The sequence below is a fragment of the Clostridiales bacterium genome (assembly GCA_015243575.1).
Lineage (GTDB): Bacteria > Bacillota > Clostridia > Peptostreptococcales > Anaerovoracaceae > Anoxybacterium > Anoxybacterium hadale.
Window position 1 is genome coordinate 3,402,203 of record CP042469.1, and the last position, 57,671, is coordinate 3,459,873.

Below are 57,671 nucleotides of genomic sequence, written 5' to 3' on the forward strand. Positions count from 1 at the left end.
GGGTTGATATCCTTCAGCTCATCCAAAGTTTTAAACACTGTTTCGACTGGCGATGTGAGCTTTGGGGGGAATATTTCAAGAGAAATCACTGTTTTTTTCGCATCAAATAATTCTTTAATTTTCATATATCAGTCCTCCTGGGGTTCAATTGCTGCCGCGGCTTCTAGCAAACGGTCTTTTTCAAAAAATACTTCAGATAGGTACAAGCCCTGCGGCGGTGCCGTATGTCCTGCCTTCCGCCGGTCTTTTCCTGCGATAATCGCCTTCATTTCCTCTGGCTGTTTTCTGCCTAAGCCAACGTCTGCCAGCGTACCCGCAATGATTCGTACCATATTATAAAGAAATCCATCTCCGATGATTTCAAGCCGTATATCATCGCCTACTTCTGATACGCGGATTCCATATACGGTCCGCACGGTAGATTCCATTACTTTTCCGCCTGCAGCCTGAAAGCATTTAAAGTCATGCATTCCTGCTACGAAAGAAGCCGCCTGTTTCATGGCTTCTATATTCATTGGTTTATAAATGTGATAACGGTAGTTCCTGAGAAAGGGCTCCGCTTTTTCGCTGTTTGTGATTCGATACGTATATTTTTTCCCTTTAGCCGAAAACCTTGCATGGAAATCCTCCGGCATCTCCTGTGCCTTAAGAATGACTACATCGCCGCCGTGATTTCTGCCTCTGTCTTTCCCGCTTGCTGCAAGAAGACCATTGGCTGCCACTGGAATTTTTTCCACCGGAATCCGAAAATCTGCCGCAAAACTTGCCCTTTGCCCATACGCATGTACACCGGCGTCGGTTCTGCTGGTTCCGTTGATTTGAATCGGCTGACCGCAAACCTGACTGAGTGCGCGCTCCACCTCGCCCTGAACACTCCTCTGCTCCGGCTGTCTCTGCCATCCGCAAAATTCCGTTCCATCATATGAAATTGTCAGCAGAATATTTTTCATCCTATTACACCCTTTGACTGCATCCCAGATCACCGCAGATGGAGATTAGGCCAGCCATTACCCAAGATAGCAGCCGGACAGCACACTAGCGGCGTCATACAAAGAACTTCTCAGTCATGACTTAAGAGACCGCTGCCACTGATAGGAATCGCCTCTCCCAGATAGGTTGGCTCTGGCTTGACCATCAACTTGAAGAAATCTTTTGTTCTGGCCAAAACCTCTCGGAGCTCCCGGTAGTCCTGCCCTGCATATGCGATTTTCACAGCGGAAACCCCGTAAGCCTCAATGCCAAGCTTTCTTGCCGCATAGACTGCTCTGTACTGGTGGTATTTCTGTGTCACAACAATCGCTCTTTTTACTTCAAAAACATCTCTGGCACGATACATGGATTCATAGGTAGAAAAGCCTGCATGGTCGAGGAAGATATCCTCTGCAGGCACACCGGCATCCAACACATACTGTTTCATTGCGTTCACTTCATCGTACTGCTCCTGACCATTGTCACCGGTCAAAAGAAGCTTGGGTGCAGCTCCTGCAAAATAGAGCGCAAGTCCTTTATCCAGACGATCCCGCAGCATGAGATTTGGAGATCCATCCGGCCTTAATCCTGCTCCAAGAACCAAAATGCAATCTGCATTCAGATCCGCAGAAGCTTCCTCATCGATAAGATACTGCCCGGCGGTGCCTGCAACATAAGCGCTGATGCAGAACGGAGTCAATGCCAAAAGTCCAAGCAGCAGCACGAACAAGAGCATCATCCGTGTCCTTTTTTTCTTTTTCTGTATCTGCATCATTATCCTCTATCCAGATTTTTATCTCAGCTGTTACCAAGACGATCTACCTTGGCAATTCAATTTTTTTATGATCCTTTGATTGTCTGTATAATGTAAATTTTCTTCCGATTGCTTGTACAAATTCTGCTTTGAGGCTTTGCGCAAGTTCGTTTGCAGTTTCCTTCGGTGTAAGATCGCAGCCTTCCTGGAGCTTCACTTTAACCAATTCCCTGTGTTCTAGTCCAACATTCATCTCCTTGACAATATTTTCTGTCAAGCCTGCCTTACCGATATATACTGATGGCTCCAAATCGTGAGCCATACTTCTTAAAAAGCTTCTCTGTTTGCTTGTAATCATTCTCTTTTCCTTCCGCAGCATCTGCCATGAAATACAACAAGGATTAATAGCGTATCCCTATTATAAATCATCAATAAAGTATCAAAATATTATACTATCAATCAATAGCCTGCGTCAAATTTATTTATCCATTCAACCCATTGATAGGGAATCACTTTATGATTGAAGCCCATACATGCCATCTGGCTTTTATTTAATTATTTTTAATATTTAGAAAATTAAATAAATTATTGTTGAAATATTCTAAACTTATTGTTACAATAGTGACTATAATATTATAGAATAGTTCTTATAATAATTAAAAAAAAATTCAGCGGCCTCCGTGAGATGGGAGGCAATCCCGCATTCGATTCTCAATTGATTTTGAATACTACTACTCCATTAAACTCATACAACAACATAGAGAGAGGATAGCCTTACTACGGCTATCCTCTCTCTATGTTATCGCACCCCCTCTGCAAGGCTGCGTACTTCTTCTTCAATCTGCTTCATCGTTCGTATTTTTTGACGGTAAATCCACATTCCAACAGGCATCCAAAACAGCGCAAAGAGGAATCCGCCTATGACAAATGGCTCAATGGCATCAAAACTTGCGCCTTTCAGCATCAGCTCTTTCAAGGGGTTTGCATAATAGTAAAGCGGCCACACAGCCTTCATAACGGGAGCAAAACCCGGTGCCATCATAAATTCCGGCCAGCCATATCCGCAGGATAGGATGGAAGGAATCGCCAGAAACATTACAAACTGCGTGCAGTGAGTGGCGTCGTCAAAAATTGCCGCCAGCACGAATGCAACACCCGTCAGTCCTGCCAGAAAGAGTACCTGTACCAGCAAAGTCAAAAGGAGACTTCCCTCGAGAGGATAGTGAAAGAACCAATGAACGATGAGCATGCACGCAAGGGAGCATACAAAGGTCATCATTGCATACTGAACAATCAGCGGCGCCATCTCCTTGGGCCTTATCTTTCTGTCGATCTTGTTTAAAGGAAGTCGCTTCAGACGATCCTTCTCCTTGAGCAGGATCGGCGCAACCACATTCAGGTAGGTCTGCTGGACAAACACCGCCAGCAATCCGGGGTAGAGATAGTACAAATAGCCCAGCTGCGGATTGTAGAGAACCCGTTCAGCCGTTGCAAGCGTATTTAGCATTTGATCCGAGGTTCCCGGCAGAATTCCGCCCGAAGCCAGATCCAATGCCTGCAGCTCATAATTCTTCGCCGAGATGATCTTATTAGAATAGAGCATTAAATTATTTCCCACAAGGAAATTGGTTCCATCCATCAGCATCAGGGCTTTTGCACCCTTTCTTCCGTTTATATCAGCCTGAAACCCTTGAGGAAGAACCAATCCCCCTTTGATTTTTCCAGACAGAATATCCTCTTTGATCTGTTCTGTTGAATCTGCATATTCTGTTATTTTAAAGATGGAACAGCCCTCAAACTCCTCTATGATCTCCCGGGACTGATCAGATTGATCAAGATCCATAATCGCAATGGGGATTTCATCGGTGAAGATGGGGCTCATCGCCGCGCCAAACAATAGCGTGAACGCAATGGGAATCAAAATTAAAACAATAGGAGGTTTGTACTTTAGGATTAATTCTATCAGCTTTTTCATGCCAAAACCTCCTTTTTCTTAATGAAATAGAGCAATACCAGCTCCACTGCTATAAAAATCAGCATGATACGAATGTCGGGAATCAAATGGCGAAATGCCAGGTCCTTCAGGCAAAGATCCCTGATCCGATTACCGTAATAGTAAAACGGGATGATCTTTGCCAACCACTGAAAAAAGGTTGGCATAGCCAGCGCCGGCCAGGTATAGCCCCCTAAAATGGAAGCAGGAAGCACGAGGACCGCCGCAACCTGGCTTGCAAACATTCGGTCTGACAGGATGGAACCCACCAGATACCCCAGCGCAAAAATTACGCAGGAGAAAAGCACCGTCAGCACGATCCCTCCCAGAAGGGTTCCTTTATAGGGCATATCAAACAGTAGATACTGCTCAATTAAGGTCAGCGAAATAGATACCGCGCCCAGGCTGCCCCATTTCAGAATCATTTTTAAGTGTTCCGTGAAAGCAAGGCCTTTCCCCCTGTTCTCGCTGGCACGTTCAGCACCCATACATGCTATTCCAACTTGAATCAATGCCGCAAGCATGCCCGGAAGTATAAAATTTCTAAAATTTCTTGTTGGATTATACAAAAGACGGTATGTAGCATCAATTGGTATCGCATGATTTCTAACTTCTGCCGGTGCAATGTCCAATTTACCTTCATAGTTCTTAATCATATAGCCGGCTTTTAGTGTCAGCAAAATCTCTGACATAGCCGATTTGGATGACGAAATAACAGCCAGTGAGGAGCCATCATATACCGTCAGGATTTTGGGTGCCTTTCCCTCACGCATATCACTGTAGAAGTTCTCAGGAATAATGAGCCCCACATACGCCTGTCTGTTATAGAGCGCTTCCTCCACTCGAGCATCGTTATCTGCTTCCTCTACCACGTTAAAATAGTTGCTCTCGTCCACATATGCAACGAGGTTTCTGCTGAACTCAGATTGATCGTGATTCACTACGACGGTGGGAATTGCGGTTGCCACATCGCTGCTCATTTCGTATCCCAGGATCAATCCGGTTACAAGAGGTACCACAATGAAGACCAAAAAGGTCATCACTCTTTTCGGATGGCGCTTTTTATATAGATAAAGCGCCTTAAAAATTTGAAAGAACTGCCGTTTCATAGTTATTCTCCGTCTGTCATTCCGAGATTAACCATAGCTGTCATTCCGGGATAAACCTCTTTATCCAATTGAAGCAGTTCAATCTTTACCCCATAAGAGAGGATATCGAAATCTCCGTTATTGTTTGTTGCCCGCTTCGTTGCAAAGTCAGGCTTCTGACTAACGTTTGTAATTTTCCCCTTGAAAACTTCATTTGGATAAGCTGCAATCGTAACATCAACTTCTGCTCCGGTCTGAACCTTTCCCAAATCCGTCTCTTTTACATTAATTTCAACATAGGGCTTTTCCTTGCTGGTCAGGGTTGCAAGCGGCATGCCGCTGCTGACAAGTTCGCCTTCGTTCACGTTCAAAGCGGTAACGGTACCATCCATGGACGCTTTTATGGTTGCATCATCCAGGTAGCTCTGTACCTCGGCAGTCGCCGCCTTCGCCTGGGCTACCAACGCTTCGGCGGCTGCCTTATCTTCTGCTCTGGCACCGGAAGATGCCATATCGTAAACCTCTTTTGCTGCGGTGTACTGGGCATAAACCTGATCATACGTATTGGCAGACACTGCCTCCTGCTCATAAAGCGACTTGATTCTGTTGTAGGTCTTTTCCGCCAGATCATAAGCGGCTTTGGCCTGTGCGACTTCCTGGCTCCTCGCTCCGTTCAAGGCCTTGTTGTACTGGGCCTGAGCCGCGGCGGTAGCCGCTTCCGCCTGCTGCTTTTTTGCTTCGATGCTCTCGCTGGAGATAACAATCAGCGTATCTCCTTTCTTAACCGCTTGGCCTTCCGTTACAAGGACCTGATCCACTACCCCGGGTATTTTTGAATTAATATCAATCTCTTGGGTTTTCAGATTACCCTGAATTACCAGCTCTTCTTTTCCGGATGCATTTGGCCCCGCAAAAGCGAAAGCAATGCAGAGGATAATCACTACAGCGATAATAATCATAATGTTTTTATTTTTCAATGCAAAGTTCATATTAATCTCTTCCTTCTTATTTACTTATTACTGATAGGATTTTATTTTAAAGGGGCAGCCGCCCTGTTCCTACATCTGCTGCATAGTGAAAGTCGTAAACTGCAAGATCGTAGTCCGATATCGCTTTTGACACGGCCAGCCCCGCCTTATATACATTAAGCTGAGCCTGCTGAAGCTCCGCAAGTGTTGTCATCCCTGCCTGGTAGGAGATATTGATGAGCCGGTATCCTTCCTGGGCGTAGTCCTGCATCGCGCGCGCAGCCTTTAAGGCCGAGGTCTTATCCTCCAGCTCTGCAGCTTTATTTCGAACCTCAATCTCAATGAGTACCGGAGCATCCTTCTTCGTCTTCTCTGCCGAGAGCAGTGCGATTTGTTGTTTCATATAGGTAGAGGAACTTCTTGGGTAGGACGTCAAATCTTCCAACAATATCTTATGCACCTGCACCGCAAAGTCTGTGCCCTTGATTTCATTTCTCCTGTTCAGAGCACTGGACACGGCCGCCTCTGTATCGATAGCGGCAGCAGAAACTACCTCCAGCTTATCTGTGAAATTCACCGCCTGCGTCGCGGAATACCCCAGAAGATAATTAAAACTCATCCTGGCATATTCTAATTTTGTCTGTGCAGACTGCATGCTGCTTTTTGCAGAAGTCACTCCTGACTCAGCAGAGAGTACATCTTTTTTGGCCAGCATACCAGCCTCGTACTGTGCTTTCGTATTTTTTAGAATATCCTGCTGCGTCTTCAGATTGTCCTCCTCTGTCTTCAGATTATCTGCTGCCAGCAGCACTCCATAATATACCTTAAGGGTCTCATACTCGATCTGATTCATTTCTGCCTTGTAGTTGCTGTCAATCTGTCCCTTGGCAAAATCCCTTCGCAGCCGCATGACCTTTTTATTTACTGTCGTTGCTCCGTTTTCTTGTGCCTCCACGCTTTTTTCCATTACCGTGGCAGGGCTCACATAGCCCAAATCCTTGTATTTATCAAGTAAATCCAGACCGTCCAAAACCTTTCCGATTTTTGTTACCGCCTCACTGTAGCCCTCAGCCAGGGCAATGTCTGACTTTTTATTCAATTCTGCAGTCTGCGCCCTTGCTCCCGTCGTCTGCATGATCTTAACCGCTTCTTTCATGGAAAGCGGAATGGGCTTCGCCGAAATGACCGAAGCAGAGGCGGCAGCATCTTCTTCCGTAATGGCAGGTCCCGTAATGGCAGGTCCCGTGGCGGCTGCCCCAGAGGTATCTGTAACAGAAGCACCGGTTGTTTGTATTTCAGCCGACCCAGGAGAGGCCTCTCCTCCATATACGCATGCTGTTCCCATCAGCAAAACCATAATCAGTGTGAAACAAATTTCTCTTTTCATTTTCTATATGCCACCTTTCTCGTTAGAATTTATATTTTCGCAATCTACATGTGACGATTATCTTTACAACCGTGTAGATATAATCTATACTAACAGTATGACAAATACAAGACACAAAGTATTGCCTCGTGTTGTTTAATTATACAAACGGTGCAAAATGTAGATTAAAAATATTGCAGAGAAAACCACTCTGGAAAGGAAGTTGAAAATGGGTTCTTATGAAACAAAAAATAAAGGAGACCTCAGAGTTAGAAGGACGTACAAGCTTCTTTCTCAGGCCTTACTCTCCCTGCTTCTGGAACGGTCATTTGAAGAGATTTTTGTCACAGACATCTGTGAGAGAGCGATGGTGCACCGCACCACGTTCTATAAACACTTCGAAGACAAGTATCATCTCTTGGACTTCTGTGTTCAAGAACTGATTCGCACCTTTGAAGGAGACGGAACCCATCTTTACTCCGCAGAAACCATGAAAGAGTATTATATGGGATTGATTAGAAAGTCATTAGAATATATGGCGGATAACAAGGAGCTTTTTCTCACTGGCATCCTCCGAGCAGGAAATAACTCAGTGCTTCCCATGCTCAACCTCTCTGTCAATAACTTGATCCAAACGAAACTTCAAGAAAACGAAAAGCTTGGAGTATATCATAAAATCCCTAATCCTGTAATTGCACAATTTTACTCCGGTGCATTGATCTCAGCTTCCATTTGGTGGCTTGAAAATGACACACCGATTTCCATCGATGAAATGGTACACTATATCAGTCTTCTGATCAATGAAAAATCCTATACATTTACAGAAGATGCCTTGCCGGAGCTCATTTAGAATAGAGCTGCGAAAACCTCCAGCTCTTGAGAAAACAATAGATAAGCAGAAGCTCCAATGGCGATGAACGGACCCAGCGGACGCTGATCGCTGCCCTTCAGCTTACCGGAAATCAATCCCGCAGCAAAGACAAGAGCGCTAGAGAAGATGGCGAGAATAAAGACGATGGCAGTACCCTGCAAGCCGCAGACTAAGCCCACCGCCGACATGAGCTTTACGTCACCAAAGCCCAAGGTCTCTTTCCGAAAGATAAAATTGCCTAAAGCGCCGATAAGCAGCATGCTTCCACCGCCCGCAAGCGCACCAAGCAGCTGCGACCAAAAAGAATTCTGAAACGGAATAAATCCAAAGGCAGTAACAGCTAAAGCAACCACAAACTGATCCGGAATAATCATATATTTCCAATCAGCAATTCCGATCTGGGTCAACAGCCAGATTGCCGCCAGCCCGGGAATAGAATAAAGAAGGCTGATTTCAGTCAGCTTTAGAGCTGCTGCTGCAAAGACAAGAACAAACACCGCACCCCAAGGCCGTGTCGAGATCCGCACACCCCACATTTCACGACTGGGCTCCTCATTATAGTCACAGAGCCATTTTGCCGGGATTCGGTTGAAAACATATATGGTTAGTGTACCTGCACAAGCTCCTCCCCCGACCGTTATTATGACTTTAAAGATGATAAGAATTGTCTCCATCCAGTATACCCTTTCCCTTATTTCACATCCGCGCTGCGGATCTCCCCGATCGAACCAAATTCTTTGCCTCTATTTTATCAGATTTTGTCGATAATATCTCTCTCTTTCCAAATTGAAATTATGGTTTTGGAATTTACATTTTATTTTTCAAGTTGTAAAATAGTACTCACAATGTATACAAATTGAAGCCAGCCTTGTGTTTTCAGAGCTATTTTGACAAGAAATACAGCTTTCACTTCTTTTGTCAGCAAAAAGGAGACATCCATATGAAAAAAGTGAATTTAAGTTTTATGGCTGTTATGATTATCAGTCTTGTGATCATTCTGATTATGAATACCATGTCCGTCTTTGCCTATCGTGACCAGATCCTGACAATAGAATCACAGAAAAACAACCTTTTAAGTTTAAACCTAAAATACGCCAGCCTTTTGGAAAAGCTCTATGCCAACGCTCTTCAATATCTGGATACCAATGACGAGAAATATAAGTCTGAGGTATACAATCTCCGCAATAGTTATTTTGAAAACGACAACATCTCTTTGGAATACCGCATTTACACAGAAAATCAAATCAGCGCCAGCTTAAAAAAGGCCTTATTGAATGCGGACTTCACAATTTCTTCACAGGCAGAGTATATACAATTCACCAAGGAAGAGCAAAGGCTTTATCTACAATTTTTAAAGAGCTATCATATGGTTCTAGATCGAATCACAACAGCCGTCAACAACCGCAACAATCTTATGCTGACAAACCCTGAGTATGATAACGAAGTAACGAACCAGTCTGCCTTAATGAGTGAGCTCACAAATGAGTACATCGATAGGTTGAATCGCAACGCAGACCATATTATACTCCGCCAGCGAATTGCAGAGTATTCTCTTGTAGGCGTCTCTCTTATCCTGCTTGGTTTTGCTACTGTAACATTCTATTTGATTCTCCGAGAGAATGCCTTTAATTCATATTTCCGCAAGCTTTATAACACGATTGTAGAAAACTTCGAAGGTGGAATTGCTATCCTGGATAAAGATTATCGCTTTGATTATGTAACTACCGGCTATAAGGAAATCATGGGCATTTCTGCAATGAACCCAATCGGAAAGACACCAAGAGAAACTTTTGATCAACAAATTTCAGAAATTATTGAAGAACGCACCATGTCCGAGCCCAGTGGAGAAGGTCAGGCGGATCTTTATATAGGGAATAAAAAGAAGAGTGTATTTTACAACTATTTCACCATAGAAGACGAACGGGGTAACAGTAAGTATATTCATATTATAAGGGATAATACCAAGACAGAGGATTTGCAGCTGCAATTGCGAAAACAGCTCAAGGAGATTAATTTCTATTCCCAGGCTAAGGATTCCTTTATCGCAAATATTTCACATGAGATCAAGACCCCCATCAATGCCATTCTCGGAATGGTACACTTCCTAAAAAGCACCCGCCTTTCACAAAATCAGAAAGAGCTGCTGCGTAAAATTGAAACCTCTTCAGACATTCTTCTGACCATAATCAGCGATGTTCTGGACTTATCGAAAATTAAAAATAATTCGCTCAGCCTTTACCCATCGGACTTCTCATTGGAATGTGCCATAAAAAATGTAGAGGACATGTTTTCAAGTCAGCTGACCAGCCGCGGAATTCGCTGGTGGACAGAATACAATTTCAATCCAAGTCTCTGCCTTCATTTGGACAAGACTAGGTTCGTGCAGGTACTGGTCAACCTGATCAACAACGCCAGTAAATTTACTGACCGTGGATATATCAAGCTTTCGGTAGAGACCCTCTCTGAGAACGACGATACGGTTCTGCTGCAGTTCTGCATTGAAGACACAGGGATCGGGATTGCAGAAAAGGACATCTCAAAACTTTTCCGGGAATTCGAACAGCTTGAAAATCATCTGACCAAGCAGCATCAAGGTACTGGCCTGGGTCTCTTTATCTGTAAAAATATCATCGAGAGTATGGATGGAAGAATGTGGGTAAAGAGTACCAAAGGTCAGGGCAGCAAGTTTTATTTCTCACTGCCTGCGAAAAAAAGCCTTGATCCAAGACTTATCACAGCATCTGGCATCGTAAGCAGAATTCCCCTGAATGGAAGCGGCGGAAAAGCTCTGGTGGTCGAAGATACAGATATTAATGCAGAGGTCGCAGTGAGACTTCTGCGAGAAGTAAACATCACCTGTGATACCGCATCGGATGGCATCGCGGCAATACAATGCTGCAAGGACAAGCCTTGTGATTACTACCATCTAATTCTAATGGATATCCACATGCCCAATATGGACGGCTATACTTCCGCAAATATCCTGAAAAAGGAAATGGGCGTCAAAACGCCCATCATTGCCCTTACCGCTTCGGATATCAACGAGCAAATCCGCTCCGAACACGCTGATACCATTGAATGTTTTATCCTTAAGCCCTTCAAAGTGGAAGCATTTTATAACGCAATTGCACCATATTTCCCAACCCAGGAACTTCCCGTCTCAGGTAGTAAGGTTACCTCTGCTGGTGTGACACACGAAGAAACGATCATTAGCCGCACAATGGCTCCTGAAGGAATGGCCCCTGCCGCAGCAGCTGGCCCTGTTGAAAAAGCGGAGCGGTGTCAGGATCCTTTTTCCGGGAGAGAGGAAGCCATCAAAAACATGGGCGGAATGAAACCGATCTATGAGAAACATGTTCAGAAGTTTAAGGTCAATTATAATAAAAGCACCGAACACATTGCTGCTCTCATGGAAGAAAAAAATTATGACGAAGCCCGGAGGCTTGCTCATTCCATCAAAGGGCTAAGCGGCACCTTGGGAATGTTGGATTTGATGGAATCAAGTGCAGAGCTGGAAAAAGCCATTTTAAAAGGTGATTCATATGACTTGCGCATTGAGCTTGAAAACTTCGATCAGGATCTGAATGCAGTAATCTGTGCGATATGATTGCCTTAAACCATTGAAAATGATAAAAAGGATGATTATAAACAAAAATACCGCCTAGGATTTTGCGCAGCTTTGCAAAATCCATTGCGGTATTTCTATTTGAGAAAAGTGGCTTCGGGACTCCGACTCGCTTCGCTAGATGCTCCAAAGTTCCTCATCGGAAGGCACGTGATTATCCTTCATATAATAAGCGATCCTTGATATATTGATCAGATGTTTGTAATCCAGATTTTCCGAGATGCTGTTGTTCCCCCATGAGCCGCATCCAAGCGTGTTGGTTGGGGCAAGTCCGTTGAAGAAACTCCCGCCTGCACTGGTAGCACAAGTCTGGTTGATCACAAACCTGCTGACGCAGAGTTCTTTTCCTGCATATTCAATATGATCCTTGTTGTTGGAATGAATGGAAACGCTGTGGCCCTTCCCTTCCGCTTCCAGGTTGGCACGTGCGATTTCAACACCCTCCTCAAAGGCTTCATAGGAAAAAGCTGCAAGAACCGGACACATTTTTTCCTTGGCTAAAATATCCTCTTCCCCGATTCCGTCCGCCTCAACGATAATGACTCTTGTTCCCTCCGGTGCTTTCAGTCCCGCCAACTTGGCGATGGTTTCAACAGACTGTCCCACGGCGTGTCTGCTCATAGCTCCTTCTGTGAACATCGCATTTCTCATCGCTTCCTTCTCTTCCTCGTTCCTGATTACCCAGGCACCATTTTGTTCGAATGCCATAAGCATCTCATCGTACCGCTCCTTAGGCATGATGATGGATTGCTCTCCGGAACAAATAATTCCGTTGTCAAAAACCCTTCCCGCAATAATTTGTGGAACAGCCGTTTCAATATCCGCATCCCGGTCTATGATGCACTGCACATTGCCGGCACCAACGCCCAGCGCCGGCTTTCCGCTGCTGTATGCAGCCTTTACCATCCCCATCCCCCCAGTGGCGATGACGATATCCGCACTTGAGATCAGGTTCTTCGTATTCTCCCGGGACTGCTGATCCAGGATCTGAATCAGGTTTTTGGGAGCTCCAAGCTTGCCGATGGCTTCGTTGATCAACTCTACCGTTCTTGTGCTGCAGCGGATGGCCATATGGTGGGGTGTAATGATAATCGCATTGCCCCCTTTTAATGCAAACATGGCATTGCTCATAGGCGTGACAATAGGATTGGTGCAGGGAGTAATGGCAGCTACAACGCCGATGGGTTTTGCGATTTTCGTGATGCCCGTTGCTTCATCCCGCTCTATAATTCCTTTTGAAAGCTTCCCTTTCAGGCTATTCCAGATCGTCCTTGATTTCCCTCTGTTCTTGGCGATTTTATCGTCTACAACACCCATACCCGTTTCTTCTACCGCCATTTCCGCCAGAAACTCCGCATTGTCGTGAACCACTTTGCCAATGGTCATTACGATCTCATCAATCTGCTTCTGAGAAAAAGCTTCGTAGATATGCTGAGCTTCTCGTGCTCTCTCGATGTATTCGTCTATATAAGCTTTGCTGTCCAGTTCCATTTCTTCCTCCTTGTTCAAGATCATTGACCTTATTAAATTGGCTTCAGATCATTTTAGCAGGGTCAACAAAACGATCAAACTCTTCCTCCGTCAGAATACCCAAGGATACAGCCGCTTCTTTCAGCGTAAGACCCTGGCTGTACGCGGTCTTTGCGATGACAGCCGCCTTCTCATACCCGATATGCGGATTCAGTGCAGTCACCAGCATCAAAGAAGACTCCAGATTCCGTTTCATCTTTTCCTCGTTTGGCTGTATGCCTGACGCACAGTGTTTTTCAAAGGATTCCATTCCATCAGACAGCAGTCTGACAGATTGAAGCATATTGTGAATCAGTACCGGCATATAGACATTTAACTGAAAATTTCCCTGCGATGCAGCAAAGCTTACCGCGGTATCATTTGCCATCACCTGACAACATACCATGGTCAGCGCCTCACACTGGGTGGGATTTACCTTACCAGGCATAATAGAACTGCCCGGTTCATTCTCAGGAATGAAAAGTTCCCCAATCCCAGCCCTAGGTCCGCTGGCCAGCCACCTGACATCATTTGCGATCTTCAGCAGATTTGCCGCCAAAGCCTTCAGGGCTCCGTGAGTATGTACCAGCGCATCCTTACTGGTAAGTGCATGAAACTTATTGGGAGCAGTAACGAATTCCAGAGCTGTCAGCATTGAGATTTTTTCTGCGACCCGCTCACCGAATTCCGGATGAGTATTTAGTCCTGTACCAACGGCAGTGCCTCCCAAAGCGATATCGCGAACATATTCCAGACTGTTCCGGATCATGCTTTCCGTCTGTTCCAGCATCACGAGCCAGCCGCTGATTTCCTGCCCCAAGGTCAGAGGAGTCGCATCCTGCAGATGGGTTCTTCCGATTTTAACGATATGCTGATAGCGCTCACTCAGATCCCGAAAGGTCTCTTCCAGACGGAAGAGTGCTGGAAAAAGGCGAGCTTCAATCTCCGTCAATGCCGCGATATGCATGGCGGTAGGAAAAGTATCGTTGGAGCTTTGCGCTTTATTCACATGATCGTTGGGATGAAGCTTCTCCTCGCCCAGGATTTGATTTCCTCTGCTGGCGATGACTTCATTGACGTTCATGTTGGTTTGCGTTCCGCTTCCGGTCTGCCATACAGCAAGGGGAAACTGATCGTCCCACTTTCCTTCCAAAATCTCATCACAAGCTGAGGCAATGGCCTCCGCCATCTGAGCATCCAGCATGCCAAGGTCGAGATTCACCAAGGCAGCAGCCTTTTTCAAAACTGCAAAAGCCCGAATGATTTCAAGCGGCATCTTCTCCGTACCGATTTTGAAATTCTCAAGGCTTCTTTGCGTCTGCGCTCCCCAAAGCTTATCAGCCTCTACTGCGATCTCACCCATGGAGTCATGCTCAATCCGGTATTGTTTCTCGTCCATGTTTCCGTTTCCTTTCTTAAGGCTTGTTTATTTTCATTTAAACTGATTTGTCCACGCTTCTCCCGCTGCTTTTGCGACTGCGTCCGCTACCCCGGGATGGAATGCGCTGGGTATGATATACGCTTCTGCAAGCTCGCTGTCCGGGATAATTCCTGCGATCGCGTATGCTGCAGCCACCTTCATTTCCTCCGTGATCCGTTCAGCTCTTACGGACAGTGCGCCCTTAAAGATCCCAGGAAATGCAAGCACGTTATTGATCTGGTTGGGGAAATCGGATCGGCCTGTTCCTATAATTCTAGCTCCCCCTTCTCTTGCCAGTTCCGGCATGATTTCCGGCTCCGGATTTGCCATGGCAAAAATGATAGGATCGTTCGCCATAGATCGGACCATTTCTACTGTCAACATCTTCGGTGCTGATACGCCGATAAAGAGGTCTCTTCCTTTCACAGCATCGGCCAAGGTACCTGTAAGATTCTCATGATTGGTTAGTTCTGCCAGCTCTTTCTTGCTGGCAGTCAGCTTGGGACTGGTTTTTGCAATGATCCCCTTTGTATCGCAAATTACGATGTCCTCCGTACCAAGGGCCTGGAGCATCTTGACTATGGCAACGCCCGCCGCTCCTGCTCCGTTCATAACAACCTTGAGCTCGCTGAATTTTTTTCCTGTCAGCTTAAGCGCATTGATTACAGCGGCGGATACCACGATGGCGGTTCCATGCTGATCGTCATGAAATACAGGGATATCCAGCAGAGCCTGCAGTCTTCTTTCGATCTCAAAGCATCTGGGCGCAGAGATATCCTCCAGATTGATGCCTCCCAATGTGGGCGCAATATTTTTCACGATTTGAATGATCTCTTCTGTATCCTGTGTCTCAAGACAGATGGGAATGGCATCAATATCAGCAAAGGCCTTAAACAGAACAGCCTTTCCTTCCATGACGGGAATAGCCGCCTTGGCACCGATGTTTCCAAGTCCCAATACTGCAGAACCGTCACTGATTACTGCTACCGTATTCCCCTTTGTCGTATACTTGTAAACCAAATCCGGATCACGGTTGATTTCCCTGCAAGGCTCCGCCACACCCGGTGTGTATGCGATGCTCAGATCATCCTTGTTTTTCAGGGGCACCTTGCTGACAACAGACAGTTTCCCCTGATGCTCCTCATGAAGTTTCAACGATTCCTTGTAATAATCCATAGTTCCTCCTGTATGGCACTAGCCTGACCGTAACGATTATATTGCGTACCTCTGCCGTGTGCCATCGCTTCTATCAACTAAAGTGCCGCAAGTCAGTGTCATTGCAGATTTTCCGTCTACTGTACGGGAAATCTACAAAAGCTACTGCTTAAGCGGCACTTTTAACATTTCAACATATTTTTCTAATTTATTTCTTCCAAGAGCTTTTCAGATCGACGATCTGATTAAAGACCTTGTCTGAATCATTGGTAAGTGCTTCATCGGCGATATAATATCCATGACGGAAAAACTGATATCTCGTTCCCGCTGCAGTATGAAGCAAAGCAGGCTCTCCGTAAGCTTCAAACTCCTTTAAGGAATCCGGATTCAGGATATTTTCTCCCTTTTCATCCTCAATCATCAGATATCCATAGGATCGGATCTTTATTTTAACCGCAGTTTTCGCATCTACCCAGTGAATGGTTCCCTTGACTTTTCTTCCGTCAAAGCCGCTGCCGCTTCTTGTTTCAGGATCATAGGTGCAGCGAAGCTCAGTCACATTGCCGTCATCATCCTTGACCACATCCTGGCAGGTGATAAAGTAAGCACCCTTAAATCGCACTTCATTTCCAGGGAAGAGACGAAAATACTTCTTCTCAGGGATTTCCATAAAATCATCCCGCTCTACATAGAGTTCTCTTGAGAATGGCACTTTTCTGATGCCTTTCGCTTCATCTTCCTTGCTGTTTTCAATATCAACTTCTTCCGTAACATCTTCGGGATAGTTGGTGATGACCACCTTCAACGGGTTCATAACCACCATGCGGCTCTCGACCTTGTCTTTCAGATCTTCTCGGATGCAGTGTTCCAACAGTGCAATATCCACCATGCTGTTGGCCTTGGAGACTCCAATTCTCTCGCAAAAATCCCGGATCGCTTCCGGCGTAAAGCCTCGTCTTCGCAGACCTGCAATGGTAGGCATTCTGGGATCATCCCAGCCATCCACATTGCCATCGTCTACAAGCGCCTTTAAATATCTCTTGCTCATTACCATGTTTGTCAGATTGAGTCTTGCAAACTCGATTTGCTGTGGGGGCTGTTCCCATTCCAATTCTTTGAGAACCCAGTCGTACAGAGGCCTATGGTCTTCAAACTCCAAGGTACAGATGGAATGCGTAATCCCTTCTATGGCATCCTCGATGGGGTGGGCATAGTCATACATGGGATAGATACACCATTTGTCTCCCGTGTTGTGATGCTCTGCATGGGCAATCCGGTAAATGACCGGATCTCTCATATTGATATTAGGGGAGGACATATCGATTTTCGCACGGAGAACCTTTTCTCCGTCTTTGAACTGTCCTTGTTTCATGCTTTCAAAAAGCTCCAGGTTTTCCTGAACGGATCTGGTGCGATATGGGCTTTCTTTTCCCGGTTCCGTCAGGGTTCCTCTGTGCTGCTTCATTTCCTCTGCGGTAAGGTCGCAGACGTATGCCTTGCCCTTTTGAATCAGTGCTACAGCACACTCATACATTTTATCAAAATAGTCGGATGCAAACAGCAGCTTATCCCACTGGAAGCCCAGCCATTTTACATCAGCCTCAATGGACTCCACATATTCCGTGTCTTCTTTTACTGGATTGGTATCATCGAATCTCAGATTGCACTTTCCGTTATATTTCTGGGCAGTACTAAAATTGAGACAGATTGATTTTGCGTGCCCGATGTGAAGGTATCCGTTGGGTTCCGGAGGAAATCTGGTGTATACTCTGTTTCCGTAGGTTTGATTCTCAAGATCCTTTTCTATGATATTATGAATAAAATTTGACGCCGTCTGTTCGCCGTTCGTACCTGGTTTTTCAATTTCGGCCATCTGTTCTTTTCCTCCTTCAAAACTCATCACTATTTATCTACATTCGCTGATATTATACCATTGAATGCTGTTCTGTGCAAAAACATATTAGCTATTGATATTTTTCCAGAAAATTGCTAAAATATAAGAAGAAAAAAAGGTGGTGATTAATTTGGACACGATTGATTCTAAAATTTTAGAAGTTTTACAGGAAAATTCCCGCGTTTCCATATCCGATCTTAGCAAACAAGTGAACCTGTCCTTATCAGCCGTCAGCGAGCGATTAAAAAAGCTGGAGGCTTCAGGGATCATTGAGCGGTACACCGTTATCCTGGATTCCAAGGCTTTGGGCCAGGAATTGACCGTTCTCATGAACCTCAGTTTGGAAAATCCCAGAGATACAGCAGAGTTTTTCGAAATGGTCGGAAAGGAAAACGAAATACTGGAATGCCACTACGTGACCGGGGAATATGACTACATCCTGAGAATTACCACCAAGAACACGGCCACTCTTGAAGCACTCATGAACCGGATTAAGGCCATACCAGGTATTAAAAGAACACAGACCAACGTGGTATTGTCCAGCTTGAAGCACCACTACAGTATCTCACCCACCGTGGTGGAACGGTAAGTGTTGAAAGGCAACGGAAACATGATGTCCACCGATTGTTATAATTACAAAATGTTAAAAAGGGCTGTACGCATTAAGTGATCTTTCTGATCATCAATGTGTGCGAGCCCTATTTTTATATACCAAAAGCAATAGTGTCAACCTTCGCGTATCTCAGTTCTCATCAGGATCATGTAAATTAGTCTCAAAGAATTGATACAGCTCATCGTAATTGCGGAATTACTATGCGATCGGCCGTTCATATATCGTAAACCTTATTTTAATTTTAGGTTGACAATAGAAGCCGCTGACGTTATGCTCATATTGTTCTTATATTATGTTTTTTACCTACGGAAAGGATTGCATCATGAAAACCAAAAGCATCTCCACCCTTACCTTGATCAGTCTAATGACTGCGGTTATCTGCATTCTGGGGCCTCTTTCACTCCCAATACCGATTTCACCGGTTCCGATTTCACTTACCAACCTTGCCATCTATTTTGCCGTCGTTATCCTCGGCTGGAAAAACGGAACGATCAGCTACTTGGTTTACCTTTTCATCGGCTTTGCTGGAATGCCGGTTTTTTCAAATTTTACAGCAGGGCCCGCCAAGCTGCTGGGACCTACAGGCGGATATCTTATCGGCTTTATCTTTATGGCGCTTATCGCAGGTTTTTTCGTAGAGAAATTCCCGGATAGAATTTATATGTATATGGTGGGAATGGCACTGGGAACATACGTCACCTACATCCTGGGCACAGGCTGGCTCGCATGGCAGGCGAATCTGGATCTGAAAGCAGCTTTATTTGCCGGAGTCATTCCATATATTCCCGGAGATATCATAAAAATGATAATTGCCGCCATCTTTGGCACGACCATCAGAAAACGGATCAAAAAAGCCGGCTATCTTGCCTGATTCATGAAATATATCTCAAGGCATAATCGATTTTCACAGAACGAAGAAATCATATGGAGATCAGGAAACATCAGGAGGAAGAAACCACATGGAGATCAAAAAACTTTCGAAAGAGATTATAGCGGGCAGAAGGCTAACCCGCCAGGAGGATCTGACTTTTTTCACGGCTGCTGATTTAAAAGAGCTCTGCGATGGTGCTAATGAGATTCGAGAGGCTTTATGCGGTGATTCTGTCGATTTATGCTCCATCATCAACGGAAAGAGCGGCGGCTGCAGTGAGGATTGCAAATTCTGTGCTCAAAGCTCCCACAATCATACTGGAATATCAGAATACAACTTGCTGGATACCGATACGATTCTGGCCGATTGTAAAAAGCATGAAGGCAAAGGGGTGCATCGCTTTTCCATCGTAACTGCTGGACGAGAGTTAACCCGTAAAGAATTGGCGGCGGTTTGCGACGCCTATCATAGAATGAAGGAAGAATGCAGCATTAGCTTATGTGCTTCCCATGGTCTGCTTTCCGCAGATGCGTTCGCAGCTCTGAAACAGAGCGGTGTTTCCATGTATCATGAAAATATAGAGACTTCAAAAAGGAATTTTCCAAACATCTGCACCACCCATACCTACGAAGACAAAATCCATGCAATCCTGCTTGCACAAAACGCAGGGCTGAAGGTCTGTTCCGGCGGGATTATTGGTATGGGAGAAACGTTCGAGGACCGGCTTGATATGGCTGTCAGTTTGTCCGAGTTAGGGATCCAATCCATTCCTATCAATGCCCTGATGCCCATTAAGGGAACCGACTACGAAAATCTGAGGCAGCTCACAGAGGATGAAATATTGAGGACCATAGCCATGTTTCGCTTTATCAATCCAACGGCAAGAATCCGTTTAGCTGCCGGAAGGAGCTTGATGGAAGACTCGGGGCGCAAAGCATTTTTTGCTGGTGCAAATGCGACAATAACGGGAGATCTGCTGACGACCTCCGGCAATAGCATCGATCAGGACAAAGAAATGCTGATTTCGATGGGATTCCAGATCTAATTTAAAAAATAAGTGGCCAAAATCCGACTGAATTTGGCCACTTATTTCATTTCAATAGTTGAAACATGCACTATTTTTTTCTTGGCAATTTCGCCAAGATTTCGGCCGGACAGCAAACTAGCTTTTACTCATCTGCTTAGCACCCCATTTAGACAATTCACGAATAAAAGGGATCAGCACCTGCCCCTCTTCCGTCAAGGAGTATTCCACCCGCGGCGGTATTTCTGGATACTGAGTCCGGGTTACGAGGCCGTATTGTTCAAGCTCTTTTAAGGATTGGGAAAGCATCATATTTGTGATTCCGTCCACTCTTCGTTTCAATTCATTATATCTTTGCACCGGTTTTTTATACAAAGCCCAGATAATCTGCAAATGCCATTTTCCACCGATCAAATTCAAGGCATAGGCAACAGGGCATTCTGTTACTCGATCTTTTCTATCCATTGCAATTCTCCATTACTCAGTTTTTCCTGACTTGATCAGAAATAACTGCATACTTGTTTTAATTAGCCTTTCTCTTATAATGATATTATCATACCAAAACTCGGAAGAAAAGAGATCAATTCATTTTATCTGGCAGGAAATATCATATCCTACCAGATAAAATGGGGAGTGCAGAGGGGCACCCTCGCCGATAAAGGAGGGTGCTCAGGCTGCTTGCAGCCGCCGAAGGGAACCATAGCCTTTTTGCCCCAAGCTTGCTTGGCTTGGCAAAACGGACAGCATGCGAGCGAAGCGAGTCGGAGGCGCAGCCGTTGGGTTCCCTAGCGGAAGTGGTGTAGCCACTTTTTTTATCAAACAGGAGGAGAATGAAAAATGGATTTTAAACTGACGAAAACACATTTGCTTCAGCAGGAATTATTCCGAAGATTTGCGGAAACTGAAATAAAGCCGATCGCAGAAGAGATGGATGAGACAGAGGTGTTTGATCTGGAACTGGTAAAGAAGCTCCAGAGATACGGCCTGATGGGCATCCCCTATCCCAGAGATTACGGCGGAGTAGGCGGAGACTATCTGGGATATGCGCTGTGTATGGAAGAGATCTCCAAGATTGATGCCAGCACAGGAATCACAATCTCCGTACACACATCACTGGCTTGCTCCTGCATCGAAGGCTTCGGTACAGAAGAACAGAAACAAAAATGGCTGAGACCACTGGTTGATGGTTCCAAAGTCGGCTGCTTCGGTCTGACAGAGCCAAACGCAGGAACAGACGCTGCAGGACAGCAGACAAAGGCAGTTCTTGACGGCGATGAATATGTCATCAACGGCGCAAAGATCTTTACAACCAACTCCGGTTTTGCAGATACGTTCGTCGTGTTTGCCATGACTGACAAATCCAAGGGAACCAAGGGTATTTCCGCATTCGTAATTGACAGAAATACACCGGGACTGTCCGTTGGTAAGAATATCCACAGAATGGGAATCAGAGCTGCATCCAACTGCGAAGTAGCTTATGAAAATGTTCGCATCCCAGTATCACAGCGTCTTGGAAAAGAAGGAGACGGCTTCAAAATCGCAATGAAAGCCCTTGACGGCGGAAGAATCGGTATCGCTGCTCAGGCTACCGGAATTGCGCAGGGTGCCCTGAACGAAGCAATCAAATATGTAAAAGAAAGAAAGCAGTTCGGAAAGAGAATTTCCTCCTTCCAGAACACACAGTTCAAAATTGCTGAGCTGCAGACAAAGATCGATGCAGCAAGACTCATGACATGGAGAGCAGCAATCCAGAAGGATAATAAGGAAAACTATGGACCAGCAGCAGCAATGGCAAAATTATTCGCATCCGAGATGTGTAATGATGTAACCCGAGCTTGCGTACAGCTCATGGGCGGATACGGTTATTCCAGAGAATATCCTGTTGAACGTATGATGAGAGATGCGAAGATCACAGAGATCTACGAAGGAACCTCTGAAGCGATGAAGATGGTTATTGCCGGTTCCATGAAAATCAGCTAGTCAGCTGCAAATTGAAAGGAGATAAATGATGAAAATCGTTGTATGCATAAAACAAGTACCAGACACCAATGAAGTAAAGCTGGATCCGGTAACAAATACACTGATCCGTGAAGGAGTACCGAGCATCATCAACCACGATGATAAATCCGGAATCGAGGCTGCACTGCAGCTGAAGGAAAAAGTAGGCGGAACTGTAACCGTTGTTTGCATGGGCCCGCCCCAGGCAGATGTAGCGCTGAGAGAAGCCCTTGCAATGGGTTGTGACGAAGCAGTATTGGTATCCGCAAGAGAATTCGGCGGATCCGACACCTACGCGACTGCACACATCATTTCCGCAGCGCTGAAGAAGGTCGGATATGATCTTGTCATCACAGGTCGTCAGGCCATCGACGGAGATACCGCTCAGGTAGGACCTCAGATTGCTGAGAACCTCCAGATTCCACAGGTTTCCTACGCAGAAGAAATCAATGTGGAAGGCGATAAGGTTGTCGTTAAGAGACAGTATGAAGATCGATACCACATTATTGAAGTGAAGACTCCTTGTCTTCTGACCGCACTGCAGGAACTGGCAGTTCCAAGATACATGCATGCCAGAGGCGTTGTAGAAGCGTATGAAAAGGAAATCAAGACCTACGGTTTTGAAGATCTGAAAGATTCCTTAAATCCTGCTCACATCGGCCTGAAGGGATCCCCGACAAACGTATTCAAATCCTTCACAAAGCAGGCAAAGGGACTTGGAACAAAGCATGCTGACTTAAGTGTTGATGAAGCGGTGCAGATTATTGTAGATAAGCTGGAAGAAAGACACATCATTTAATTTTAATGAGCGCAAAAGCGCAGGAAAATTGGTTCACAGCAAGGCATGCGGCCAAGTGAGAGCGGAGCGTACTTCTCGTACGTGAGCACCGAACGCAGGGCGCGAAACGCAGCTGTGGGCGAATTTAACAAGCTTAAGGAGGGAAATCTCAAAATGAGTAAAGATATTTATGTAGTCGTAGAGCAGAGAGACGGCGTAATCGCTAAGGTTGGTATCGAACTGATCGGAGAAGCCACAAGACTCGCTGCAGATCTGGAACAGAAGGTTGTCGGTATCCTGCTTGGAGCTGACATTAAAGGTCAAGCACAGAAGGTCATCGAATACGGAGCAGATTCCGTTGTTTATGTGGAAGATCCGATGCTTGCTGAATACGTAACAGAGCCCTATGCAAAAGCTCTGACAGCCGTAATCAAGGAATGCGATCCTGAGATCGTACTGTTTGGAGCAACTTCCATCGGAAGAGACCTGGCTCCAAGTAGCATCCAGAATCCACACCGGTCTGACCGCAGACTGCACAAAGCTGGATATTGATGTATTTAAGGCAAATGACGAAGATCCTGGTCAGAAGCTGCTGTTCATGACTCGTCCTGCATTCGGCGGAAACATCATGGCAACCATCCTTTGCAAAAACCACAGACCTCAGATGGCTACCGTAAGACCCGGCGTAATGAAGCGTCTTGAGAAAGATACAGCCAGAACAGGCGAAATCAAAGAGATCAAGGTAGATTTCGTACCTGCTGACATGAACGTTGTGATCAGAGAAGTCGTAAAAGAAACCCACAAGAAGTCCGATATCACAGAAGCGAAGGTTCTGGTTTCCGGCGGACGCGGAATCGGAACACCTGAGTTCTTCGGAACACTGAAAGAGCTTGCTGAAGTACTGGGCGGAGACATCTCCTCCTCCAGAGCCAACGTTGATGCTGGCTGGGCAGCAAAGGACAGACAGGTAGGGCAGACTGGAAAGACTGTAAGACCGGAACTGTATCTTGCTTGCGGAATCTCCGGAGCAATCCAGCACGTAGCCGGTATGGAAGGTTCCGAGTGCGTTATCGCCATCAACAAGAACGATACCGCTCCAATCTTCGATGTAGCTGACATCGGTATCGTAGGCGACGTTAAGGTCATCGTACCAAAGCTCACAGAAGCTCTGAAGAAGATCAAAGCTGCCAACGAGTAAGATTGCGGCAGGCGGTAAAGCCAAGCATTGTGTATAGGCTTTAAATTTAGAAACAAGAGGCCATCAAGCCGAATGAATCAATATTTATCAGATGAAAGAGTAGTGCCTTTAGGGGCACTATTCTTTTTTAAATAAGAACCGCCTCAGGCAAGCATTACGCTGTCCGAGGCGGTTTTCATCTAAGTTTATTCGTGTTTATGAACCTGTCAAACAATATTCTCTTAAATGATACGTATCGTTTGAAAGCCTCATTATCTTTGAGCGGTTTTGGTTATCTTTCAATTACCATGGAAGTTCCCATGCCGCCGCCGATGCAAAGTGTTGCAAGTCCGTATTTGGAATCTCTCTTCTGCATCTCGTGGATCAGGGTAATCAGAATTCTTGCGCCAGACGCTCCGATAGGATGTCCCAGTGCAACCGCTCCGCCGTTTACGTTGAGTTTTTCCGGATCAATTCCAAGATCCTTTCCTACCGCAACAGACTGAGCCGCAAAAGCTTCGTTTGCTTCGATAAGATCCATGTCTGCGATGGTCAGGTTTGCTCTTTCTAAAGCGCTTTTTGAGGCTGGTACGGGTCCGATTCCCATGATGGTCGGATCAACTCCCGCTGATGCATAGGAGGTTACCTTGCAAAGGTATTTCAGTCCCAGCTCGTCAGCCTTTTCCTTGGACATTACGATGATGGCTGCTCCGCCGTCGTTGATTCCGGAAGCATTGGCTGCGGTAACAGCTCCGTCCTTCTTAAATGCTGGCTTCAGCTTTCCGACTCCATCTATTGTTGCTCCGAATTTAGGATATTCATCGGTATCAAAGATGATGGGATCGCCCTTTCTCTGAGGAATTTCCACCGGAACTATTTCATCCTTAAACTTTCCTGCCTTGATGGCTGCTTCCGCTTTGTTCTGGGAAGATACTGAGAACTGATCCAGCTCTTCTCTTGTCAGTCCCCACTGATCGACGATATTCTCAGCGGTGATTCCCATGTGATAGTGGTTGTATGCATCGGTCAAGCCGTCATGAACCATGATGTCGATCATTTTGGCATCGCCCATTCTAGCGCCCCATCTTGCAGCAGGCATGATATAACCGGACTGGCTCATGCTTTCTGCTCCGCCGGCAAGTACGCAATCAGCGTCTCCTGCTTTGATGATCTGTGCTGCAAGACCTACTGTTCTAAGGCCGGATCCACATACCTTATTGATGGTCATAGCAGGCACTTCCTTAGGAACGCCTGCAGCCATGGCTACCTGCCTTGCAACGTTCTGTCCCAGGCCTCCCTGGAGTACGTTACCAAATACTACTTCTTCAATGATTGCTGGATCAATACCCGCTCTCTTAATTGCTTCTTTTACAGCGATGGCACCCAGATCTACTGCGGAAAAATCCTTCAGCGAACCGCCGAAGCTCCCGATTGGAGTTCTAACCGCACTGACAATTACTACTTCTCTCATTCTACCCTCCATTTTTTCCTAACTATTAGACATTTATTAAGCGTTTATAGATAAAATAACATTATTCTTATGAAAGGATTAACTCACTCTATATAATATCACTCTCACAGAAAAAAACAAGGCAATATCAAAAAGTCGCAAAATTCAAATTCGGGAAATATATTTAAGCGAAAATGATTTTTTGATGAAAATATTCCACCAAATCTGCTCTTTTTAACATATTTCTAGTTATTTTTTTCACAAGGATTGTTGTTTCAAAAAGTGCGCCCCAGTAAATATTAGGGCGCACAGCTCAATTTGCCTTATTATCTTTCGTTCTTTTTCAAATCATCTTTAAATATCGCAATATGGCTTTCCACCAGTTTGACAGGTTTATACGAAAGCTTTGCCTTTCTAAGACCTGGGATTCCCATATCCTCTTCACGATTAATATACTTTATGTTCGGCGCCATATGGCGGCAAAACTCATTATTAATCAATTGATACAACCCGCGGTATGCGATATTCGCCTTTTCTACATGAACCGTTACGGTATTTCTGTTCAGCTTCCCCCCGACACACAGGGACTCGATTTTTCCGTCAATCAGAATTGCAGCAGTATGGTATCCCACCGCCTCCAAATTGTGAAACACGTCAGACATGGCGCGTTCTTCCATCTTAAGGAGCGCCATCTCGTGCTCCGGTAAATTCTTTCTTTCGTTAAAATCTTTAATAAACCGCATGGCATCATCTGCCATGGCTGAAGTCAAGGTTACGTATTCATACTGATAGTTATTCAGGAAGTAATTCAGATGATTCTTTTTACTGTGGTAGTCCCTTCCCTTCAGGTCAATCAGATCCTGCTTTCTGTAAAGGTAATCATAATTGGGCCGATCGTCGAAAAACTTTAGTTTTCCGGGGCATGCAGCCTCAAGAATGTCCATCATATGAAAAGGCATCAGCCTGATGCTGAATATGTAGCCCTTCGATTCGAATATTCCCTTTGCTTCCATAATGGTTTTGTATAAGGCAGCAGGATCATAGCTTCCGCTCTTTGTCAGGGGCGGAAACAGAAACGGCTCCTTTGTATCTGTTTCAAGATGGCTTAGACCGGCAATACAAAGATAGTCTCCAATCATCTGCCAGCTGAAATCATTGATATTTCTCCACATATAGAGCGATGAGAAAGAAAGCCCCGACGTACCATAATCAAAGCCTCCAAGATATTCTTCTAGAATCGGCCTCGCTTCTATTGTGATTTGATTTTCAAGCATGAACATTTTTTATGCCTTTCCTATTTCACCAGTGCTGAAATCTGCTTGAATCCAGCTTCCTTAGCCCCTCCCAGCAGTTCAAACAGGATGGATTCGCAGGTAGTGGTCACTGCACCTGCGCCGCTCATTCTACCCAGTGAATATTTTTTGTCTAGTTTGCTTCTCGATGAGATACAATCGACTGCAACAAAAACAGTATACCCTTTTTCAAGAAGATCAATCACGGTTTGCTGAACACACACATGCGCCTCGATTCCGGCGATAATCACCGTCTTTCTCCCCAGCTTTTCCAGTGTCTGGACAAAAACCGGCTCTCCCATTGCACTGAAGCTGGTTTTTTCTACAGCAACAAGCTCTGCTTCGGGAGACCCTTCGCCCAGCGACTCAGTCCATGCGGCAGCTACCGCAGGTACGGTAGGCCCCAATCCCTTTGTGTATTGCTGTGTAAAAACAGCAGGAACATCAAGAATTCTGCATCCTTTCACCAGCTTTACTACAGCTTCTTCCAGGTCTTCATTGTCCTTCATAGCAGGCATTAAACGTTCCTGAAAATCGATTCCTACTAAAACAGTATCTTCTTTTTTAAGCTTTAAAACTTGATTCCCCATGTTTTTACCTCCTCAATCAATTTGTAGCTTGTCAGATCATAATGGAGCGGTGTAATGGTTGCGTAGCCATTTTGCATTGCAACCACATCAATATCCTCCGGCAGATCCTCGTATACGACCGGTGTCCCAGAATACCAGTATTCCATTTCACCATTTTCATTCTTCTTTGGCTCAAACCATTCCTCATACTCTCTTGCGCCAAGCCTTGCAATTTTAACGCCCTTTATATCAGATGGCGGGAGGTTCGGTACATTGATATTTAAAACGGTATTCGAATCAATTTTATCGATTGCTGCTTTAACCGTTTCATAAGCCAGTTCAGCAGCAACCTCAAACGTCAGAGGTTTATGATCATTTACAGAAACCGCCACTGCCGGCAGTCCGCAGATGCATCCTTCGATAGCAGCAGATACGGTACCGGAGTACAGGGTATCTGTTCCATAGTTTCCTCCGTGGTTGATACCAGAGCATACCATGTGGATCTTGACGCCTTGTTCAGAAAGCATTTTCAGGCCAAGCTTCACACAGTCAGCAGGTGTTCCGGTAAACTCCCATGCCTGCTTGGCATTAGGAAAATCCACTTCCTTCATACTAATTGGTTTTCCTACAGTGATTCCATGACCGCAGGCACTCCTTTGTGTGTGTGGTGCGCAAACATATATGTTGGCAATACGGGATAGTGATCTGGCCAGCTCTTTTATTCCTTTTGCTTCGATCCCATCATCATTTGCAATTAACAGATTCATATTGACCTCCAATTTTATATTCCGTTGCAAAATTCAATCATTTGCATCAGGCCTCATTTATTATACCACTCGATTTCGAATTTTAAAAGTGAATCGGAGGAAAAGAAAAAAAGCCGCTCAGAAAATCCTTTGCTTGAAAAGTTTGAGTTTTTTGGTTAAAATATATATATATGTAGATAATACAGTTGCACTACATATGGATATGATTCTATTTTACAAGTTACGACAGAGTAGCAGAAAACTCTGCCGGCTGCTGCCTAAGGCAGATCAAATACGTACATTTTTTCGTATGTCTTAACTTTCAAATGGAACAGAAAAATAGTATTTCTATAAGTTATCTTTTTGCGAATTAATTCTTTTGCTTGTTTTAAGTTAAAGCCTTTTGATGATGCCGAATTCGGGCTCATCTATCCTTGTTATATAAATTTTCATTGCAGATTACGTCACGATGATTTGTAGACGCAGCAGATGAAGATCTTATTTCTTTATCCTGAAAGCTGAATATATTCTTTTGACCATAATAATATGTAGATCCGGAATAATATTCCGTAAAAGAAACGTTATTGCTCACTGACATTTTGAAGGGGGCTTTCTATGAATAAAAAACTAATACTCAAGATTAAGGAATCGCTTTCCTCGGTTCTTCCAATCTCCATCATTGTTTTGGTATTAAACTTTACCATAACGCCTATGCCATTTGGTGTGCGAGGACTGTTTCTAGTCGGCGCCGCATTGCTAATCACAGGAATGGGGTTATTCACATTGGGTGCTGATACCGCAATGATGCCCATGGGGGAACAGATCGGCGGACAATTGATCAAATCCCGTAAACTAAGTCTGCTCATCGTTGCTTGTCTTATTATGGGGACCATGATTACCATTGCAGAGCCAGACTTGCAGGTTTTGGCGGAACAAGTTCCTTCCGTTCCCAATATGGTTCTAATTCTATGGGTTGCTGCAGGTGTTGGAGTCTTTCTCGTTGTGGCCTTACTCCGGATTCTGTTTCAATGGAGATTATCTTATATCCTCATTGGCCTTTACGTGGGTGTATTTGCACTTGGGGCCTTCACATCAGAGAGCTATCTAGCCGTAGCATTTGATTCCGGCGGTGTTACCACAGGACCGATCACGGTACCCTTTATTCTGGCCTTAGGAATCGGTCTCTCTTCTGTTCGCGGAGGAAAAAGTTCTCACGACGACAGTTTTGGCCTAGTTGCACTTTGTTCCGTCGGCCCGATCCTGGCTGTCATGATCATGGGCATGTTTTTCAACACAACAGCCGGAGGTCATTCTTTCAGCAATGTTGAAGATATCACCTCACTGCACGATATATTTCAGCTATTCGGTTATGCTTTACCCAAGTATGCAAAAGAAGTAGCGATTGCTCTTTCACCGATCATTGTATTCTTTATCCTTTTCCAGCTATTTTCATTGAAACTGCCAAAGAGCCAACTGATTAAGCTGTCAATTGGTATTGCATATACTTATTTTGGACTCGTTTTATTCCTTGCGGGTGTAAATATTGGTTTTCTGCCTGCTGGTTCCTATATCGGAGAATACATCGGTGGTCTTCCCTATAATTGGATTCTCATTCCCCTTGGAATGGTCATGGGCTTTTTCATTGTTGCTGCCGAGCCCGCCGTCCACGTACTGAATGACGAGGTCGAGGTCATGACAGGAGGCGCTGTTTCCAAAAACGCCATGCTCTGGAGCCTTTCCATCGGCGTGGCTGTCTCCATCGGCCTGGCTATGATCAGAGTTCTTACCGGTACCAGCATCTGGTTCTTTTTAGTCCCTGGTTATCTAATAGCATTAGCACTCACCTTTTTCGTACCGAAAATATTTACTGCCATCGCCTTTGACTCCGGGGGCGTCGCTTCCGGCCCGATGACGGCAACCTTTTTGCTTCCGTTTACGATGGGTGCTTGTGAAGCGGTGGGCGGAAATATTCTGACCGATGCGTTCGGCGTTGTAGCCATGGTGGCCATGACCCCGTTAATCACCATTCAGGTAATGGGTCTGATCTACAACTTTAAGATGAAGGACATCGCCGAAGAAGAAGAAGACTTCATAGAAGATATTGCTGAAGATATCGTAGAAGAGGAAGAAGGCATTGAATGGTACGGCCAATCCTGTGATGTAGCAGAACATTACGGATGGATGGTCGATACAGAATTTATTGAAAATATTGAATGGGCTAGTGACCTTCGCGAAGAAAAGATTTATAATGATAGGATAACTGATAATGACTATATAGATTTTGAAGAATTGCAGAAACTAGTCATACGAGAGGATTTTGATGATCCTCGCAACAGATGAACAAGGAAGGAGTTTAGAATTTACCATGGATGATACAAAGCAATGCGGAGCAGCCGGTATCAAAAGAATCAAGCTGTTAGTCACGATCGTAGACAGAGGCTTGGGAGAAGAAGTATCGAAAGTTTTAAGAGAGGATGGGGTTACATTTAATCTCATATCCCCTGCTTATTGCGCAGCCGGTTCCCAGCTGATGGATTATCTGGGGCTGACTTCTTTGGAAAGAGACTTGGTAATCAGTGTAGTTTCCGATAATATCGCACATGAAATATTAAATAAGATATTATATAAATTTGATCTTGATGAAGCCAGCAATGGACTTGCTTTTACAATACCGGTATGCGGAGTAAGCGGTCCTTTGGCCCTGCGTTATATGACGGGGCAGCAAGAGTAGGAAAGGAGGAAATGTTCTTTGGAAAGTCAAAAACAGTACGAATGTGTTCTAACCATTGTGAGCCGGGGCTTTGCCGATCAGGTTGTCGATGCAGCGAGAGAAGCAGGCGCCCACGGAGGAACCGTCTTTTTTGCACGGGGAACCGGTATTCATGAAATAGAAAAATTCTTTTCTATTTCGATTCAGCCGGAAAAAGAGCTTATCCTCAATGTGGTTGATCGCCAGGATGCCCCTGCCGTAATGGATGCCATTGTTGCAGCCGCAGGGCTTGGCACAGAAGGAAGAGGCCTGACCTTTTCCCTTCCCATCGATGACATCGTTGGTGTTTTCTGCCCTTGCGCCATCCCGAACAAGGAATAATGCAAATACTTGTGAAAAAGGAGAAATGAGGTAATTCAATTGGCTACAGATAGAGAATTTGATTTGATCATGACGATTGTGAACCGCGGTTTTGCAGATCAAGTGGTAGACGCAGCGAGAGCTGCGGGGGCCCATGGCGGAACAGTATTTTACGCGCGGGGAACCGGCATTCATGAACTGGAAAAATTCTTCGCAATTTCGATACAACCGGAAAAAGAGGTCGTGCTGAATATCGTTAGGCATGAGCAAACGCAGGCCATTATACATTCAATTGTAGCTTCTGCCGGTCTGAAAACAGAAGGAAAGGGTCTATCATTTGCCCTGCCCATCTCCAATATGGCAGGTGTAGTGCATTCCCTTGAAATGCTGGAAGGCAAACAAAAATAAAGGAACACAAAATAACAGCCGCAGGGTACCCTGCGGCTGTTATTTTGTGTAATGATAAGGAGTCCTAAAAAAGTACGTCTTAACCCAGTACTTCACCAATAGACTCATGTATGACCAGATTCGCTCTTTGATCATATGGCGTTTCTGTTTTATTGATTAAAACCAGGTGATCCCCACGAAAATAATTGATCAACCCTGCCGCCGGATAGACCACCAATGATGTTCCGCCCACTATCAGTAAATCTGCCTTTGAAATCGCATCTGTTGCGCCTTCAACAATCTCCTGGTCAAGCGGCTCTTCATACAAGACCACGTCGGGTTTAATAACTCCCCCGCATTTGATGCACCGCGGAATATTGCTGTCGGGATATTCGTCACTTCTGCTGCTTTCCGGCTTCATAATGTAATCAAGACAGTAGAAGGTATGGCACCTCATGCAATGGTTTCTCTGAACAGATCCATGGAGTTCGAAAACCTTCTTGCTCCCGGCTAGCTGATGGAGACCGTCAATGTTTTGTGTCACAACTGCCTTCAGCTTTCTTTTTTCTTCTAACTCAGCCAGAACAAGATGCGCTTTATTCGGCGCTACATGAGGATAGATGAGATTGTTTTTATAGTAATCGTAAAACGTCTCCGTGTGATTTATAAAAAAAGAGTGACTCAGCATTTCTTCAGGAGTATGTCCATATTTTGACTGGGCCTGATATAATCCGTTCTCTGATCTGAAGTCGGGTATTCCACTCTCTGTAGAAACGCCTGCTCCGCCGAAGAAAACAATCCGCTTGCTTGATGAGATCAACTTCTCTAATTCAGGATTCAAATGATCACCTCCTTCTTACCCTAAACAATCCGGTTTCTAGATTCTCCTTTTAGAAAACTTTCAATATTGCTGCAGATGGTATCCATCAGCCTGGCTCTTGCCTCTCTGCTGCCATACCCGATGTGTGGGCTCATATATAACGTTCCACTATCCACAACGGTGAGCAAAGGGTTGTCCGGACTGAGAGGCTCCTCCTCAAATACATCAAGACCGGCTCCTGCAATGATTCTCTCCGAAAGTGCCTGGGCCAAATCCTTTTCAACGATAATCCCGCCTCTGCCAAGGTTCAATAGATATGCACTCTGCTTCATCATTTTCATTTCTTTCAGTCCGATGAGACCTCGCGTCCGTTCATTCATAGGCGCATGCACCGATACGATGTCCGCTTCGTTCAGCAGCTCATCCAGTTCCATACGCTTTAAGCTGTTACTTCTATCTTCGCCTGAAGAAGAGAAATATACAACGCTGCAGCCAAAACCCTGCGCATACGCTGCTACCTTTCTTCCGATGTCTCCCAGGCCGATAATCCCCCATGTTTTTCCTTCCAGCTCAAAAAAATCCTTGCTTGGATCTCTTACTTCCCCTGATGAATATCTCCCCTCTTTCATATACGCATCATAGTATGACGAGTGAGAGAGAAGATAAAAAAGCATAGCAAAAGTATGCTGTGCTACGCTCACTGCCGCATAACCAGGTACATTGGTTACAGCAATTCCATTTTTTCTGCAGTATTCTATGTCCAGGTTATTATATCCCGTTCCTGTTTGACAGATTAGCTTCAGCTTGTCCGCACATGCGAGGTTTGCGGCGTTGAGCTTGTTTTGGTTGGTTATAACTACATCGGCATCAGCGAGATACCTGCTTGCATCCATGTCAGTGATCCAGTCATAGATCTCCACAGTACCAAAACGGTCAAGCCCTGACGTATCCGTATCGAATCCTAACGTCTTTTTATCTAAAAATACTAATTTCATCCTTCACCTAATTGGGAAACGCTGATTATTACTGTGTGCAAACTCCATATTATCAGCACTGCCTTAGCTTTGTTTACAAGCACTAAATTCAATTCATGCTTCTTTTATTATTTTATCATATTATCATAAACAATCAACGAAACTCCGTTAAATTTTTCCAATACCGCACCGGCATCATTCGCTTCTGACAAGCAGGATTGATGCGCTCCTGAATTGCGATGGTTTCAAAATATCGTTTCCATAAATCCCTATAATCCCGCTCTAATTCGCCAAGACCCGGAAGGTCAGCATCGGTAAAGCCTGCAATATACCAGCTGCCCGCTTGCGCAATCACAGCCTTATTTCTAATTTTATCATGGATGATAAACGGGTCACTTTTGAGCCTGTCTGCAAAATGATCCGCAATAATTTCGAGTACGTCATGGTCGGGTTCTACTTTGCAGTAGAGAATTTCACGATCCACTAAACCAGGGGCTTGTTTGACCAGAGCAGAGAATCGAACCAACCCTTTCAGCCGGTGCATCTCTACCGTCACCTTTTTTTCAATCTGCTGAACTTCAAACACGATGGGGTTGCTGTGAAGCAGGCTGACCGCAGATCCCTTTTGAAACCCAAGACGGAGATACTGCAGAAGTTTGTTTTCCTTTTCCTCTGCCGAGGAGAGAAACACGCGGTAAGCACGCTTCAGATCCTCCCTCGAAATCTTGTTTTCAATGGCGTCATAGACTCTTGTAGCCTTGTTTTCTTCTGTCTCAACGGTACGACAGGGCACAAGAATGCTGGCTTGATAGAAGTCACTTCGATAAATCCCAGAAGCTTTTTCGTTGTAATAATGCTCATAGATACAGGTGAGAAAGCCCTCAAAGCTTCCATCATAGAGGTAATCCACCATGAATCCGTTCCTTTCCTGCCCCGCTAAAGTTTTGAACATCTCCGGTATAGCTTCGAACACCTTCGGCAACGTTTAGCGCATCTGCCTCAAAGCTTCGGACTGTTCCAGCACGTTGGGCGATTCCAGCTCCCCATTGGGAAACAATGGGATTAAACATTGAGATTTGAACGTGATCTGCTTTGGGCAAAAGCTGATTTCTAATGCCTTCCGAGTCAAGCGCCTCTTGTCTGATCTGTTCCGGCAAGATGTCAGTTCCCCCATAGTATCTCCCCCTGCAGGTGATAAAATATCGCGCTCGTTTTACAACCACCCCGATCTTCTTCAGGTCATCGAATTGAATTGCAGACAGCTTGCGCTGCCGAACAATTCGCATTGCAGATATCGTTCCGACGCCAGGGATGCGAAGCAGTTCTTCTAAGGATGCTTTATTAACCTCGATAGGAAATTTTTCAATATTTCTTAGCGCCCAGCTGATCTTTGGATCCAGTTCAAGATCCAGAAACGGTGTCTTTTCATCAAGAATCTCATCGGCAGTAAAATTATAGAATCGCAGCAGCCAATCGGCCTGATACAGCCTGTGCTCTCTAGCAAGAGGCGGGGCAGTAAACCGTCCGGGAAGCAAAGGCGAATCAGCGATCGGGATATACGCAGAAAAATAAACCCGCTTCATTTTAAAATTACGGTAAAGACTTTCGGAGGTTTTTACAATCTGTCGGTCACTCTCCGGCGTCGCCCCGATAATCATCTGCGTTGTCTGGCCTGCCGGTGCAAATTTTTCTTTTCCCCTCTTCCCGGGTTTATGAATCGCAAGCGGCCGCCCGGTAAGATCCAGTAAGCTCCCATCTCCCGGCGTAAGGTTTTCCCCCTCAGGCTCCAAATATCTTAAATCGGATGCTGTGCTATAGATATCCTGATTTTTAAACATTGTGCCCGGGCCCTTTAATTGCCTTCGCTCCGTAAGAGTCTGTGTGATCTGGGTCATAGGAGTAAAAATATTTTTCGGTTTTTTCTGGGGAGCCAGGAGACCCAAACTTTCTTTCGTTGGCAGCTCAATATTGATGCTCAGGCGATCTGCGAGAAGCCCAATGCGATGCAAGATCTCTGGCGACACCCCCGGTATGACCTTCGCATGGATATATCCCGCAAAGCCGTATTCCTCCCGCAGCAGCTTCAGACAGTTCATAATCCGCTCCGCTGTATAGTCCGGTGACACTTCCACTGCTGAGCTAAGGAATAACCCTTCTATATAATTGCGACGATAAAACTCTATGGTCAGCCGTGCAAGTTCCTTGGGTTCAAAGCTGGCCCGGCTTACATCTGCCGACCTCCTATTGATACAGTACTCACAGTCATATACACATTTATTAGTAAATAGTATTTTAAGCAGTGAAATACATCTTCCGTCTGCGGACCAGGAGTGACAGATTCCTGCCGCCGACGCACTGCCTATTTTTCCATTATTTTTCCGCTCAACCCCGCTTGTGGAACAGGATACGTCATATTTTGCTCCATCCGCCAGAATCTTCAGTTTTTCCAAAGTAGTGTCCATACACGCTCCTCCACATTAGCCAAGAACTCACGTTCTTATTATGCGCCGTTTCAAACAAATGTTCAAGCGATTCTTTGAACTTCATTTTTTTTATGATATACTGAATTTAAAATATCATAAATTTTCCACATAAAGCTATCATGATACCCGCGGGAAACTGACGTGATTAATTGCTCGCACGTATGATAGATTTCACATACAAATGCCTGAAGCTGGTTAAACTCGACAATAGGCAAATTGCGTTACACCAATTGTCAGCTTTTATGAAAGGAGAAACAAATGTCCGAAATCTTATATTTCATCCTTTTTATTGCAGGCCTTTTCATGGTGATCAAAGGCAGCGACTGGTTTATTGATGCTGCTGTCTGGGCTGCGGAAGTATTTCGCGTCCCGCCATTGATCATAGGCGCTACCGTAATTAGCATTTGCACAACTATGCCGGAGACCTTTGTTTCTGGAGCTGCCTCCATTATGGGAGAGCCTGCAATGGCTCTGGGCAACGCGCTCGGCTCCATCGCTGTAAATAATGGGCTCATTTTAGCAGTCTTATGGATTTTTTCCAGGCCGGTAATCGAAAACCGCAAGGAGTTCCTCCAAAACTCGATCTTCTTGCTCACCCTACTTTTACTGCTCATGGCAGTCGGCCTTTTCTTTTCCCAGATCGGAACGCTAACCGGTTGCGTTCTCATCCTTCTGCTGATCTTATATATCATTCATAACTTTCGTTCCGCCAGAAGACTGATGGATTTGGATATTCAATACGATATCGTTGATGACGAAAAGACCAGAGGAGATCTTCATCACGACGAGCAACCCGAAGGGGTGGTTTATGACGAAACAGAAAATGATTTCGATATATCTGCCCGAATTCTCACAAGAAAAATCATTTTTTTCGCCCTTGGTATTGGTTTGGTTCTCCTTGGTTCGAATCTGCTTGTTGGAAGCGGCATTCATATTGCTGAGCTGTTTCAAGTACCGGCAGTTATGATCGCTGTGGTTTTCACGTCAGTTGGAACATCGCTTCCCGAACTGATCACAGTGATCACCTCTATAAGAAAAAAAGCAACAAATCTGGGTCTGGGAAACATCTTGGGGGCCAGTATTCTGAACATCATTCAGGCTGTGGGAATCTCGGCAGTCATCGCTCCCATTTCCATGACCAATGAAAAAAGCATTCTGAACTTCCAGCTCCCTTTTTTATCTTTCTTAATTCTTTCTATCATCCTGATCGGATCATTCAGCAGGCAAAGGCTGCTCAGATTTGGTGGCTGCTGGCTCTTGGCTCTATATGTTATTTATTTATCAGTAAATTTGCTCAGAGAGCGGATGCCCCTGTTCGGGCCTCTGATCTTCGGAGCATAGGAGGGTATTATGGAGAACCGAAAAACCGCTTTGGTTCTGGGCGGCGGCGGCGCCAGAGGCGCTTATGAAGTAGGCGTATGGCAGGCTCTGCGAGAGCTTGGGATCAGGATTGATCTTGTAACAGGCTCATCGGTAGGCGCTATTAACGGTGCCCTTGTTGCACAGGACGCATTCGATCTGGCAGTCACACTTTGGAGGGATATCGACACTTCCATGGTCTTTGATATGGATCTCAAAGACCTAATCTCAAACAACGGAATTGACAATAGTAAACTGAAAGCTCTTCTGACGAAGTATATCGACGAGACAGCAGTTCGCAGCTCTACAATAGATTACGGTCTTATCACAGCAGAGCTGCCCTCAATGACACCTAAATCGCTAACGAAAGAGCAAATTCCAAACGGCAAGCTAATTGATTATATCTTAGCCAGTTCCACCTTATTTCCACTCATGAAAAGCTATGAGATAGACAGTCTGAAGTACATCGACGGCGGGTTTACCGATAACCTTCCTGTCGGCCTTGCCGTTGATGGCGGTGCCACCCATATCATTGCCGTTGATTTGGATGCCGTAGGAATTATCAGGCGAAATAAAATGACCAATGCCGATTATCTCCGTGTGATACAATGCCCTTGGGATCTTGGGAACATTTTGATCTTTGATAAATTCAACTCAAAACGAATACTTCGGCTGGGCTACCTGGATGCCCTTAAAGCTTTTGGTGCCTACGACGGACATTTTTTCTGTTTCGTTAAAGGAGAATTTGACAAGAGAAGCCTAAGAGGTGCAGATACTGCAGGGCGCATTTTCGGACTGAATCCGGAGATTCTCTATAAGAAGCACATTTATAATCTTCATCTAAAGGAAGCGGTAGACGCCCATATTCAGGAGACGGATAAAGAGCTGAGTACGTTATCCGGAAGTCTTAAGGGCAAACTGCTGGAGGGTTTTGTCAAAGCGAAATCGAGCCTCAATCAGAAAACGATCACGCTGATGATTGCTAAAAGTCTGAGGGAAACCAGCGACACGAAAAACATCTTCCTTACCAAGCCAGCCATGAAGCTTCTGCGGGAGGAAATTCCCTCTGCTAATTATTTGGTCAAGGAAGGTTTGATATAGAGGAAGGGCTTTGAGAAGGTTTGATATAGAGGAAGGGCTTTGATTAAACTTCTTCTAAAAATAGAAACAAAAGATAACGGAGGTTAAATCATGTTAAAGAATCCAGAACAAACGATTGGAACTCTAATTGATAAGCAGGGTGTTTCATTTATCAGCTCTATTGGAGAAGATGGTTTTCCCTGCACAAAAGCAATGCTCCCCCCGAGAAAACGAGAGGGAATCAAAATCTTCTATTTTACAACAAATACGTCTTCCATGCGGGTGTCTCAATATCGGGCAAATCCGAAAGCATGCATTTACTTTTGTGACAAGAGGTTTTTCCGCGGGGCGATGTTGCAGGGAACCATGGAGGTTCTCGAAGACCATGCGAGCAAGGAGATGATATGGCGGGAAGGCGACAATATGTATTATCCCCAAGGAATTGCCGATCCAGACTACTGTGTGTTGAAATTTACCGCAGTTTTAGGCCGTTATTATCATCATTTCAGTTCGCAGAATTTTGACATCGAATAATTTACATACTGAAACACTTGAGACACTGCGCTCCCAATTTGAAAACAAATTGGGAGCACGCCAATTACAGGCCGTTTGCCGATCCATTTATTCAGTTCTTCTTCGCTCCCCATAATCTTTAATCAGATGGTCGCATAAAGTCTGGGCAGAATTTTGCCTTGCGTAGATCTCAATGGTAGATCTCAAGTAATTGATACGCTCTGGATGCTGAAACAGCGAAAATACTGCCTCATCCAGCGGAAAAGATTTCGTGGCATAAAGTGCAAGTCCGTTATTCAGCATAAACTCTGCATTTCTCATCTCATGGCCCGGAATTGGATTTACCATAATCATTGGAAGACCCTTGGCCATTGCTTCAGAAGTCGTAATTCCACCGGGTTTCGTAATAATGCAGTCGGCAGCATCCATCATCAGGTCCACATTATCTACATATCCGTAGATATCAAAGCGTTTCTCCGTCTTTAATTCTTTCGCTTTTTTATACATTCTCTTGTTGTTTCCGCATACCACCATTACTTGCAAGTCCAGCTTAAGGCGGTCCAAACGTTCAATGGATTCATCGATTTTTCCATACCCCATGCTTCCGCTCATCAGAAGAATGGTGTGCATGTGCAAATCCAAACCCAGACGTCTTCTTGCTTCAGACCGATCTATGCGGTCTGAAAACTGCGGCTTTATGGGGATTCCAGTGGGCAGCATCTTGTTGATGTCCAATCCCTTTTTTTCCAGTTGAAATTCCAGAAGATCGCTAGGTGTCACATAATAATCAAGCAAACTTGCTTCCTCCCACAAAGGGTGAACCGTAAAGTCTGTCACAACTCCTACTGTAATGGCGTCTACCCAATGACGCTCTTTCATTATGTTGACCAGGATGGCAGAGAGCACATGGGTGCAAACAATTACATCCGGTTTCGTTTCGTCAATATAGCTTTTCAGATCTTTTGCCCATACTACATTTGTAAGCTTGGGTACAGAGTACTTTTTTAGTGGCTTGTTCTTTTTTACGACAATATCATAGAGCTTTGAGGATATCTTCTTCGCATATGAGGTGGATAACAGATACCCTTTAGACACCAAATCTGACAAAATCGGTTCTATATACTCGTATGCATCCAGCGTATCGCATTCAACTCCCCTTTCTTTGAATGCATTTTCTACTGCCTGCCCTGTAGCATGGTGCCCCTGTCCTGTTGAAATACTCAGTATGAGTGCCTTCATTCACAATCTCCCCTTTTATATCTATTTTTTCTGTATAATTGTTTGTTTTTCACTGCCCGGATCTAAATCCCTATTGATTCTATTACGATACCACATTTCCTGTCAGGGTGGAAGATTTTTGTAATCTTATTTGCTCATTATTATCTTCTAACATTTTTTTAAAATTACTCCTGGCATATAAACACATCAAAAATACGAAAAAAGGGAGACATAAAATGCACTCGCATTTGTAGGCCTCCCTTTAGTCAATCTCTATCAAAATCTTACAATCTATTTTCGCAATTTTTCCGGAACTTAACATTGTTCATATTTTATTGGAAAATCTGTTTATTCCTTGGAACCCTGCGGCCCTGTAATCGGATGAAAGGCAAAATAGCGTGATGCCGGTGTCTTATACAGCGCAGCCGCCAGCAAGGTAGCGATAAACGCTCCTACCGCGAATTGAAGAATGTTCCAGGGAATTCCCGCGAGCGCTGCAAGAAAGCTTCCATAGATAACACCTTCGGCAACATAATAGCCCGCAGCCATGAAGAGTCCTGCTAAAATCATTCCGATCAGCTGAAAGATGGGCACTCCCAGGACTTTGATTCCTCGCTTTTCCATAGATTTTAAGATAAAGATACCCATGACCGCACCCATGATGCCCTTCACGCAAAGCGTCCAGGGTGCCCAGACTGCATATCCGATGAGGATGTCTGCCATAGCAGAGCCAACGCCGGCAGCAACAGCGCCGTATCTCCATCCCAGGATCAGCACCGACAGAAAGATCATTGCGTCACCAAAATGGATATATCCTGTTCCAAAGGGAACCGGAATAGGTATGACGATGGTGGCAACCACAATCAATGCCATCATAAGGCCGGTTAATATAATTTTCATCGTCTTCTCACGATAATTGTCCGTCTTTTCTATGCTTGTCATAATGAACACTCCTTGAATTTGACAGATTGTTTTTTCTTGTATTATAATATAATTAAATTGTACTTTTTTAAATATGCAATTTGATTTACTTTTATAAGTACAATTATGGTTTTTCTTAGAAATTTTCTTATATTATCTACAACTGTTATTTGATATCTATTTTTCATTTCGGTACAGGAGGTTAAGATGAAAGCGATTATTCCTAATTTGAGTCAGGATGCTGGGGTTCCTTTATATCATCAGCTTTACCAATACATCAAAGATTCAGTACTGGAGGGCACGATTGATCCACAGGAAAAGCTTCCCTCGCTCCGAAAGCTGTCAAAAGATCTCGGTCTTAGCTTAACCACGGTAGAACTGGCTTATAATCAGCTTCTAGTTGAGGGCTATATCTATAGCCGTCCCCAATCAGGCTATTATGTCAATGAAATTTCCGCCGGTATGGGTACGGTTCAAAAGGAATCCGGCGCGTTCGCAGAAAGCCCTTTGTCGCTGCCTCTCATTCCGACAAATTCAGATTTTAAGTCGCAGGGATATTATGACCCATCTTGTTTTGATTTTATCAAATGGAAAAAGTGCATCAATCAGGTATTGACTGAATATTCCTGGCTGTTGCTCAGGGAAGGCGATCCCAAAGGCGAGATTTCTCTAAGAAAAGAAATTTCCAGATATGTCTACCAGGCAAGGGGTGTAACCTGCGTTCCTGCTCAGATTGTAATCGGAGCAGGAACGCAGCAGATAACCGGCCAGCTTTGTACAATTTTGACCAAGATGGGGATGAAGCACGTTACCGTTGAAGAACCGGGTTATCTGCCGGTAAGAAATATCTTCCGTGACAGGGATTTTGCCATCACGGCCGCTGCCGTAGGAAAAGAAGGGATTCAGATTGCAAAGCTTCCCGCCAATATCAGGTCTGCCGTTTATGTGAGTCCGTCCAATCAGTTTCCCACAGGCTACGTAATGCCTATTGGCAAGCGATATGAGCTTCTGGAATGGGCGACGAAAAATGACAGCATCATTATTGAGGATGATTATGACAGTGAGCTTCGTTACTTCGGCAAACCCATTCCTTCTCTTCAGGGTCTGGATCACCATCAGCGAGTGGTCTATCTGGGCTCTTTTTCCTCCACCCTATTTCCCTCCATCAAGATCAGCTATATGGTTCTTCCCTCTCATATGGCTGAAATCTTCGACACATTCCAGGGAGATTATACCCAAACCTGTTCCAAATCAGAGCAGCTGACCCTGGCAATCTATATGTCAAAAGGTCTCTATCAGACAAATATAAAAAAGCTTCGAACACTGTATGCTCAAAAACTTCAGGCGGTGCTCTCTATCTTTGCAAAATGGGGGCCGGGCTTTATCCAGCCCATCAATAGTTCTTCTGGAATTAATATGCTCATCGGTGTGAAAAGCAGCAAGCCTGCGGCTGACCTCTGCTGGGAAGCCAAAGAGCTGGGAATCAGTACCCTGCCCATCACCACCTTTACGGAAGCACTTCCGGGAAACACCGCAGCTCTGATCTTTTATTATAATCAGATCCCACTGAAAGACATGGAGTCTGCTCTTACGGAACTCATTGAAAAATGGCGATCTTGAAGCGTGATCGCCATCTGCAGAATGGGAGAGCAGTCGATGAAAATGAGAAAACAGCCGTTGAAATGAGAAAACAGCCGGTGAAAATGAGAAAACAGCCATTGAAATGAGAAGGCCATCCCCTGAAACAGGGATGGCTCTTTCGATTATTTTTTCTTATACGCTGCCAGCATGCCTGCACCGACCAATACAGACGCGCTTCCCATTTCGGATAACTTCAGTGCCGGCAGTGTCGTCTCTCTGCTGTAAACCCACCCATGCATCTTTTCCCGAACGGGTTTTAGCAGCTCCTCGCCCAGGCCTGTGATCCCGCCGCACAGAATGATGACTTCCGGCATGAGAATGTTGGCAAGATTGGTCAGTGCTACTGCCAGATTATCGACATAGCAGCGAAAAATTTCTTTACCCGTCTCATCGCCCAGGGTCATGGCTTCATAAGCTGTCAGCTCCGTTATCTTACCCAAATCATTCTCACAGACTTTCCAGATCAATGATTCCGGATTCTTTTCTGCTGCGGTTCTTGTGTCTTCAATCAGTGCCCTTGCTGAGCATAGTGTTTCGAAGCAACCATTCCTTCCGCAGGAACACTTCCTTCCGTTTTTATCGATTACCATATGACCCAGAACAGCGCCGGCATTATTGAGTCCGGTATATAGTCTATTATCAATGATAACGCCTCCACTGATTCCTGTTCCAATGTTGATTGTGATAGAATAATCCAGATCTTCGGCAGCCCCGGCGGCACTCTCAGCGATGGCTGCACAATGCGCATCATTTTCCACATAGATCGGAATATTTGCAAAGTGTCTTTTTAACTCATCCTTTATCGGAGCGTTATACAAGCCCAAAATATAGGTTTTGAGAATTTTGCTGTTCTCTTCATCGGGAACTCCCGGACAGGCCACACCAATGCTCTTTACGCTTCTTAATTCAAGATCTTTATCCGATAGCAGTTGGCGTATCAGATTTGCAGCATCCTCAACGATCTCGGAAAGCCCCCGTTCACATTTGGACTGCACCTTTGTTCTCGCCAGCAGCCTGCCATACTTATCAACGATACCGGCTTGGATAAATTTCGCTCCGATCTCTACGCCGATATTCACTTTCATAATTACATCCCCTTCTTTTTCTTTTTTAATGATTCGAGGTAATCCATGTCGTCTTTCAATTGCAGCGGCATAACAGAAACCACTATGTGCTTATGCTTCAGCAATCTTCGCTCGATATATGCCCTTGTATTGTTGTGCAAAAACCGATGCCACCATTTTTTAACCACGAACTCCGACAGCAGCACCGTAATCATATCACCAACCTCACGGTCATACTCCGAAGATTCAATAAATCGCAGCAGCGGATCAATCACCTTTCGGTATGGAGAAAATTTAATAACCAACGGAATATCTGTCCCAAGCTTTTCATATTTTTCCTTGACCTCTCTGGCCCCATGCTCATCAATGGCGACACAAAAGGCAATGACATCATCGCAGATGGTGTTGGCGTAACGCAAAGCCCTGACACTTGCTTTATTCACACTTTCAATGGGCACGATGATTCTGTTGGCATAGTTCAGCTTTGCAAAATCAATCCCGTCATATTCACTTTCTTCTATCTTCAGCTGTTCCTTCACAGATACGTAATGCTTATGAATTCGATCAATAACAAACACCATCACTGGCATCAGCACCATTACAATCCAGGAGCCCTCTTTAAATTTTGCGATGGCAATGATGACCACAACCACTCCAGTCATCACAGCACCAAATCCGTTTATGACGGACTTCAGCCTCCAATTGCCGCTCTTTTCCCGTACCCATTTCATAAACATTCCCGACTGTGACAGGGTGAAAGAAATGAATACCCCGATGGCATACAATCCAAGCAGTGAAGTAACATTGGCCTGAAATCCAACAATCAGCAAGATAGAAACCACCGAGAGCATGATGATGCCGTTGGTATAGCTCAGCCTGTCTCCTCTCATGCTCAGCTGCTTTGGCGCGTATTTTTCATTGGCCATAACCGCAATGAGCATAGGGAAACCCGAATAAGCGGTATTGGCTCCCAGAATCAAGATTAAAAAGGTAGATGCCGTAATGTAATAAAACATAAAGCTGTCCCCAAAGACTTCTTCCGCAAGCAAAACCAGCAAAGCCCCCTCTTCACCGGGAATAACATGATAGTAGTTGGCAATCAGGGACGTACCAGAAAACAGCAGCAAAATAATCAAGCAGAGCAATAGCAGCACTGTTTTCGCATACTTCGGTGACGGCTCTTTAAAGTTAGGTACCGCATTGCTTACCGCTTCTACACCGGTCAGTGCGGCACAACCGCTGGCAAAGGCTTTCAGCATCAGAAGCATTGTGATCGATTGGGTCGGCGCAGCCAAATCCGGCTGCCGTGGCACATATCCCATTTGCAGCTTAAAGAAACCATAAATAATGAGAGTCAGAATCCCTGCAACAAAAGCATATGTAGGAATTCCAAATAGTTTCGACGACTCTCTGGTACCTCGCAGGTTTCCTACCATCAGCAGCAGCACCAGTAAAACCCCAATAATGATATTGTATGGCCTTAGAAATTTGAAGGCCGACGTAACCTGCTCCACCCCTGCCGCAACACTTACCGCAACAGTGAGGATATATCCTACTGCCAAAGCTGAACCTGCGACGATCCCTGGGATTTCACCTAAATTTTCCTTGGCAACGATAAATGCACCTCCGCCGCCGGGATAGCAGTCAATGGTCTGACGGTAGGATAGCATGAGAACCGTCAGCAGTCCGATGATGCACCAGGACAAAATGGACATGCGTCCGTAGGCTGCAATTCCTACGGCAGGAATCAGAACCAGAAGCATTTCCTGCCCCGCATAAGCTACGGAGGAAATCGCATCGGAAGATAAAATCGGCAGTCCCCACAGAATGCCCAGTTTTTCATCTTTTAAGGCTGCATTTTTTAATGGTTTTCCTATAATGAATCTTTTAATTTGTCTATACATACGTATTAAGCCGGTTAATTGGTTTTTCCTCCACTCCTACGCAACTTACCATTGCGCTCTATGTTAAATAATCTCTGATTTATCAGGGCAAGACCATATAATACACCTATTATATGCTAATATCAATAGGTTTTCTAATAATAACACGATCTATTTTCCTCGTATTATCTGAATTGGAAATGTATTTCTGATTCAATCAAAAATCCTGCTGTCAGAATGTACTCTCAGCAGGATTTGATTCATTTTGAAAACTCTAGAGACATTCCTGATTTAGGAAAAATGCCCTTCCGTCTCTCAATATGTTGTGAGGATATTTTAATATGCCTTACCAAAGCCGCAATTGGGATAAGTACACACTTCACAAGTCTGGCATAGCCCGCCGTGCGCCAGTTTTTTGATATCCGTTCTCGTAGGGATCTCACCTGCCAAGATCCGGGGAACTACCAGATCAAAGATGCTTACACCTCGATACATGACACAGCCAGGAAGTCCAACAACAGGAACATTCCCGATGTACGCCAGCATGAACATCGCCCCCGGCAAAACGGGAGCCCCGTAGGTTACAATATGGCCTCCTGCTTTTCTGATTCCCGTTGGGGTTCTGTCATCGGGGTCAACGGACATGCCTCCGGTGACGCCAATCATGTCAGCACCTTCCTCAATGAGTTTTTGAATACAGCCTGCAATCATATCTTCATCATCGTCTGCAAAAACCTGATTCATTACCTCACTTCCCAGGTCTCCAAACTTTTTCCTCAGCACAGGCCCAAAAGCATCCTTTATTTTTCCGGTATAAACTTCACTTCCAGTGGTCACAAGGCCAATTTTCAGCTTTTTAAGAGGAAGAACTTCGATTAGCGTTCCAGTCTGACAGACCTTTTCCGCTCCTGCAACGATGCTTTCGTTGACAAATAATGGGATTACCCGCGTACCTGCAATCTTCTGACCTTTTTTAACCAGCTGATTTTCATGGATACTGGCAAACATAATTTCATCCTGATCAATGAGCTGATTCAGTAAAGCGGTATTGATCTTCAGCAATCCGTCACAATCAGCAACCAGCTCGATCTTGCCCTCTCCTGGAGCAACCAGCCGGATCCCATTCCCGGCTGCCGCTACTGCAATTCTCAAAGCTGCTTCATCCTCATGGATATCCTTTTCTTCTTTATCGATGACGAAAAGATTCCGCTTACCCATGCTGAGCAGCACATCGATGTCTTCGCTGGCGATCACATGCCCTTTTTTAAATCGCCGCCCTTTAAATTCACCCGGGATAATCTGAGTAAGGTCATGAGCCAAAACCATACCCACCGCATCAAATACCGAAACTTCTTTCATAATGCCTCTCCTTTTAAAAACAACAATTTATATTCTGAAATCAAGAGCGATAATGCCTCCGTTGGTGATGGGACGTCTGTTCCCATTCTCCAGCGGCACGTTCAGAAGCCTACATAAAATCACATTGATTACTCCCCAATGTGAAACTATAACAATGTCTTTCGTTTTATTCTCGGTGTTCTGTCCGATTTCTATGGCTCGTTCCTGCTTTAAGATTCCTCGAAGTGCCTTCATTGCACGATATTGCAGATCGTAGAAATTTTCGCTGCTATGGTCAAATTTATAGGTCAGGAGATTCTCTCCCCGTCTTTTATATTCTTCCGGGTATTGCTCCATGATTTCTCGGATGAAGCAGCCATCCCAGCATCCAAGTGACATTTCTCTCAATCTGCTGTCGCAGATTATTGAGAGCTCTGACAGGTTCTCCTCTTCAGCGAAACGTGCCCGTATCAGTTCCGCTGTTTCTGCTGCCCTAAGCAGATCGCTGGAATAAATGCAAAGAGGCCTGGCTTCATTACCAAGAAGTTCTTCCGCGGCTTCTGCTGCCTGCTGCCTCCCTTTTTCTGATAGTGGTACATCGGTTTGACCAAGAAATATCTTCTCGCTATGCTGGCGGATCTCTCCATGTCTGACCAGAAACAGCCGCTTCCCCTGAAGCATCAGCTTCAGACCGGCATCCTGCTCCCCTGATGCGGTTTCTCCCGCTTCATCCCAGTCAATTCCCCGGTTTTGGGCATAGGAAGACCGTTCCTCATAATAATCCAGCAGTTCCTGATATCCCTGCGGTGTATCCATATCCAGGACAACCGATTCATCGCCCACCTCAAGCTTAATCATACGATCTTCATGGCGGCTGGTGACCGCTTTCAATCCTCCCTCGCCCTTATGATCCAGAATCTCCTCTGCAAAACAGGCCGGAATAAATAACGGATGACCCTTTTTTCCCTGATAGCACGGAACAATAAATGCCTCCGGCACCTCTCTATGCTGATCCATAATCTTTTTAAGCACACCCGCCGATACCAGCGGACTGTCGGCCAGCATAAGAAAATATCCCTCGGGCCCATCGGCGAAAACAGTCATGGCCTCCCTGATGCCTCTTTGGATTGAGGTGAACATACCCATATCATACTCTTGGTTGTACGCTTCTCTGATCCCTTTCTTTTCAAGAACCGGCACCAGAAGCTCCCGCTTATATCCAGTTACCGCAAGGACCGAACTGATCCCAGATTTTTTATATGTATCGGCAATCCATTCTACCGCTGTACGATTACCTATTTGTAATAAAGGTTTAAAGTCTCCCATGCGCGAGGAATATCCTGCAGCAAGAATGATCCCTGCAATCCGATCGTGCCGGTCAGTACCAAGCATCTCAGCCGCAGCTATCTCAGCCTCACTTCTCTCAATCGCCCCTTTATCAGTTCCTGACTTCTGTTTCATATCAGTGCTCCTCTACGATTTTACCATCCTTCATCAGAATTCTTCTATCAGCAAAGAGTTCGCTTTCCTGGGTATCATGGGTAATCAGAATGGTTGGAATCTTGAATTCCTTCTTGAATGCGGCAAACTCCTGATAGACGATTTCCTTCGTCCGGCTGTCCAGCGCAGAAAAGGGCTCATCAAGCAGCAGCAGCTTCGGCTTCGTAACAATAGCTCTCGACAGTGCAACGCGCTGCTTCTCTCCCCCTGAAATCTGATTGGGATGCTTGACTTTCAGATGCGCAATGCCAAAGGTATCCATAATATAATCCGCATATTGCAGCAACTCTTCCCGTTTTTTCTTATCTTTGTATTCTTCTTTATTTTTAATCCCATATATGATGTTCTGATGAACGGTCATATTGGGAAATAGTCCGTAATTCTGAAAAAGGTATCCCAACGCCCGCAGCCGCGTAGGAACATCTATGCCCTGATTATGATCAAAGACCAGCTTCTCCCCTACCGATATCCTTCCATCGTCGGGCAGTGCAAGTCCTGCGATACAATTTAAGAGGGTTGTCTTTCCTGCCCCTGATTCCCCCTGAACAACAAGAATTCCACTGTCAAAGCCGTAATTAACGTCAATTGTGAAATGGTCCAGTCTTTTTATGATTCTAAAATCCATCGAAAAGGTTCCTCCGTTTCCACCAGCCTGCGGCACGTCGTACAAAACCGCTTTTTCTAATACCGGAATTTTCAGCTTTGCCTGCCGATATAGTTCTTTTTTTTCAGCCAGGCGTTCAGACAGAAAATCAAGAGAAAACTAAAGATGGTCATGATCAGCACAAGCCGGTTGGCCAGCTCAGTATTTCCTGATTCTACGGCGAAATAGATGGCTGTGGGAATAGTCTGAGTCCGGCCCGGTATATTCCCCGCAATCATCAGTGTTGCTCCAAACTCGCCGATTGCTCTTGCAAAGGAGAGCACAATCCCACTGATTATCCCCGGCCATGCCAGAGGAAAAACCACCGTTCGGAAGATCTTCCATTCGCTGCTTCCCAAAGTTCTCGCCGCTCTTTCATAGATTGGATCCAGGCTCACAAAGGCTGATTTTGCATTCTGATACATCAACGGTAAAGATACGATGCAGGAAGCAATTACAGCGCCCACCCAAGTGAATACAATTTGTATCTGGAAGGTGTCCAGCAGAAATCCCCCTACTAGGCCTCTTTTTCCAAAAGCGATCAAAAGCAGGTATCCCAGTACGGAAGGCGGCAATACCATAGGCAGGATCAAAAACGTCTCCCATATATTTTTTCCCGGAATGTTCTTCTTATTGATGGCATAGGCAAAGAATACGCCTAAAAGAAAAGAAAAAATCGTCGCGATGGCTGCAATTTTCAGTGACAGTAGGATGGGTGACAGCATTTATGCCTCCTTAGCCAGTTGTGTATGGTTAGCCCGATTATTGTTAAGACCATTATACCGCATCTTTGGAGATTTTTCGACAAAGAAATCTCCAAACATACATTCCCTAAAACCGCTGGGATATTCCGGAACCTTATGCATTTGGTCGTATTCCACACTTAAAGTACGGTAAATCCGTACTTTTCAAAAACGCCAGCAGCATAGTCAGTCTGCAGAAATTTGTAAAACGCAGCTGCTGCTTCCTGTTGCTGCGAATCCTTTATTAAAGCGATGGGATAAACAATGGGAGCGTGGCTGGATTCTGGAAGATCCATGACAACCGTTCCCGTTTTCATTGCAAGTGTATCTGACTTATAGACAAGGCCGCAATCAGCATTGCCCGTATCCACATACTCCAGCACCTGGCGAACATCTTTGGCATAGATAACCCGATCATCTAGTTTGTCCCAAATTCCCAAATTCTGAAGTGCCTGTTTCGCATATTTTCCTGCGGGAACAGATTCGGGGGTCCCAATGGAAATTCCGGACAGCTCAGTTTTCGTCAGATCATTATAATTCTTGATATTCTCGCTCTGTTCCGATGAAGCGATAAGAGTCAAAGCATTGCCCAAAAGATCCGCTCTGGACTCGGATACGATGAGTCCCTCTGCCTCCAACCCGTCCATGTGTTCTTCCGATGCAGAGAGAAACAGGTCGCAGGGAGCTCCTTCCCTGATCTGTTTCTGTAAGGCCCCTGATGCAGCGAAATTAAATACCAGAACAACAGCTGCCTGTTTTTGATATTCTGTCTGAATTTCAGTCAGTGCATCGGTAAGGCTAGCTGCGGCAGAAATATTAACCTCAACGCTTGCCGCCTCCTGATCGCCCTGATTTGCCCCGTCTATGCTTTCGCTTCCCTTTCCCCTGCCACATCCTGAAAAAGCGCAGCCTATGGCTAGTGTTAGGATCAGCACTGCAAATATGATCCGTTTACTCTGTCTTTTCATTCTCCTGCTCCTATTCCTATAGAATTCCCGCCTGTACTATTTTAATCAAGCGAAAAAAAACAATCTTATTCCATTGTACGCTGAGCCAGAATACAAGTAAAGTTGATTTCATCCTTCAGAGCTATTATAATAATAGTCACAAACAACAAGGAGGTTTACTGTGATGCGGGAAGAAATCCTTTATACGCCGGAAGAGCTTGCCGGAAAGTTAAAGCTGTCCAAGTACACGGTCTATGAAATGATTAAACGAGGCGATATTCAAGCCCATCATATCGGAAGAAGCATACGGGTATCAGCGTCCCAGCTTGAGCTTTACTTCATGAGCACGAAGCGGTCTGAGAACGTATATGAGGCTGAGCTTGTGCGGGAAGACGGATATCAGTACGCATTGACAGGCTCTGTTAAAATCAACGTCGCAACGGAGCTGGAAGGCAGGGTGAAGGTCGCCGTGCGCCCCGAAGACATCATTTTGAGTGCCGGTCCCATCATCAGCAGTGCACGAAATATGCTCAAAGGAACCGTCACAGGTATTGCCGTGGATGAAAAAAGCGCCAGGGTGACCCTTGACGTGGGAATTCCGCTGACGGTCCTGATCACCAGCCGCTCTCTGGAAGAGATGAATATCAAAACAGGGGACGAGCTTTACGCTATCTTTAAATCCATGGCAGTAAAGGTCATGAAATAAGCCTCTTTTCGTAAGAATGAAATACAAAAAAACAAACTCCCCGATTCCTGCGGATGCAAGAAAAGGGGAGTTCATTTAACATCATCAAAGCATAAAATACACAAAGAGGTATTTCATGCTGCCCATTTCTTTTTTTAAGTTTTTGAGGAATTCCGAATAAAAGTCCTGAAACAGTTCGAACTCTTTCTCTGATACCTGTTGCCCCCCATAGATCACTTTTTGATAGATCCGGGTCAGACGCAGGAAATCTGCATCATAGACAGCAAACCCTTTCAAAGCCTCTCTTGCGTTCTCTGCAAACTCAGACAGGGTCATATCCTGGGGCCTCTTGAGCCCGATTCTACCTAGCCGTTTCAGAAAGTAAGGGTAGAGCAGGGTTACACCTTGCTCCCTGCTTGCCATCAGGACTTTTTGATACCAGCGTTTTCTCAGCAGGATTCTCGCAGGGACTGCTGCTGCTGCCAGTACGATTACGATTGGAACTGCAATCCATAGAAATTTTTCTGCTGACTGAAAGGTGACTGCCAACGCCGCAGCGAGATGTAAGCCTTTTCCGATTCTCCCGGTTTCCTTACGCTGATCCTGCTGCTTCTCTTCTTCCAGCCTCTTTTCCTCTTCCGGTTTTTCCTGCTTCTTTATTTCTGGCGGAATTGGCTCCTCTGTGAGGATTGTTTTTGTCGATGCAATGCCAAGCCGCTCCATAACCGGTTCCTCCCTGAGTCTGGCCGTAAGCTCTCCTTTGCCACCGGGAGGCTGCAGAAAGCCTGAGGCTCCATAAAACAATCCAGCCGCAATGAGTAGAATCAGGCCAGCCGCCATTACTGAGCGAGCCAGGGCATTCCAGTGAAAATCGCTGGTTCCAAGCGCTTCTCTTGCCCGATAAAAGCACAGGGTCAGGCATCCCAGTAAAAAAAGGAGCAGGCCCGACGCAGATACAGGATAGCCGAGCAGATCAAAGAAAGCCGCCAGAAATGTCCCCCCAAGAAACAGCAGGCAGATGCCCATCCTTATTCTGGCCAGCCAGAAGACAAGCAATGCCACCATAACAGTCACCGCCGGGAAAAGGTTCCCGTTTTTATCCATTGCTCCAAGGAAGTCTGCCCACATTCCAAGGGACCCGCCAGAGCTCTTTTGATACAAGCCAAAGCTGCTCAAAGCCATTGCCGCTATCGACAGCAGTACAGCGATCAGCTTGCCTCTTTCATAGCGAAATCTAGCTTCCGAGTTGGGTTTTTCCCTGTGAGATCCGGAGTCTGCCCTTTTCCCACTGCAATACCCGGCTTCCAGCACCCCCGTCACCAGCAGCGTTATTCCAGCCATGGCCCCCATATTGGCCAGCAGCGGCTCGCTTGAATCAAAGCCGGCAAATACAATTACCGCAAGTGCCATGGAGATCAGGGTACAAAGCAAGATATCTACAAGCATTGCTTGGCGTCCGGACCGATTCCACGATTTATGTTCAGATATCAGATGCTTGATCATGCAGGTTGTCTCCATTTAGTTTCTCAAATCGATCGCCTCAAATTGATTGTCTCACTTCGTGCGTTACGGTCTTTTCATTTTCCGATGTGATCCAATGACATCGAATTCCGTACTCTTCAAGGATTGTAAGATTACTCTGCTCCTTACGCCTTGCACGATGATCCAAAGCCCCATCGGTCTCCCCTCCTGTTCCGGGAGGAAGAATATAATAAAGCTCCGGGTTTCGCTGCTGCTTTTTCGCAGAAATCAGCTCCCAGATGAGCATATCCGTTACGTGGGATGTACAAAGGATCAGATTGGTGCTTCTGTTACTCAGTTGCTTCTCTTTATCCAAAATAGCAGCCCCATCCAGTCCGTCCATTGCAGCTCTACTTCGCGTCCCAATCAGAGGGGGAAGAATTCGAATCAAATCAGGATAATCCTGCTGTCCTCTCGGGCAAACACGATGCAGCTCCTTATCCCGTCCAACAAAAAAGAGCGCGTACTCGATCTCTCTTGCCGCAGCCTGCTCAATCAAAGAAAGGGCCGCCTCAACCAGACTGTCATACATCCACGGCAGCATTTTGGGCTCCCCGGAGATTGATACCAGGTCAAGGATCACTGCCAGATCGCTTTTTCGGCTGCTTTCGGTGATCTTTGTCATGTAGTCCGAGGAATGGGCGGAGAGCTTCCAATGAATCCGCTTCATAGAATCACCCAGTGCGTATTCCCGAACCCCTGTGTAGTCAAACCCATCGCTGACCGCTTTTTTTTGAACGTTCTGGCTTTCTGTTAGCCGCCGTTCATCAAGCCGAACCACATTGCCGCCCGTAACCTTTGGAAGGACTGTAATCTCAAAGGTCGCGCCACCTTTGATTTTGATACAAAACATTCCCGTCAGATCATAAATGCTAAGGTTCTTGATTCCCGCTTCATAAACACCAATATGATTCATTTTCGATGAAATTACGAACGAGGCATCGCTTTTTCCTTCCAGCCCCAAAGTCTTTGCCTCAACAGTTCCCTCTCCCGGAAAAAAACCGCCGATGTAAAGCTCCGCACTCAGTTTTATGCAAGGCAGCCTGGAATCGTTCCTGATTTTGAGCGCTGCGCTGGCCAGTTCTCCTTTTTCACACACCAGATCTGTCGCTTCCGTTTCAAAGTGTATCCCCTTCCAAAGGATCATCAGATGCAGCGCAGATACCCCATAGAACACGAGCAGCGTGAGACCGGGAAGATATCCGTAAAAACCCCCTGCATAGTATGCCGGAATTGCACTAATCGCCAGCAGGATCATTGCACCTGCTGCCTTCAGCAGCACATGTTCCCCTGCGGCTGCGGCTCGTCCTGCGTTTTGAAGCCTGACGTTTCCTTGCAGTAACGACAAATTGGTCATTGCTAGGCCTCCTTGCGGTCAAGATGTACCGGTACAGAAATATTCTTTATAATGGACGCAACCAAATCAGCCGGCACCTTTTTCTCCGCTATGGCTCCATGGTTCAAAATGATCCTATGGCCAAGAACAAACGGTGCCAGATATTTCACGTCATCAGGCAAGACATAATTTCGTCCTTTCGACAGTGCATAGGCTCTGCACAAATTATAAAGCGCAATACTTCCCCTTGGGCTGCTTCCAAGTTTGATCTCAGGATGTTTTCTTGTTGCTTCAATGATTTTTACAAGATATGAGGTAACCTCTCTTGAGCAGACAACACGCTTGCACAGTTCCGCCAGAGTCTGAACATCATCCTTTTCCGCAATATGCGAAATCGTCTTCTTGGAAGCTTCTCCCGTCATTACGATGCGAATTTCATCTTCATAGGAAGGGTAACCGATGGAGAGCTTAATCATGAACCTGTCAATCTGTGCCTCGGGCAGCTGATAGGTCCCCAGTGATTCGATGGGATTTTGGGTTGCCAGAACCATATAGGGAGACTCCATCCTGTAGGTGTTTCCGTCCACGGTAGCCTGGCGCTCTTCCATAATTTCAAGCATAGCAGACTGAGTTTTGGCCGAAGCCCGATTGATCTCATCCGCCAGTACAATATTGCTCATCGCAGCACCGGGGCGGAATTCAAATTCGCCGGTTTTCTGATTATAGATCGAAAAACCTGATACATCGGAAGGCATTACATCGGGCGTAAACTGAATGCGCTTGAATTCACAGTTTACCGATTTTGCCAGCGCCCAGACGAGGCTGGTCTTTCCAACACCGGGAATATCCTCGATCAAAACGTGGCCTCCCGCAATGAGACACAGCACGGTCAGTTTCACCACTTCATGCTTTCCAGCGATGACGGTTTCGATATTGTCAATCATAGATCCGATCAACCTGCTTGCCGCTTCGGTACGTTCCTGGTCGATCGGTTCCGACACAGCACCTTCTCTGCTGCCGTCAATATATTGATCCATATGGGTATTTCTCCTTGTCTTTTCACTAGCTGACAATAAGGGTTGCTGTTAATTGCTACCGGTAAATTTATCACTTACCCAAATTCCGTCGAAAACAGTTCCGTCGGCTCCGCGATAAACCCCTTTGCCTTCCTTGATTCCGTATTTCCATTCCCCTTCATAAACGCTGCCATCAGCCCAGGTGTATGTCCCTTGTCCTTCCTTTACGCCAGCCTTCCATTCTCCGACATACAGGTCGCCGTTTGCCCAGCAATAAGTTCCAAAGCCTTCCTTTACACCATCGTTCCAGTCACCGGAATAGTAGCTTCCACTGGCCCAGGTATAGGTTCCCTGTCCCGAAAATACTTCGGTCTTCCACTGACCTTCGTAACGATCGCCATTTGCCCAGGTATAGATACCCTCACCGTCAAAGAAGCCGAACTGCCATTCCCCTTCATATTGCTCTCCATCCTCCCACAGGTAAGTTCCCTGACCGCTGAAGAATCCGTTTTCCTTTTCTCCCGTATATCCGTCACCCTCATAGTCTATAGAAGACTTCCAGTGCGGGTTCTGTGTTGCCTCGCTCACTGTAGTTACCATATACTTGGAATCCGGTACTACGACCACTACTGCGCTTTTTGTGGTTACAACAGCAGGATCATTCTGTCCGCCGGAAAGATCTGCCCTCAATTCTGCTTCCCCGTTTCCGCTGGCAGGTTCCGGTTCTGTTGCTGCTTGCATTACAACAGCATTAGGTTCAATCTCTGTATCCTTATTTTCCTGTTCTTCCTCTTTTTCCGGCTCTGGCGGTTTTACCTCCTCGATCTTGGGAGGAATGCTGAGATAGACGGTCTTTTCGAGAAGGGGACTTTTCCGGCAGCCCGAAATGAGACTTGCCAGCATAAGGACGAGAACGATCATCAATAGCGTTTGACCAATGCTCTTGTTCTTGTTCTTGTTCTTGCTCTTGTTCTTCCTCTTGTTCTTGCTCTTGTTCTTGCTCTGTTTCTGGTTCTCGCTCTGGTTCTCCCATTTGTGCTCGTCCTCGTATTCATTGAAGTTCAAGTTACGCCTCCTTCATAAAGAACAGACGCGCCGGATCCAGGCAGATTAGAAAAGAAGGATCGGTCAGGGTTGCTCGCTCTTCCTTGTCCAGCTCCCATTGAAGGTGATAGTCTCCGGAATGGGAGGGAGGGGCGCCGATTTTCAGGTAAAGCGTCGTTCGGAAGGGCGCTTCATTTTCGTCACTGATCCAAGCCGGATAACAATTGATCCGGTCCTTCTCCGCAGCCCTTCTGATATGGTTTTCTCTAATACCAACTGCACCCTTTGCACTGTTGATTTCCCCTTCTGTCTCTGCAGCAATGCCCCATGCAGGAATTTCTACGATACGCGGGGACTTTCGTATAGCGGCGGCAGTATTTTTGCATCCTGTAATCTTAGCGGTCAGCAGGGACTCCGGCTTGTGGAATACTTCTTGCTTCGTTCCAAGGGTCTCAACGCTTCCGTTGTTTACAACGACGATGCGATCGCTGAGACGATATGCTTCCGCCATATTATGTGTCACAAATAAGGTCGTGCCTTCAAAGCACTTAAGTGACTCCAGCATCTCCTTCATCATGTGATTTTTCAGGTGCTCGTCCAGTGCAGAAAAGGGCTCATCAAGGAGCAGTATCCGCGGCTCCACTGCCAGTGCTCTAGCAAGTGCCACCCGCTGCTGCTGCCCTCCCGAAAGCTGAGTTGGGTAGCGCTTCCCCATTTCAGAGAGATGAAACCGTTCCAGCAGCTCATAAACTCTGCGCTTCTGTTCTTCTCGCGGCAGTTTTCCCAGCCCGAAGGCAATGTTCTCCTCCACGGTAAGATGGGGGAACATTGCGTAATTCTGAAACAGGTATCCTACTTTTCTGTCCCGTGGCGGTATATTAATTTTTTTTGCTGAATCAAAGTAGACTGTTTCATCAAGGGCAATCCTGCCCTTATCCGGCCTGACCAGACCGGCAATACTGTTCAGCAGCATGCTCTTTCCCGATCCAGAAGCGCCCAAAACAGCTACAATCTCTCGTTCAAAGGACAGCTCCATTTCCAGCTTGAACCCATGGAGCTTTCTTGTAATATCAATTGTTAATCCCATACGTTCACCTTCCCGGCGATGACGATTGTAAGTCTCATTGTCCTCACCTTCCCGGACCCTGCCTGATTTTGATCAGCCGCTTATTCCAGTAATTCATAGCGACCATTACCGTTAGAGAGATAGCAAAGATGATGAGCACCCAAACCAGAGCCACCTGCATCTGGCCCCCGGCAGTGGCAAAATAAATGGCAATGGGGATGGTGAGCGTCTTGCCTGGTATGCTTCCCGCCACCATCAAGGTCGCGCCGAATTCCCCCATAGAGCGTGC

The 57,671-nt window shown here is 45.5% G+C and carries 53 protein-coding genes and 1 pseudogene (2 of these 54 running past the window's edge); 17 read left to right on the forward strand and 37 right to left on the reverse strand.

Translation table 11 applies throughout. The features are described 5' to 3' along the window. The 8 genes from metF to FRZ06_15115 all read right to left on the reverse strand — a co-directional run. Nucleotides 1-125: the 5' portion of a methylenetetrahydrofolate reductase [NAD(P)H] gene (gene metF / locus FRZ06_15080; protein ID QOX64570.1), read on the reverse strand. The gene continues 757 nt to the left of window position 1, outside the view; 125 of the gene's 882 nt are visible here — the first part of the coding sequence; its start codon is at nt 123-125; the stop codon falls past the left edge of the window. 3 nt (nt 126-128) lie between these two features. After that, entirely contained in the window at nt 129-950 is an 822-nt protein-coding gene (truA, locus tag FRZ06_15085) for a tRNA pseudouridine(38-40) synthase TruA (GenBank protein QOX64571.1), read from the reverse strand. Between the two features lie 110 nt (nt 951-1,060). After that, complete coding sequence (locus FRZ06_15090) at nt 1,061-1,708, reverse strand: SanA protein (protein ID QOX65961.1); 648 nt, start codon at nt 1,706-1,708, stop codon at nt 1,061-1,063. Nucleotides 1,709-1,787: 79 nt separating this feature from the next. Beyond that, nucleotides 1,788-2,081, reverse strand: coding sequence for a ribosome assembly RNA-binding protein YhbY (gene yhbY, locus FRZ06_15095; protein ID QOX64572.1), 294 nt, complete (start codon nt 2,079-2,081; stop codon nt 1,788-1,790). 441 nt (nt 2,082-2,522) lie between these two features. Next, nucleotides 2,523-3,698 (reverse strand): ABC transporter permease, encoded by a 1,176-nt coding sequence (locus tag FRZ06_15100; protein ID QOX64573.1) that lies wholly within the window; start codon nt 3,696-3,698, stop codon nt 2,523-2,525. Then, nucleotides 3,695-4,825 (reverse strand): ABC transporter permease, encoded by a 1,131-nt coding sequence (locus tag FRZ06_15105; GenBank protein QOX64574.1) that lies wholly within the window; start codon nt 4,823-4,825, stop codon nt 3,695-3,697. Before FRZ06_15105 ends, FRZ06_15100 begins: the two co-directional genes overlap by 4 nt. 2 nt (nt 4,826-4,827) lie before the next feature. Then, a complete protein-coding gene (locus tag FRZ06_15110) occupies nt 4,828-5,793 on the reverse strand; it encodes an HlyD family efflux transporter periplasmic adaptor subunit (protein QOX64575.1) in 966 nt (321 codons plus the stop codon). Nucleotides 5,794-5,839: 46 nt separating this feature from the next. Further along, nucleotides 5,840-7,159 carry a TolC family protein gene (locus tag FRZ06_15115; protein ID QOX64576.1) on the reverse strand — a complete coding sequence of 440 codons (1,320 nt, stop codon included), beginning with the start codon at nt 7,157-7,159 and terminating at the stop codon, nt 5,840-5,842. A gap of 208 nt (nt 7,160-7,367) precedes the next feature. On the opposite strand from FRZ06_15115, the gene FRZ06_15120 reads away from it, so the two are divergent. After that, nucleotides 7,368-7,988 carry a TetR family transcriptional regulator gene (locus FRZ06_15120; protein QOX64577.1) on the forward strand — a complete coding sequence of 207 codons (621 nt, stop codon included), beginning with the start codon at nt 7,368-7,370 and terminating at the stop codon, nt 7,986-7,988. On the opposite strand, the gene FRZ06_15125 is transcribed toward FRZ06_15120, so the two are convergent. Continuing rightward, nucleotides 7,985-8,683 carry a prepilin peptidase gene (locus tag FRZ06_15125; protein ID QOX64578.1) on the reverse strand — a complete coding sequence of 233 codons (699 nt, stop codon included), beginning with the start codon at nt 8,681-8,683 and terminating at the stop codon, nt 7,985-7,987. The genes FRZ06_15120 and FRZ06_15125 overlap by 4 nt on opposite strands. Before the next feature lie 266 nt (nt 8,684-8,949). On the opposite strand from FRZ06_15125, the gene FRZ06_15130 reads away from it, so the two are divergent. After that, on the forward strand, nt 8,950-11,616 hold the full coding sequence (locus tag FRZ06_15130) for a response regulator (protein ID QOX64579.1): 2,667 nt from the start codon (nt 8,950-8,952) through the stop codon (nt 11,614-11,616). Between the two features lie 135 nt (nt 11,617-11,751). Here the strand turns inward: FRZ06_15130 and FRZ06_15135 are convergent, their stop codons facing one another. The 4 genes from FRZ06_15135 to FRZ06_15150 form a co-directional block, all read right to left on the reverse strand. Continuing rightward, nucleotides 11,752-13,125 (reverse strand): aldehyde dehydrogenase family protein, encoded by a 1,374-nt coding sequence (locus FRZ06_15135; GenBank protein QOX64580.1) that lies wholly within the window; start codon nt 13,123-13,125, stop codon nt 11,752-11,754. Nucleotides 13,126-13,168: 43 nt separating this feature from the next. Then, nucleotides 13,169-14,542 (reverse strand): class II fumarate hydratase, encoded by a 1,374-nt coding sequence (gene fumC / locus FRZ06_15140; protein ID QOX64581.1) that lies wholly within the window; start codon nt 14,540-14,542, stop codon nt 13,169-13,171. Nucleotides 14,543-14,575: 33 nt separating this feature from the next. Then, a complete protein-coding gene (locus FRZ06_15145; GenBank protein QOX64582.1) occupies nt 14,576-15,739 on the reverse strand; it encodes an NAD-dependent malic enzyme in 1,164 nt (387 codons plus the stop codon). Between the two features lie 187 nt (nt 15,740-15,926). Then, the gene (locus FRZ06_15150; protein ID QOX64583.1) at nt 15,927-17,591 is read right to left on the reverse strand and encodes a glutamine--tRNA ligase/YqeY domain fusion protein; all 1,665 of its coding nucleotides are present in this window, start codon (nt 17,589-17,591) and stop codon (nt 15,927-15,929) included. A gap of 151 nt (nt 17,592-17,742) precedes the next feature. Between FRZ06_15150 and FRZ06_15155 the strand changes: the two genes are divergently transcribed. The 3 genes from FRZ06_15155 (at nt 17,743) to bioB (ending at nt 20,141) form a co-directional block, all read left to right on the forward strand. Next, the gene (locus FRZ06_15155) at nt 17,743-18,201 is read left to right on the forward strand and encodes an Lrp/AsnC family transcriptional regulator (GenBank protein ID QOX64584.1); all 459 of its coding nucleotides are present in this window, start codon (nt 17,743-17,745) and stop codon (nt 18,199-18,201) included. Nucleotides 18,202-18,544: 343 nt separating this feature from the next. Then, on the forward strand, nt 18,545-19,096 hold the full coding sequence (locus FRZ06_15160; GenBank protein QOX65962.1) for a biotin transporter BioY: 552 nt from the start codon (nt 18,545-18,547) through the stop codon (nt 19,094-19,096). 88 nt (nt 19,097-19,184) lie between these two features. Continuing rightward, on the forward strand, nt 19,185-20,141 hold the full coding sequence (bioB, locus tag FRZ06_15165) for a biotin synthase BioB (GenBank protein ID QOX64585.1): 957 nt from the start codon (nt 19,185-19,187) through the stop codon (nt 20,139-20,141). Nucleotides 20,142-20,258: 117 nt separating this feature from the next. Here bioB and FRZ06_15170 read toward each other — a convergent pair whose 3' ends face one another. Further along, on the reverse strand, nt 20,259-20,585 hold the full coding sequence (locus FRZ06_15170; protein QOX64586.1) for a helix-turn-helix transcriptional regulator: 327 nt from the start codon (nt 20,583-20,585) through the stop codon (nt 20,259-20,261). Nucleotides 20,586-20,957: 372 nt separating this feature from the next. Here FRZ06_15170 and FRZ06_15175 point away from each other — a divergent pair, with 372 nt between their 5' ends. The 3 genes and pseudogenes from FRZ06_15175 to FRZ06_15185 all read left to right on the forward strand — a co-directional run bounded on the left by FRZ06_15175 (nt 20,958) and on the right by FRZ06_15185 (nt 24,094). Further along, the gene (locus tag FRZ06_15175) at nt 20,958-22,100 is read left to right on the forward strand and encodes an acyl-CoA dehydrogenase (GenBank protein ID QOX64587.1); all 1,143 of its coding nucleotides are present in this window, start codon (nt 20,958-20,960) and stop codon (nt 22,098-22,100) included. 28 nt (nt 22,101-22,128) lie between these two features. Beyond that, nucleotides 22,129-22,917 carry an electron transfer flavoprotein subunit beta/FixA family protein gene (locus FRZ06_15180; protein ID QOX65963.1) on the forward strand — a complete coding sequence of 263 codons (789 nt, stop codon included), beginning with the start codon at nt 22,129-22,131 and terminating at the stop codon, nt 22,915-22,917. A gap of 153 nt (nt 22,918-23,070) precedes the next feature. Continuing rightward, nucleotides 23,071-24,094 (forward strand): annotated as a pseudogene (locus tag FRZ06_15185) (electron transfer flavoprotein subunit alpha/FixB family protein). A 271-nt stretch (nt 24,095-24,365) separates the two neighbouring features. Here the strand turns inward: FRZ06_15185 and FRZ06_15190 are convergent. The 4 genes from FRZ06_15190 to surE all read right to left on the reverse strand — a co-directional run bounded on the left by FRZ06_15190 (nt 24,366) and on the right by surE (nt 28,151). Beyond that, on the reverse strand, nt 24,366-25,544 hold the full coding sequence (locus FRZ06_15190; GenBank protein QOX64588.1) for an acetyl-CoA C-acetyltransferase: 1,179 nt from the start codon (nt 25,542-25,544) through the stop codon (nt 24,366-24,368). Between the two features lie 305 nt (nt 25,545-25,849). Continuing rightward, nucleotides 25,850-26,803, reverse strand: coding sequence for a DUF2156 domain-containing protein (locus FRZ06_15195; GenBank protein QOX64589.1), 954 nt, complete (start codon nt 26,801-26,803; stop codon nt 25,850-25,852). Between the two features lie 14 nt (nt 26,804-26,817). Continuing rightward, the gene (locus tag FRZ06_15200; GenBank protein QOX64590.1) at nt 26,818-27,405 is read right to left on the reverse strand and encodes a hydrolase; all 588 of its coding nucleotides are present in this window, start codon (nt 27,403-27,405) and stop codon (nt 26,818-26,820) included. Then, the gene (gene surE, locus FRZ06_15205; GenBank protein ID QOX64591.1) at nt 27,387-28,151 is read right to left on the reverse strand and encodes a 5'/3'-nucleotidase SurE; all 765 of its coding nucleotides are present in this window, start codon (nt 28,149-28,151) and stop codon (nt 27,387-27,389) included. The genes FRZ06_15200 and surE overlap by 19 nt, the downstream gene beginning before the upstream one ends. Nucleotides 28,152-28,745: 594 nt before the next feature. On the opposite strand from surE, the gene FRZ06_15210 reads away from it, so the two are divergent. The 4 genes from FRZ06_15210 (at nt 28,746) to FRZ06_15225 (ending at nt 31,608) form a co-directional block, all read left to right on the forward strand. Continuing rightward, nucleotides 28,746-30,470 carry a DUF1538 domain-containing protein gene (locus FRZ06_15210; protein ID QOX64592.1) on the forward strand — a complete coding sequence of 575 codons (1,725 nt, stop codon included), beginning with the start codon at nt 28,746-28,748 and terminating at the stop codon, nt 30,468-30,470. Between the two features lie 25 nt (nt 30,471-30,495). Then, nucleotides 30,496-30,861, forward strand: coding sequence for a hypothetical protein (locus FRZ06_15215; GenBank protein ID QOX64593.1), 366 nt, complete (start codon nt 30,496-30,498; stop codon nt 30,859-30,861). An 18-nt stretch (nt 30,862-30,879) separates the two neighbouring features. Next, on the forward strand, nt 30,880-31,221 hold the full coding sequence (locus FRZ06_15220; protein QOX64594.1) for a P-II family nitrogen regulator: 342 nt from the start codon (nt 30,880-30,882) through the stop codon (nt 31,219-31,221). A gap of 69 nt (nt 31,222-31,290) precedes the next feature. Further along, entirely contained in the window at nt 31,291-31,608 is a 318-nt protein-coding gene (locus tag FRZ06_15225; protein QOX65964.1) for a P-II family nitrogen regulator, read from the forward strand. Between the two features lie 79 nt (nt 31,609-31,687). Here FRZ06_15225 and FRZ06_15230 read toward each other — a convergent pair whose 3' ends face one another. The 4 genes from FRZ06_15230 to FRZ06_15245 form a co-directional block, all read right to left on the reverse strand. Then, a complete protein-coding gene (locus FRZ06_15230; protein QOX64595.1) occupies nt 31,688-32,428 on the reverse strand; it encodes an NAD-dependent protein deacylase in 741 nt (246 codons plus the stop codon). Between the two features lie 20 nt (nt 32,429-32,448). After that, nucleotides 32,449-33,402, reverse strand: a complete 954-nt coding sequence (locus FRZ06_15235) for a hydroxyacid dehydrogenase (GenBank protein QOX64596.1) — start codon at nt 33,400-33,402, stop codon at nt 32,449-32,451. Nucleotides 33,403-33,535: 133 nt separating this feature from the next. Continuing rightward, entirely contained in the window at nt 33,536-34,333 is a 798-nt protein-coding gene (locus FRZ06_15240) for a DNA metabolism protein (protein ID QOX64597.1), read from the reverse strand. Continuing rightward, a complete protein-coding gene (locus FRZ06_15245; GenBank protein QOX64598.1) occupies nt 34,275-35,843 on the reverse strand; it encodes a putative DNA modification/repair radical SAM protein in 1,569 nt (522 codons plus the stop codon). The genes FRZ06_15240 and FRZ06_15245 overlap by 59 nt, the downstream gene beginning before the upstream one ends. A gap of 279 nt (nt 35,844-36,122) precedes the next feature. Between FRZ06_15245 and FRZ06_15250 the strand changes: the two genes are divergently transcribed. From FRZ06_15250 to FRZ06_15260, 3 genes are all read left to right on the forward strand, one after another. Continuing rightward, nucleotides 36,123-37,205, forward strand: coding sequence for a calcium/sodium antiporter (locus tag FRZ06_15250; GenBank protein QOX64599.1), 1,083 nt, complete (start codon nt 36,123-36,125; stop codon nt 37,203-37,205). Nucleotides 37,206-37,214: 9 nt separating this feature from the next. Beyond that, nucleotides 37,215-38,324, forward strand: a complete 1,110-nt coding sequence (locus FRZ06_15255; GenBank protein QOX64600.1) for a patatin-like phospholipase family protein — start codon at nt 37,215-37,217, stop codon at nt 38,322-38,324. A 90-nt stretch (nt 38,325-38,414) separates the two neighbouring features. After that, nucleotides 38,415-38,837 carry a pyridoxamine 5'-phosphate oxidase gene (locus tag FRZ06_15260; protein ID QOX64601.1) on the forward strand — a complete coding sequence of 141 codons (423 nt, stop codon included), beginning with the start codon at nt 38,415-38,417 and terminating at the stop codon, nt 38,835-38,837. 87 nt (nt 38,838-38,924) lie between these two features. On the opposite strand, the gene FRZ06_15265 is transcribed toward FRZ06_15260, so the two are convergent. Together FRZ06_15265 and FRZ06_15270 are read right to left on the reverse strand one after the other, a co-directional pair. Then, nucleotides 38,925-40,055 (reverse strand): glycosyltransferase, encoded by a 1,131-nt coding sequence (locus tag FRZ06_15265; protein ID QOX64602.1) that lies wholly within the window; start codon nt 40,053-40,055, stop codon nt 38,925-38,927. Nucleotides 40,056-40,382: 327 nt separating this feature from the next. Then, nucleotides 40,383-40,976 (reverse strand): ECF transporter S component, encoded by a 594-nt coding sequence (locus tag FRZ06_15270; protein QOX64603.1) that lies wholly within the window; start codon nt 40,974-40,976, stop codon nt 40,383-40,385. A gap of 186 nt (nt 40,977-41,162) precedes the next feature. Here FRZ06_15270 and FRZ06_15275 point away from each other — a divergent pair, with 186 nt between their 5' ends. Further along, entirely contained in the window at nt 41,163-42,575 is a 1,413-nt protein-coding gene (locus FRZ06_15275) for a PLP-dependent aminotransferase family protein (protein ID QOX64604.1), read from the forward strand. Between the two features lie 143 nt (nt 42,576-42,718). Here FRZ06_15275 and FRZ06_15280 read toward each other — a convergent pair whose 3' ends face one another. The 7 genes from FRZ06_15280 to modA all read right to left on the reverse strand — a co-directional run bounded on the left by FRZ06_15280 (nt 42,719) and on the right by modA (nt 50,735). Beyond that, nucleotides 42,719-43,681 carry an ROK family protein gene (locus FRZ06_15280; protein QOX64605.1) on the reverse strand — a complete coding sequence of 321 codons (963 nt, stop codon included), beginning with the start codon at nt 43,679-43,681 and terminating at the stop codon, nt 42,719-42,721. A gap of 2 nt (nt 43,682-43,683) precedes the next feature. After that, the gene (locus FRZ06_15285) at nt 43,684-45,564 is read right to left on the reverse strand and encodes an APC family permease (GenBank protein ID QOX64606.1); all 1,881 of its coding nucleotides are present in this window, start codon (nt 45,562-45,564) and stop codon (nt 43,684-43,686) included. Between the two features lie 315 nt (nt 45,565-45,879). After that, a complete protein-coding gene (locus FRZ06_15290; GenBank protein ID QOX64607.1) occupies nt 45,880-46,902 on the reverse strand; it encodes a molybdopterin-binding protein in 1,023 nt (340 codons plus the stop codon). Between the two features lie 27 nt (nt 46,903-46,929). Next, nucleotides 46,930-48,342, reverse strand: coding sequence for a hypothetical protein (locus FRZ06_15295; protein QOX64608.1), 1,413 nt, complete (start codon nt 48,340-48,342; stop codon nt 46,930-46,932). Between the two features lies 1 nt (nt 48,343). After that, nucleotides 48,344-49,006: an ATP-binding cassette domain-containing protein gene (locus tag FRZ06_15300; GenBank protein ID QOX64609.1), complete on the reverse strand. Its 663-nt coding sequence runs from the start codon at nt 49,004-49,006 to the stop codon at nt 48,344-48,346. 71 nt (nt 49,007-49,077) lie between these two features. Then, entirely contained in the window at nt 49,078-49,749 is a 672-nt protein-coding gene (gene modB, locus FRZ06_15305; protein ID QOX64610.1) for a molybdate ABC transporter permease subunit, read from the reverse strand. Nucleotides 49,750-49,907: 158 nt separating this feature from the next. Further along, on the reverse strand, nt 49,908-50,735 hold the full coding sequence (gene modA / locus FRZ06_15310) for a molybdate ABC transporter substrate-binding protein (protein ID QOX64611.1): 828 nt from the start codon (nt 50,733-50,735) through the stop codon (nt 49,908-49,910). Between the two features lie 163 nt (nt 50,736-50,898). On the opposite strand from modA, the gene FRZ06_15315 reads away from it, so the two are divergent. After that, nucleotides 50,899-51,420 (forward strand): helix-turn-helix domain-containing protein, encoded by a 522-nt coding sequence (locus FRZ06_15315; protein QOX64612.1) that lies wholly within the window; start codon nt 50,899-50,901, stop codon nt 51,418-51,420. A gap of 84 nt (nt 51,421-51,504) precedes the next feature. Here FRZ06_15315 and FRZ06_15320 read toward each other — a convergent pair whose 3' ends face one another. The 6 genes from FRZ06_15320 to modB (FRZ06_15345) form a co-directional block, all read right to left on the reverse strand. After that, on the reverse strand, nt 51,505-52,917 hold the full coding sequence (locus tag FRZ06_15320) for a DUF4129 domain-containing protein (protein ID QOX64613.1): 1,413 nt from the start codon (nt 52,915-52,917) through the stop codon (nt 51,505-51,507). Nucleotides 52,918-52,939: 22 nt separating this feature from the next. After that, nucleotides 52,940-54,277 (reverse strand): DUF58 domain-containing protein, encoded by a 1,338-nt coding sequence (locus FRZ06_15325; protein QOX64614.1) that lies wholly within the window; start codon nt 54,275-54,277, stop codon nt 52,940-52,942. 2 nt (nt 54,278-54,279) lie between these two features. Continuing rightward, nucleotides 54,280-55,293, reverse strand: a complete 1,014-nt coding sequence (locus tag FRZ06_15330; protein QOX64615.1) for a MoxR family ATPase — start codon at nt 55,291-55,293, stop codon at nt 54,280-54,282. A 48-nt stretch (nt 55,294-55,341) separates the two neighbouring features. Beyond that, nucleotides 55,342-56,196: a hypothetical protein gene (locus FRZ06_15335; protein QOX64616.1), complete on the reverse strand. Its 855-nt coding sequence runs from the start codon at nt 56,194-56,196 to the stop codon at nt 55,342-55,344. 142 nt (nt 56,197-56,338) lie between these two features. Further along, on the reverse strand, nt 56,339-57,403 hold the full coding sequence (locus tag FRZ06_15340) for a sulfate/molybdate ABC transporter ATP-binding protein (GenBank protein QOX64617.1): 1,065 nt from the start codon (nt 57,401-57,403) through the stop codon (nt 56,339-56,341). A gap of 43 nt (nt 57,404-57,446) precedes the next feature. Beyond that, nucleotides 57,447-57,671 carry the 3' end of a molybdate ABC transporter permease subunit gene (gene modB, locus FRZ06_15345; protein QOX64618.1) on the reverse strand. It continues 459 nt past the right edge of the window, so the window shows 225 of its 684 coding nt (coding positions 460-684); its start codon lies off the right edge, out of view; it ends in the stop codon at nt 57,447-57,449.

What these genes read in the sequence shown, in the direction of transcription:
- FRZ06_15255 (QOX64600.1), top strand. Translation starts at nt 37,215, where the DNA reads ATGGAGAACCGAAAAACCGCTTTGGTTCTGGGCGGCGGCGGCGCCAGA.
- FRZ06_15330 (QOX64615.1), bottom strand. Translation starts at nt 55,293, where the DNA reads ATGGATCAATATATTGACGGCAGCAGAGAAGGTGCTGTGTCGGAACCG.
- FRZ06_15295 (QOX64608.1), bottom strand. Translation starts at nt 48,342, where the DNA reads ATGAAACAGAAGTCAGGAACTGATAAAGGGGCGATTGAGAGAAGTGAG.
- FRZ06_15150 (QOX64583.1), bottom strand. Translation starts at nt 17,591, where the DNA reads ATGGCCGAAATTGAAAAACCAGGTACGAACGGCGAACAGACGGCGTCA.
- FRZ06_15180 (QOX65963.1), top strand. Translation starts at nt 22,129, where the DNA reads ATGAAAATCGTTGTATGCATAAAACAAGTACCAGACACCAATGAAGTA.
- FRZ06_15190 (QOX64588.1), bottom strand. Translation starts at nt 25,544, where the DNA reads ATGAGAGAAGTAGTAATTGTCAGTGCGGTTAGAACTCCAATCGGGAGC.
- FRZ06_15300 (QOX64609.1), bottom strand. Translation starts at nt 49,006, where the DNA reads ATGGATTTTAGAATCATAAAAAGACTGGACCATTTCACAATTGACGTT.
- modB (QOX64610.1), bottom strand. Translation starts at nt 49,749, where the DNA reads ATGCTGTCACCCATCCTACTGTCACTGAAAATTGCAGCCATCGCGACG.
- FRZ06_15145 (QOX64582.1), bottom strand. Translation starts at nt 15,739, where the DNA reads ATGGATTATTACAAGGAATCGTTGAAACTTCATGAGGAGCATCAGGGG.
- FRZ06_15285 (QOX64606.1), bottom strand. Translation starts at nt 45,564, where the DNA reads ATGTATAGACAAATTAAAAGATTCATTATAGGAAAACCATTAAAAAAT.
- FRZ06_15215 (QOX64593.1), top strand. Translation starts at nt 30,496, where the DNA reads ATGGATGATACAAAGCAATGCGGAGCAGCCGGTATCAAAAGAATCAAG.
- FRZ06_15245 (QOX64598.1), bottom strand. Translation starts at nt 35,843, where the DNA reads ATGGACACTACTTTGGAAAAACTGAAGATTCTGGCGGATGGAGCAAAA.
- FRZ06_15260 (QOX64601.1), top strand. Translation starts at nt 38,415, where the DNA reads ATGTTAAAGAATCCAGAACAAACGATTGGAACTCTAATTGATAAGCAG.
- FRZ06_15115 (QOX64576.1), bottom strand. Translation starts at nt 7,159, where the DNA reads ATGAAAAGAGAAATTTGTTTCACACTGATTATGGTTTTGCTGATGGGA.
- FRZ06_15210 (QOX64592.1), top strand. Translation starts at nt 28,746, where the DNA reads ATGAATAAAAAACTAATACTCAAGATTAAGGAATCGCTTTCCTCGGTT.
- FRZ06_15120 (QOX64577.1), top strand. Translation starts at nt 7,368, where the DNA reads ATGGGTTCTTATGAAACAAAAAATAAAGGAGACCTCAGAGTTAGAAGG.
- FRZ06_15110 (QOX64575.1), bottom strand. Translation starts at nt 5,793, where the DNA reads ATGAACTTTGCATTGAAAAATAAAAACATTATGATTATTATCGCTGTA.
- FRZ06_15200 (QOX64590.1), bottom strand. Translation starts at nt 27,405, where the DNA reads ATGGGGAATCAAGTTTTAAAGCTTAAAAAAGAAGATACTGTTTTAGTA.
- modA (QOX64611.1), bottom strand. Translation starts at nt 50,735, where the DNA reads ATGAAAAGACAGAGTAAACGGATCATATTTGCAGTGCTGATCCTAACA.
- FRZ06_15130 (QOX64579.1), top strand. Translation starts at nt 8,950, where the DNA reads ATGAAAAAAGTGAATTTAAGTTTTATGGCTGTTATGATTATCAGTCTT.
- FRZ06_15340 (QOX64617.1), bottom strand. Translation starts at nt 57,403, where the DNA reads ATGGGATTAACAATTGATATTACAAGAAAGCTCCATGGGTTCAAGCTG.
- FRZ06_15240 (QOX64597.1), bottom strand. Translation starts at nt 34,333, where the DNA reads ATGTTCAAAACTTTAGCGGGGCAGGAAAGGAACGGATTCATGGTGGAT.
- FRZ06_15225 (QOX65964.1), top strand. Translation starts at nt 31,291, where the DNA reads ATGACGATTGTGAACCGCGGTTTTGCAGATCAAGTGGTAGACGCAGCG.
- fumC (QOX64581.1), bottom strand. Translation starts at nt 14,542, where the DNA reads ATGGACGAGAAACAATACCGGATTGAGCATGACTCCATGGGTGAGATC.
- FRZ06_15175 (QOX64587.1), top strand. Translation starts at nt 20,958, where the DNA reads ATGGATTTTAAACTGACGAAAACACATTTGCTTCAGCAGGAATTATTC.
- FRZ06_15235 (QOX64596.1), bottom strand. Translation starts at nt 33,402, where the DNA reads ATGAAATTAGTATTTTTAGATAAAAAGACGTTAGGATTCGATACGGAT.
- yhbY (QOX64572.1), bottom strand. Translation starts at nt 2,081, where the DNA reads ATGATTACAAGCAAACAGAGAAGCTTTTTAAGAAGTATGGCTCACGAT.
- FRZ06_15315 (QOX64612.1), top strand. Translation starts at nt 50,899, where the DNA reads ATGCGGGAAGAAATCCTTTATACGCCGGAAGAGCTTGCCGGAAAGTTA.
- FRZ06_15265 (QOX64602.1), bottom strand. Translation starts at nt 40,055, where the DNA reads ATGAAGGCACTCATACTGAGTATTTCAACAGGACAGGGGCACCATGCT.
- FRZ06_15290 (QOX64607.1), bottom strand. Translation starts at nt 46,902, where the DNA reads ATGAAAGAAGTTTCGGTATTTGATGCGGTGGGTATGGTTTTGGCTCAT.
- truA (QOX64571.1), bottom strand. Translation starts at nt 950, where the DNA reads ATGAAAAATATTCTGCTGACAATTTCATATGATGGAACGGAATTTTGC.
- FRZ06_15250 (QOX64599.1), top strand. Translation starts at nt 36,123, where the DNA reads ATGTCCGAAATCTTATATTTCATCCTTTTTATTGCAGGCCTTTTCATG.
- FRZ06_15090 (QOX65961.1), bottom strand. Translation starts at nt 1,708, where the DNA reads ATGATGCTCTTGTTCGTGCTGCTGCTTGGACTTTTGGCATTGACTCCG.
- FRZ06_15135 (QOX64580.1), bottom strand. Translation starts at nt 13,125, where the DNA reads ATGGAACTGGACAGCAAAGCTTATATAGACGAATACATCGAGAGAGCA.
- FRZ06_15100 (QOX64573.1), bottom strand. Translation starts at nt 3,698, where the DNA reads ATGAAAAAGCTGATAGAATTAATCCTAAAGTACAAACCTCCTATTGTT.
- bioB (QOX64585.1), top strand. Translation starts at nt 19,185, where the DNA reads ATGGAGATCAAAAAACTTTCGAAAGAGATTATAGCGGGCAGAAGGCTA.
- FRZ06_15105 (QOX64574.1), bottom strand. Translation starts at nt 4,825, where the DNA reads ATGAAACGGCAGTTCTTTCAAATTTTTAAGGCGCTTTATCTATATAAA.
- FRZ06_15270 (QOX64603.1), bottom strand. Translation starts at nt 40,976, where the DNA reads ATGACAAGCATAGAAAAGACGGACAATTATCGTGAGAAGACGATGAAA.
- FRZ06_15280 (QOX64605.1), bottom strand. Translation starts at nt 43,681, where the DNA reads ATGAAAGTGAATATCGGCGTAGAGATCGGAGCGAAATTTATCCAAGCC.
- FRZ06_15125 (QOX64578.1), bottom strand. Translation starts at nt 8,683, where the DNA reads ATGGAGACAATTCTTATCATCTTTAAAGTCATAATAACGGTCGGGGGA.
- FRZ06_15275 (QOX64604.1), top strand. Translation starts at nt 41,163, where the DNA reads ATGAAAGCGATTATTCCTAATTTGAGTCAGGATGCTGGGGTTCCTTTA.
- FRZ06_15195 (QOX64589.1), bottom strand. Translation starts at nt 26,803, where the DNA reads ATGTTCATGCTTGAAAATCAAATCACAATAGAAGCGAGGCCGATTCTA.
- surE (QOX64591.1), bottom strand. Translation starts at nt 28,151, where the DNA reads ATGAATCTGTTAATTGCAAATGATGATGGGATCGAAGCAAAAGGAATA.
- FRZ06_15320 (QOX64613.1), bottom strand. Translation starts at nt 52,917, where the DNA reads ATGGAGACAACCTGCATGATCAAGCATCTGATATCTGAACATAAATCG.
- FRZ06_15170 (QOX64586.1), bottom strand. Translation starts at nt 20,585, where the DNA reads ATGGATAGAAAAGATCGAGTAACAGAATGCCCTGTTGCCTATGCCTTG.
- FRZ06_15325 (QOX64614.1), bottom strand. Translation starts at nt 54,277, where the DNA reads ATGACCAATTTGTCGTTACTGCAAGGAAACGTCAGGCTTCAAAACGCA.